Genomic DNA, 57,671 nt, shown 5'->3' with positions numbered 1-57,671 from the left:
CGGCTATCTCCCGATGATCAGTCGGGGATCTTCTCCGCTAAGGCGGAGAAGATCAAGACATAAGGGTTGGGGTGAGGGGATTACTGTGGGAACCACTTATCGTTGATCGCCTTGTAGGTTCCATCCGCCTTGATCGCGTCCAGTGCAGCATTCAGCTTGGCCAGTAGTGCCTGGTTATCCGGGCGCACGGCAATGCCCAGACCGGTACCAAAGTACTGCGCATCGGTTACGTGCTCGCCTACGGCGGCCAGTTCCGGGTTATTCTTCAGCCACTCATTAACCACCGCCGTGTCACCGAACACGCCATCAATACGGCCATTCTTCAGCTCTAGCACGGCATTTTGGTAGCTGTCATAAGACACGGTGTTAATTTCCGGGTGCTTGTCCTGCATGTATTTTTGATGCGTGGTGCCGTTTTCCATCCCCAGCTTTTTGCCTTTCAAATCCGCCAGCGTAGTGAACTTGCCTTTCTGAGCAATGACAATGGCCGAGTTGGCATAATAGGGCTGGGTAAAGGTAACCTGCTTGCTACGCTCTGGCGTAATGTCCATGCCGGAAATCACCGCATCATATTTTTTGAATTTCAGCGCGGCGATCAGGCTGTCAAAGGCCTGGTTGGTAAAGGTGCAGTCGGCCTGCATCTGCTTGCACAAGGCCTTGGCCAAATCGATATCGAAACCGACGATCTGGTTATTGGCATCCAGAGATTCAAACGGCGGGTAGGTCGCTGAAGAGGCGAAACGGATGGTGTCGGCGGCGGCGGCGTTAAAGGTGATCCCGGCGAGAATGGTGGCGGCAAGTAACAGCTTTTTCATCGGTACGGCTCCTGTCGTAAATTTGATTGTTGTCTCGCCACCTTTTTTTTCTAACAATGGCACAAGGGCATTGTGAGTGGCTATGCCGATAACAATGCCATTTAGTGAATTACTATGCAATATAAATGACTAGAAAATTATTTTTGGCCATAAAAAAGCCCTGCACATGGCAGGGCTAGTTCAGCGAGGTTTGGCTCAGTTACGCCGTTCAAACGCCAATGCACGGCGTTCAACCATACGCATCAGTAACGTCAGCAGGCCATTGACGCACAGGTACACAATGCCAGCGGCACCGAAGACCATCACGTCATAAGTCCGGCCATACATCAGTTGGCTGTAGCCCATCACTTCCATCAGGGTAATGGTATAGGCAAGCGAGGTACTCTTGAACACCAGAACCACTTCGTTGGAGTAGGATGACAAGGCACGTTTGAAGGCATATGGCAGCAGAATACGTAGCGTTTGCTTGCGTGACATGCCCAGTGCTTCACAGGATTGCCACTGGCCTGCCGGGATAGCGCGTACCGCCCCATGGAACAGCAGGGTGGTGTAGGCCGCACTGTTCAGTGCCAACGCAATCATCGCGCAGAGCCAGGGTTGCGAAAGCAGGTTCCACAACCAGGGATACTCACGGATCGCCGGGAACTGGCCAGGGCCGTAGTAAATCAGGAAGATCTGCACCAGCAACGGTGTACCAGTGAACAACGTAATGTACGCCTTCACCAACTGCGTTAGCACCGGGGTTTTTAACGTCAGGATCACCGTCAGCACCAGCGACATCAGCAAGGCAACAATCAGTGCGACGATCGTCAACGACAGGCTGGTATGCAAGCCTTTGATGATTTCGGGGATGAACTCAAGCATCAGGCTGGCCCCCGCTCAAAACGTGTGGTGCGCAGCTCGATCCGCTTAAGGATATACTGGCTCAGCAGGGTGATCACCAGATAGATTGCCGCGGCAATCACATACCAGGTAAACGGCTCCTGGGTGCGGGTGGCAATGCTTTTGGTCTGCAACATCAGATCGTTAACGCTAATCAACGACACCAGCGCGGTATCTTTCAGCAGCACCAGCCACTGGTTGCCCAGTCCCGGCAGCGCGTGACGCCACATTTGCGGCATGATCAAACGGAAGAAGATGGCTGTCTTGCTTAGCCCCAGAGCCTGGCCGGACTCCCATTGGCCCTGTGGCACCGCTTTCAGCGCCCCACGCAGCGTTTGCGACGCGTAGGCAGAATAGAGCAGGGCCAGGGCGATAACGCCGCACAGGAACGGGCTGACTTCGAAATTATCGATGGACAGTTGCACCGGTAGTTGGAACAGGCCGAAGTTCAGGACGAAGCCGTCGGACAGCATCATCAGCAACTGTGAAGAGCCGAAGTAGATAAACAGCACCACCAGAATTTCTGGCAAGCCGCGTAGCAGGGTCACCCAGGCGGTGCCGAGCCAACTGACCGCTTTCCAGCGGGATGATTCCCAGACGGCAAACAGCATCGCCAGGATCAGGCCGAGGACCAGGGCACAAACGGCAAGGCCGACGGTCATCCCGGCGGCGCTAGCTAAAGGTTGGATTTCATTCATGGATAATGATTACTGCTGGAACCATTTTTTGTAGATGGTTTCGTAAGTCCCATCCTGCTTGATTTTATCCAGGGCGGCGTTGAATTTGCCCTGCAGTTCGGTATTTTGCAGGCGCATGGCAATGCCCAGACCGCTACCGAAGTAGTCTTTATCCGTCACTTTATCGCCCACAGCGGCCAGCGCTGCGTTTTCTTTCAGCCACTCGTTAACCACGGCGGTATCACCGAACACCGCATCAACACGGCCATTTTTCAGATCCAGAATGGCATTCTGATAGCTGTCGTAACCCACGGTGGTGATTTCCGGGTGTTTATCGGTCAGGAATTTTTGGTGCGTGGTGCCGTTCTGCACGCCAACGCGTTTGCCTTTCAGCGCGGCCACGTCGGCCACTTTACCTTTCTCGGCAATAAACAGGGCCGAGTTATCGTAGTAAGGCTTGCTGAACAGCACCTGCTTTTCGCGCTCAGGGGTGATATCCATACCGGCCATCACGGCGTCGAAACGCTTGAACTTGAGGCTTGGGATCAGGCTGTCGAAGCCCTGGTTGGTAAAGGTACACTCAGCCTGCATCTCTTTACACAGAGCGTTGGCCAGATCGACGTCGAAGCCCTGGATCTTGTTATCCGCCGCGACAAATTCGAACGGAGGGTAGGAAGCTTCGGTAGCGAAACGGATAGTTTCGGCTGCTGAGGCAGAAACGCTGATGCCAGCCAGAACGGCGGCGATTAGTAGTTTTTTCATCGCAAACTCCCTGAGAACAGCAAATATCGCTATTAGTGTGATAAGTAATTGGCAAACTCTACGGTTTGCGGTTGTGCAAAGTGGCTGGCATCGCCCTGTTCGACGATATGGCCATTTTCCATATACACCACGCGGCTGGCGGTTTTACGCGCGACTTCAACCTCATGGGTGACGATCACCTGAGTAATACCGGTGCCCGCCAACTCGCGAATAATGCTGACGATCTGCGCGGTAATTTCCGGATCCAGCGCGGCCGTAGGCTCATCGAACAGCAGAACCTGAGGTTCCATCATCAGCGCACGGGCAATGGCTACGCGCTGTTGTTGGCCACCGGAGAGATGCAGTGGGAAACGATCGGCAAAATCGGTCAGGCGTAACCGGGTCAGCAACTTGTCGGCACGCGCCATCGCTTGTGCCTTGCTCAGGCCAAGTACGCGGCAGGGCGCTTCAATCAGGTTTTGCACCACGGTCAGATGTGGCCAGAGATTGTACTGCTGGAACACCATGCCCACGTTTTGGCGCAGTTCGCGGATGGATTTCTCCCCCGGTGACTGTTTAAAGTCGAACTGATTGCCCGCGATTTGCAGGTGGCCAGAGCGTGGCATTTCCAGCAGGTTAAGCACCCGCAGCAGCGAACTCTTACCTGCACCGCTTGGACCAAGCAGCACCAGAGTCTCACCGGCAGGGCAATCCAGTGTAATGTTAAACAGCGCCTGATGTGCGCCGTAAAAGCAGTTGATATCTTTTAGTTGAATACTCATGCGCTGAAATTGAATAGACATTGATGCCGGGAATGGTAACTTCCACAGAATACTTATGCAATCTTTGTGAGTTAAAATTTATTAGTGCGTCGCAGAATGACTAAATAATAGCAGAAGATACCGTGAGCGCTGGCTGAATGGCGGATTTGTCGCGCACACTGTGAGATAGCTAGCTATTTTTCTCAAAGTGATGGGATTTTGAGCATTTCTGAGAGGGAATTGGCAACCGGGAAGGTGATACACCCGGCTGCCATCTTGGTGTTACTGGTTCTCAAGGACCTGGCGCAGCGTACCGCTGGCGGCATGCGGCGGGATGTTGAGGAAGCGGATGTCGTCAACCACCCAGCAGGTACCTTCACGGACCATCAACACTTCGTCCTGCCAGCTGATTGCACTGGCACCTTCTTTTTGGTGAGTGAGCTGTACACGCAGCGGGATGTTTTTGGCATCGGTGTTAGGAATGGTGGAAGCGCTGGCAACCGTTGCGCTGGTTGGCCCCTGGGCATTGCCAGAGAACAGATCGCCGGTGATGGTGTGTTTGCCAGGATGCTGGCTGGCACTGACCAGATCCTGATACAGCACCTGGCTCAGGTAAGGCTGCAACTGTGCCAGACGGCTGCTGTCCGGCAGTGCGGTGCTTGGGCCTTGCTGAATGCGCAGGTCATAGAATTTCTGGGCCACCGTATCCGGGCCACCTTCCACGCAGGCGCCAGTGCGAACGCCAACATCCTTAAAGGCCGGCTCGACGGTAGTACAGGCGCTTAAGAACAGGGCCAAGGGTAAAACAACAGCAAGCGTTTTTGTTTTCATCTCATAACCTTATGTAAAAGTCTCTCAACCATGAAGACCGAAAACCACGGGACTAGCCTACAGTATAAAGGCGTTTTTGGTCCTTGCATTGGTGCTGTGTGCCATTGTGCCACAGAACATCCGCTTAAATTAGCTGTCGTACCAAAGCAATGATTTGATTTTATAAGGAGTTCTTGATGCAATTGTCCACTGCGGATGAGTAGAGACGGCAATGTTATGCTGGTTGAAAAGTGTGCAAAAAGCATAGATCGGCGTCGCACAATGGATATTTTTTAATGATCATAAATTAACGTACTGTTATTTAAAGAAAGTGGAAGTTTGCTACGGCGTTAAACCAGAATAAAATTCGTTTTTCCTCCTTCCTGCTAGTGTAAAAATACAGTTTAGAGAAAATTATAATATATACAGCTTTTCTCGTACGTTATAGGGAGGGGATGAGTCATTGACCTGTTATTTTCTCCTCGTTATCCTTATGTTTTGGTTAGAGTATTATCTTCTGCCTGTGGGAAATATCAGGCCATTTCGCGTTTGATGCTGTCGCGTTTTCTATAAAGGGAAATCATATGTTGAGTACAAGCAAGGATGCAACAGGTCTGCGGTTTACCCTGAATATCGGTGATCTGCCAGCTGAAACATTCGTCGTATCGGGATTTACTCTACATGAGCAATTCTCCAGCCTTTTTACTCTCGAACTTGACGCCGCTAGTGCCAAACCCAGTGTGGAGTTTCGCTCAGTTCTGGATAATGTCGCTACCCTGACTATTTGGCGTGATACCGAAGTACAGCGCATCGTCAATGGGATTGTCACCTCTATTGAACAAGGGGATGCGGGGCTGCATCAAACACGTTACCGGCTCAGCATCCGCCCCGCACTCTGGCGAGCTGGTTTAGGGCGACATTCACGTATCTTCCAGCAACAAGATTTTCTGCAAATCCTGGAAACCTTGTTAAAGAAAAATAGAATTAACGACTATGCCCATGCTTTGCGCTTCCCTCATGCCGCGCGGGAGTTTTGTGTCCAATATAATGAAAGCGATCTGGAATTTATCAATCGCCTGGCTGCTGAAGAAGGCATTTACTATTTCTTTGAGCATAACGATGGTGCGCACACGCTAGTCTTTTCCGATGATTGTGCCGCGCTGAATGACGGGCCGATATTACCCTATTATCCGAATCAACAACAAAGCTCATTCGATGAGCTCTGTGTTACCACGTTTAAGCGCCGGGAGAGTCTGCGACCTTCTGATGTATTGTTAAAAGACTACACCTTTAAAAATCCCCTTTGGTCGGCAGAATATCGCGATCGTGCTCGAGATGATGAGCATCAGTCAGGCCGATATTTTCATTATGATTATCCTGGCCGCTACAAGGCAGACCCAGGGGAGTCCTTTGCACGTTGGCGATTACATGCGCTGCGTAACGATGCGCATCAGGGGGAGGGGGCGAGTAATTGCACGGCACTTCAGCCCGGAGTGCGTTTTACCTTGGAAAACCATCCGTTAGACACCCTGAATACACGTTGGCAAATCACCCAGGCCACCCATATTGGGCAACAACCTCAAGCATTGGAAACAGCATCTGGGGGACAGGGCACTACCGTTACGAGCCAGTTTGCGTTTATACCTAATAATCAGACCTGGCGTCCGCTTTCACTGCCGAAACCGCGCATTGATGGCGCGCAGATCGCGGTTGTCACTGGCCCCGAGAGTGAGGAGATTTTTTGCGATCCTTATGGTCGGGTCAAGGTTCGTTTTTTCTGGGATCTTTCAGGAAGAACCGATGACACAAGCTCTTGTTGGGTTCGTGTATCACATCCTTGGGCGGGTCCTAGGTGGGGAATGTCAGCCATTCCTCGTATCGGCCATGAGGTGATAGTCGAGTTTCTGAACGGCGATCCGGACCAACCTGTGATTATCGGGCGCACCTATCACGCTAACAATCTGCCTCCGGGTAATTTACCGGCAACCAAGACCCAGATGTCGATCCGTTCACAAACTCATAAGGGTGAGGGTTTTAACGAACTGCGTTTTGAGGATGAGAAAGATAAAGAAGAAGTTTTCATCCATGCACAGAAGAATATGGCTATACGGGTGCTCAATTCTAAAGATGAGCGGGTGGAATACAACCGAAGCAGTAGCATCGGGCATGATGAAGAACTGGCCGTTGCCAACGATCGTAAAGTTACGGTAGAAGGTAATCAGCATCAGAAAATCACCGGCAACAGCCTGGCGATGACGGAAGGCGATCTAGGTGTACAAGTAAAGGGCGATCTGGCGCAGAAAATCAGTGGTGTATTCAGCGTAGACAGCAATGGCGATCTGACGTTGCAGAGCAGTAGCAAATTGACGCTGCGGGTTGGCGGCAGTTTGGTGGTAGTGCATGCTGGGGGAGTTGATATTAAAGGGCCATCCATTAATCTCAACTCCGGTGCTAGCCCCGGGGAGTTGGCGATACCGGCGGACCCGGCAATTTTAAAAGCGGCAGCCGCTCAGGGGACGTTATTTGTTGCGCATTGCCCGCAGGAGGATAAACAAGGATGAACGAGGCAATGAACTGGGCGATTGTTGATGCCGCAGCAGAACCAGAATTATTTACCATGCTGGAGCTCTATGACCCGCCTAATGCCAGTTTGTATGCGGAGCCCATTGCAGAAGATATTGGGCGTTTAGCCCCTTACCTGGTGCAAATAAATGAAGGTAGCCGTCAGTGGTTGATGCATCGGTCCACCCCCTGGGGGATCTGGCTGGAAAGCAAAGCCGAGATGAAAGCGTTGCGTCAACATTTGCGTAAATATCTCCATGTACAAATTCCGGATGAGGAAAAACCGGTATTTTTCCGTTTTTACGATCCGCGCAATATCTGGGCGTTATTGCAGGTACTTTCACCTTGGGAGCAACATACATTTCTGGGGCCGGTAGATGCGATAGCAACTCACTGGAAAGGAGAGCTGCGTGATGAGCGTTTTACCGCCCTGAGGGAACAGTTTCCATCAGGGAGTAGCTCCCGTCGTAAAATGATGCGGATATCCCGTGAACAGCTAGATGAGTTGAGTTTGGTGTTTGAGAAAAGGTATATCGACGGGTTGGTTGAGAAGATCGAAGCCTGGAGTGGGCACGATAGGAAAATAGAAGCCGCAACGATAGCGGAAACCTTCCGCTGGCTGAAACAGCAAGGGATTGTGGACGATCGGAGTATCCGTGGGTTGTTTTCTTTGTTCTACCAGCGGGGGTGTCTGGCGTTGGAAACTATTCCCAGCAACTTCAGACATGTTCTCTGCGCCGCAGGCGAAGAAGGCGGATATAAAGCCGAAACGCTGCTGATCCAGGAATTGGGTGACGTTCCCCTATAATAATAAGGATATTGTATGACCAGTTTGCCAGCAGGCTCACCAAAATGTAATTGTAAAAATCCGGATACGTGTATTCACTCCTTTACGCTCAAAGTTAAGGACAGAACATTTACCTATAAACAAAATGGCTTTGTTAGCGTGGTCAATGCTATCGCAGAAGGACAGAAAACCGTTCCTCTCTCACTTTCATTAGTCGGTAAGCAATGTGTTTCACATAACCCACTCTGCCCTCAGGGAACGATATATAATAATGCTGAGGCTGGGTCGCTGAAGCCATTCAATAAGGGGTTCACTGATTATCAGGCGCATTATAATCCTGATAAAATCAGTTTTTTTGATAAGTATGACTCAATAGACTTTCTGATAGATTATGTTTTGGCGAAAGATACGCTGAGTCTGTTGCCAACCACATCATATACATTACGTGTGGGGCAATGTCGTGGGGAGCCTTTTGTTAATAAATCATTGAATTTCTTGGATGGCCTATCACAGATGTTCAACTTTGCTCCCAAAGATGCATTGTGGACATATATTAATATTTACCCTGAGTATAAATGGGAAGTCAGCTTGGTGATAGGTACGGCAAAAGAAATTGAGGAATTTACAGATAGGGAGTTAAAGAAACAGCAGCGGGTATTGAATGCGGAAAATGGTGTTGCCCAGCGAGGACATCGTGGTTGGACTAGACTGCCTAAAAATGAAATAACCGACTCGCTTGAGATTGAGGGAAAACTATCATGCAAATTAGGAAGTAAAACGCATGATTACTCAGCGAAGTTAAAGCAAGAGTTTAAGAAAAAAGCTACAAACCTTCCCTTTTTGGATAAAGCTAAAAAGACCCTTGATGTGGTTGGAAAAGCCCTTTCAACAGGTAAGGGAGGGGAAGGGAAAATAACCATACTATATACGGAAATTATTTGTCCAAAGCTGGAAATCAAAGGTGGGGGTGAGCTAAAAGAAGATGCGTCCTCCGGACTTGTCTATATTGAGAGACAAGTGTCATTAGGGCTGGCTCCACTTATAGGCTTGAAAATGACACTAGATCTGCTCCAGGCCTTTGCAGCATGGTATAAGATGGATGTGCTGTTAGCAGCCGTTAGGGAAGGATTAATGTCGAAAGAGCAGGCCTATAACGAAGGTGGCAATGCGGCATTTATTGGAATGAAGTTTGAACTGGTTGCTGAAGGTACGATTGATCTTAAACTTGCTTTTAAGTCAGATGCGAAAAACGAGTGGGAATGGGAAAAAACGGATAGTGTAGAAGCCAAGCTTAGCTTGACCATAGAAGCAAATGTGCGTGCTGGTGTTCGTTTCTATATCGCCAATGGCGCATTAACGATTGGAGGGAAAGCGGTTGCAGAAGGGTGTTTAGGTTTAGATAATCCGACTAAAGATAAAATGGAATTGGTTCTTTATCATAATGGGATAACGGCTAAGGTATATGTTAGTTATACGGTGGGACTATCTTCTAATGCTGAAGGGTCTAGCGAAGGTGATTTACCTAGAAGAGATACATCAACTAGTTCAAAAGTAGAACAAGGCAATAATAAAGAAAAGGAATGGATCATTCATGAAAAATTGGAAAAAAAAGACTCAAAATATCGCATCAATTTTAGCTAGCATGACTGTATGCTTTTTGTTAATGGTGACTTTTTCTGTAAAGGCTGAAAAAATGAATGATGAAAAGTATCTTTTTTCTTTTAAAACACATAAAAGTACGTGTATTCTGCGAGTGAATAACTTCCCTGCTGTTGATAGTGTTAGGGCTGAGCAGGGAACTATGTCTGCAGGCTTTAATTTGACGGCATTTTTAGAAGATGGATCTAATAATATCGAGTTATTAATGGGTGGCGTAGATTTTGACGATCCCAAAACGCTATTTAGCGACTCTTCTTGTGAGGTAATTATTAGCAAGGACACTAATGACTCAAGTGTTAAAATTGCAGAGTTTAAATTAAATGTCAATAAAAAAGGTGAGATATCTGCTGGTGAGTCAAAGAGTTATAAGGGGGGGGGGTTAGCTCGAAAATTGTTGAGGGGATTTCTAATAGCAAGGCCGACTTTGGTCTTTATAAAGCGCAAAGTGATATTATCCTAAGCGGCCTTCCTAAGTGGAGTTGGACTAAGGCTACACTTGTAACAGATAATGACTTGCCAGCAATTAGGAAAGCTTATGAGAATATGAACGGCATGATTAAAAATAGAGATATTGAGGGGTTAAAAAAAATCACTAGAATATCTAATGATGAGATGGGACTTGCTGAAGGTGCCTCTCCGGCAGTGATGTTTATTTCCACTGACTTTCCTCAGCATGTTATTGATAAAAGTTTAACTCCAGTTCCAATTCAATGGGATAAGTATAAATTAGTGAAATATAGAGATGGGAAACTATTTCGTTTGGCGGTTGGTTATTATCAAAACTCACCGTTGAAATTCCAGAATAACGAAGGTAAAGTGGTGTTTACTTACAATCCCTATTTTTCAATAATAGATGGGGAAGTGACATTGGTCAGATAAGAGCCAATAGGATTTGTGGTGATTTAGAATTGCACTGCAAATCCTAATGTAAATAAAGGATTTGGCCAAAGCTCACCTTTACGTCTAAGGAATGAACAGAAAAGAATGGTTTATTCATATAATTCCTACTTTTCTATCATTGATGGGAAAGTCGTTATCGTCAGATAGTCACGAATAAGTGATTGTGGCAATTCATTGGATTGCTACAATGTAGCCATAAAACTAGTTTAGAGGGAACCCAAACTATGGGCAATACCGTTAAAATTGGTGATAAAGATACCGGCCACGGTAGTCATCCGCCGACACCCGTCATCACTGGCTCCACAACGGTGAAGGTTGATGGCCTGCCGTTAGCTCGGAAAGGCGACGTTTTGGCTGCTCATGGGCATGACCGAAATATCAGCGGGGGGTCATCCAGCGTTTTTATCGATGGGCAACCCGCAGCGAGAACGGGTGATGCAGTCAGCTGTGGCGGTGTACTGATTGGCGGTGGTTCGGTAAATATTGGTTAGTTTTCATATGATCAAGGGGTTGCCTTCCTTGCTCGGGCCGAAAGTTCAGCATCGTTCGGCCTGTTTGATTACACCAGTTTCAATTGTTTACGGCAAGGGTACCCTACCATCGTAATCTATCCGTTTTTACTTAGAGATAAGTGCCACAGAACATCCGCTTAAATTAGCTGTCATAATGCAGCAATGATTTGATTTTATAAGGAGTTCTTGATGCAATTGTCCACTACCCACACCCTGGAAGGGTTTACCATCACAGAATATTGCGGCGTAGTCACCGGCGAGGCGATTCTGGGTGCCAATATTTTCCGCGATTTCTTTGCTGGCGTGCGTGATATCGTTGGTGGCCGTTCCGGTGCCTATGAGAAAGAGCTGCGCAAGGCGCGTCAGTTGGCCTTTCAGGAGGTGCAGGAGCAGGCCAAAGAACTGGGAGCTAACGCGGTAGTCGGCATCGATATCGATTATCAAACCGTAGGTAAAGATAGCACCATGCTGATGGTCAGCGTCAGTGGTACCGCGGTAAAAGTCAGCCGCTGACATTCACCGACAGGCGCACAACGCTGCTAAGCGGGTGCTGCATGCGGTGTCACCACGGTCAAATCATACCCTGATAACCCGGCAACGGTTTGATACAACTGCCGCCACACCCAATCTTGCAAGGGGCGGCGGTAGTCGGTCATTGATTAATTGATGTTACCTGCCATGCAGCAGCGCCCCTTATCTTAACCCACTTTGTGCTCTCCTTTTCTCACCGGCGGATGTTCCGGTGGCCGTTTAATCGGGTCGGTGTGATGTGCAAGCACTGGGGCCTGAGGTTGGTGGAGTTGCGGCGCTGGCACTCTCGGATGCACTGGTGGAGCTATTGCTGAATGCTCAACAGGTGGTGCATGAAAAACGGTTTGTTTTTCAGGAGCCACAGGCTGCTTGATAGGATTATTGACCAAGGCGTGCGGATGGTAACTCGGTGGCAGTGGCTGGGTGTTGGGCCTGCTAACCGATACCGGCTGATGTACCACTGGAGTCACATGGAAATTAGGCGCGGTCATAGGGACTTTGGCATGGGGCATGGTGGCGGCAGACCCAAAGTGAGGCGCTGACAGGGGAGTGCCGTTTGATGACGGATGCGCCATCGCCGGTGTGGCAAAGTGTGGCAGCTGGCCGTTATTGACCTGCACCGGCGAGTTGTAGCGGTTATGGCTGTCGTAATGATTCACCGTATTGTAACGGTTAACGTTATTGTACTCATTAACGTTAACCACCGTGGTGTTATGAAGAACGTAGGGCTGGTTGTTATATATCACCGGCTGATATCTGCCATTGTCATGCCTGCCCCAGTGCACATCCCAGTCGTTCCAGCCGTGGTGGTGATCGTTGATTAACGCACCGAGCGCAATTCCGGCCCCAAAGCCGATGATGCCGGTAGCCAGCATCTCGCCGCCGCTGTAGCCAGCGGGGGCGGCGTAATGGTAACCAGGATAAACCGGTACTGGTTCGCCATAGGCTTCCCAAGGGTTGTAATAGGGCACATACAGGACATCCGGTTGGCTAGGCTCAATCACTATGGTTTGCGGCGGGGCCATGACCAGACTCTGCGGTGCGACATAGTCAGGGGGAACTGCAGAGACGACAACCCGCTGCTGCTGCGTATTTTTCAACGTCCCCTTGTGTGCAGCACGTTGGCGCATAACTTGAATAGCGTTCATAACGTCGGTGGGATCGTTGAGATAAGCGTTGCCCAGTTGTGTCGTCCAGGGAATATTTTTCGCCATCTGATCAATAATATCTGGGAATAGCACCAGGCTGCGAACGCTGTTGTCCCAAGGTTGAGCATCGGCCGCATTGCTCAACGCGGCAGGTTGCAGCCCCGGATGTTGCGCTAGCCAGTTATTGGCTGCGCTGATCTGATCGGGATACTCCGCACTAGCCAGCACCTGAGCCAGTAATTTATCCGGGAACAGCGCGATGGGGCTGACCAACTGGTAAAGTTGATCTGCACTCAATGGTGTGTAAGCCTGAGGTGCGGTTGCCGCAGGCATTGAAGGGGAAGTCGCTGGTGTTGTCGCAGCGGTGTTTTTTTGATCGCAACCACTCAGTGGTAACAGCGTGATGGCTACCAGACAGGCTAAAACGCTTGGCTTGAACATGATTGACTCCGCTTCTTGCATGCCGGTGATACTTTGAGGCTAACACGTCGGCAGTAACTTGGTGGCCGGGGGTAACACTCCCTTGCAAATCAGGGGAGACTGTCATGGTTTGTTGATTAACTGGGTGATTTGATACAGGTTAATCAAAGTCGGTTACATATGGCCGGGCTGGCCGGTAGAAGATAAATACAGGGAGCAAGAGGTGAAAATCAGAGCAGGGATAGTGGCGCTTATGCTGCTGTCGGGGTGCCAAAGTTCTCAGCACAACACTGTTATCGATCGCGGTAGCTATCGGTTGGAAACCCTGCATCAGGCACCAGGGGCCGATCAGCGTATCCGCTTCCTGGTGATGCATTACACCGCAGAAGATTTTCACTCTTCGCTGAAAACGCTGACGGACGAACATGTCAGTGCCCATTACTTGCTGCCCGCCTATCCGCCGCTGCAGGGCGGCAAACCGGTTGCGTATCAACTGGTGCCCGAAGCGTTGCGAGCCTGGCATGCGGGTGCGAGCAACTGGCGTGGACGTACCAATTTGAACGATACCTCGATCGGCATTGAGATCGTCAACCGGGGCTTTACCCGTAACATGCTGGAGACAGACTGGCAGCCCTATACGCCCGAGCAAGTTGCGTTACTGATCCAACTTAGCCGCGATATTGTGCAGCGTTACGCGCTGCAACCGACAGACGTGGTAGGGCACAGTGACATCGCCCCGCAGCGCAAGCAGGATCCTGGCCCACTCTTCCCATGGCAACAGCTGGCGCAGGCAGGCATTGGTGCCTGGCCGGATGAGCGGGAGGTGGAACGTTATCTGGCCGGTCGTGATAAGCATGCGCCGGTGGCGATGGCGTCACTGTTGGAAAAGCTGGCACGATACGGCTATGGTGTTGATCCCTCATGGGATGCCAAGCAGCAGCGCAATCTGGTCGCGGCGTTTCAGATGCATTTCCGGCCCAGCGATTATCGCGGTGAGCCAGATGCAGAAAGTGAGGCGATTATTGAGGCGTTGCTAAGCAAATACGGAGCTATGCGCTAACGCCAAATAATGCTCTCACCCTAACCCTCCCACAGGGGACCGATCGAAGTGGGTTTGAAAATTCGGTGGTGCACTTTGGATGAGTAGGCGATCAAGTTTGCCGAGATTATCTTTTTACCGCCAAATGTGCAGGGACTATCAGCTCCCTCACCCTGTGGAAGTGGGGACCGAACGAAGTGGGTTTAAAAATTCGGTGGTGCACTTTGGATGAGTAGGCGATCAAGTTTGCCGAGATTATCTCTTTACTGCCAAATGTGCAGGGACTATCAGCTCCCTCTCCCTGTGGGAGAGGGTTGGGGTGAGGGGCCGTTATAGCCCGTGCAAATTACCGTGTTCTTTCAACCAACGAGCCGTACGGCTAATGCCTTCCTCTAGCGAAACCTGTGGTTGATAACCCAGCTCCTGCTGTGCGCGAGTGGTGTTCAGCGTCAGATCGAAATTGAGCTTGGCGACGCTGTAATGGGTCAACACGGGCTCTTTATCGCTTTTACTGCCCAGTTTTTCCATGCCACGCGCCATCATATCCAGCATTGGGTAGGGCACTGAGCGGATGCGGCACTTCATGCCCAACTCATCGATCAACTGTTGCAGTACGGTGCGTAGCGTGCAGGCTTGCTGATTGGAGATATTGTAGGCCCGGCCAGAAGGAGTCTCTTCCTTCACGGTGGCCAGCCACATGGCGTGTACCGCATTATCCAGATAGGTCATATCGACCAGTGCATCCCCGCCACGTGGTAACAGCAGGCTACCGTAGTGTTTGATCATATGCAGCAGGCGCGGCAGCATGATTTTATCGTGTGGGCCAAATAGCCCCTGTGGGCGCAGGATAGTGAAATGGGTTTGCGGATTGGACAGCGCCAACTGTTGCACCACCTGTTCCCCGGCGGCCTTGCTGCGGGCAAACTCGTTGGCATAACGAACCGGGCGGAAGTCTTCATCCACATTGCGGTGATGGTGATAATCAAAGTAAATCGCTGGCGACGAAATATGAATGAATCGTTCCACACCGTAGGCCGCAGCCCATTCCCCCAAGCGGCGGGTAGCGCGGACGTTGGCCAGTTCGAAGGCTTCTTCCGTGCCCCATGGGGAAGTGAAACCGGAGCAGTGCCACAGCACGTCCACATCCGCCAACATGGCTTTGGCCTGCGAAGAGATCAGGTTGGTGAGATCGGCATGGATGAATTCGGCACCCATTTTTTCCAGCAGGCAACCCATAGCCTGATTGCGCCCGGTGGCACGTACTTTTATGCCTTGGCGGCGGAGATATTCAACGGCGTTACGGCCTAACCCACTGGTTGCACCGGTGACCAATACCTTCATAACTCACTCTATTCTCACCAAAAATCAGGATGCTGAGGGCGTTTTAGCGCGCCCCAGCAAATAAGATGCCATTCTTTCGTGATTTTGTGCGCTATGCAATGAGAAAGGACCTAACCGAGGCAGCAAACTGTGCGGTTGATCGACAAATAGACTATTGAGGACGCTGGTTATCGTACTCTTCGGCCAATTGGGCAATCCGTTTGGCCATACCGCGGAAAATAAACAGGTGCGCGGGCATCATGACAAACCAGTATAACAGCCCACTGAAACCGGCAGGATGCCACCAGGCGCGCACATCGAGCTGGCGACGATCGCCCAGGTCTTTGATGCTGAAGGTCAGGCGGCCAAGCCCCGGTGCTTTCATCCCGAACATCAATGCCAACTGCCGTAATGGCTTCTTGGTGATCACTTTCCAGCCATCGACCAGATCGCCGACTTCCAGTGTGTCACGCTGCGGCCTGCCATAGACGACGCCGTTGCCGATCATATCGTCCATGCGGGCGCGGATTTGCCACAGGATGTTGGCGTAGAAGTATCCCTCTTTGCCGCCCAACTGCTGCACGACATGCCATAGCGCTTCACTCGAGGCCTGCGTATCCAGCTCACAGCCCGCATGTTTGGGATAGAAGCCATAACCAGGGCGCCAGCGAGCGCGGGCTTCAGGATCGTAACCCCAGTCAGCAGAGTCGACCACCTCGTCTTCGCGGCGTAGCGTTTCCTTAACCGCCTCATCAAAGGTTTGTAGTGGCTGTGGGATCAAGGCTTGCAGCGGTTTGCCATCGGCAGGTAAGTCATGGTTCAGCCCCTGGATGAGCGCGCTGGCAATCGAGGTTGGCACAGAGGTGATCATGCTGATAAACCATACCGAGATAAAGCGTGTCGGCAGCGGCACCGGGATCAGACAGCGCTTTTTACCGCTGATCTTGATAAAGCGCTCGAACATGGTTTGGTAACTGATGTACTCCGGCCCGGCCACGTCAAAAATCCGGTTTTCCTGCGCCGGGTGTTGCAGTAGTCCGGTCAGGTAAGTGAGCAGGTTATCCAGTGCGACCGGGGATGATTTTGAGCGCACCCAACGCGGCGGCGTCAGGATTGGCAGGTTATAGACCATATCGCGCATGATCTCGAACGCGGCTGACCCTGGGCCAACCACGATGCTGGCGCGTAATTCGGTGACGGGAATGCCGCTTTGGCGCAGGATTTCACCGGTCAGCTTACGGGCGATGAGGTGAGGGGAGCTACTGCCCTCTGGTTGCAGTGCGCCAAGGAAAATAACCTGTTTAACGTTGGATCCTCGCAAGGCATCCCGCAGGTTCTCAGCCGCCTGGCGTTCCTTTTCGATAAAATCATCGCCATCGCCCATGCCGTGGATCAGGTAGTAAACGGCATCGATCTGCCATAGCGCCGCCGTTAGCGTTTCTGGACGGTAGACATCCACGTAGCGGCAGCTTACGTGCGGCCAGTTTTGCTCTTCCAACCATTCTATGCGGCGTGCTGCTGCGGTGATTTCGTGGCCCTGTTCGGTCAACCGGGGGATCAGGTGTTGGCCAATATAACCGCTGGCTCCAAGAACCAGAATACGTTGGGAGGTCATTGCGCTGCCTTAGTTTATTGATGTTAATGTGAGCGTAGCTTTACCCGTCGTCTTTCAAGCTGCGGCTTGAAATCCATAGGGCATAGAATGACAAATTAGCGGGCTAAATGCACTTTTTGTATGGGTATCAGTAGTTGCATCTGCACGGAGGGCGGTTCACACTACGCGGCGATCAAGCAACGAGCCCATGCCCGATGAAAATCAATTCCCTGTGTTATTTGCTGCTGCTAATTGCCCTGGCTGGCAGCCTGTGTTTTCCCGCTCCGCTGTGGACGTGGTTGCTGCTGGTAAACCTGCTGACCCTGCTGATCTACGGTGCCGATAAGCTGGCCGCCTGTAAAGGTTGGCAACGGGTGCCGGAAATTACCCTGCTGCTGTTCGGCGTGCTGGGCGGTTGGATAGGGGCCATTATCGGGCAACGACTGTTCCGCCATAAAACGCAGAAACAACCGTTCAAAACCTATTTTATCCTCAGCGTAGTGCTGAACCTGCTGCTGATACTGGCTGTGGGTTACTGGCTCTATGGCCGGATGGTGGTTTGAGTTACCGTAATGTGCACAATTAAACGGGCGCCGCATGCGCCGCCCGTTGTCCTCAATCTGCGTTAAGGTTTCTTCTCGCCGACTTCCACTGGAGCATATTCAACCGGCACCCACGCATAGCCTTTACCTTCGACGCGCACGTGGCCCAGGCCAGGGAAAGGTAAGTGCGCTCCGCCAACCCACAGTTTGTTTTCAGCCGCATCGGCAAACACTTTCTGCCGGGTAGCAATCGCCTGTTTGGAGTCCGTGTCAAAGTCCACTGCGACTTCAGGTTTGGCAAACTGCAAAGAGTGGCTGTGGACGATATCCCCCCACAGCAGCAGTTTCTGGCCGCCGGAGCTGAACAGGTAAGAGGTATGCCCAGGCGTATGGCCCGGTGTCGCTATCACTTCCAGCCCTGGAAGTAACTGCTCCCCAGGGCTGTACAATTTCAGCTTGCCCTGTTCGGCATAAGGGGCCACGGCGTCTTGGGCCATCTTGAACATCGGCTGCGCGTTTTTGGGGGCTTTGAGCGCCATCTCTTTACTCAGCCAATAATCCCCATCGGCCTTGGAGGCATAGACGGTAGCGTTAGGGAAGGCGGCCTTGCCCTGATCGGTGATGCCGCAGGCGTGATCGGGGTGCAGATGCGTCAGCAATATCATATCAACCTGCTCTGGCTGATAACCCGCCGCACGCAGGTTGTTCTTGATCGCACCCAACGTCGGCCCAAAACACTGCGAGGTACCGGCATCAACCAGAACCAGATGCGTACCAGTATTCACCAGAAACGCGTTAACCGCCGTCTGTATGCCTGACTTGCTGTCGGTAAACATGCGGGCGAACAACTTTTGCATATCCGGCTCGCTGACACCATGGAACAACTTTGTCGCAAGATGGGTATAACCGTCGTATAGCGCCGTCACCTCCAGGTTACCCAACATCATGCGGTAATAGCCGGGAGCCTGCGTTTGCTGTTGGGCTGGCGCCGGGGCGGCGTTGGCTGGCAAGGTAAACATCATTCCACTGCTAACGAGGGTGAGAGCTAATAGCGTCTGGCGAAATTTATGACTCATAGATGATTTCCCTTCAGGTATTGGAACTAGGCTGATATAGGCGGTTTGGCGAGAACCGGGAAGCGGGGCCTCCCGGTGTTACTGCAAAAAAGTTAGGCGTGCTGCTGCAAGAATTCCCGCCACAGATCGACCACTTTTTGCAGATCCTGGCGGCTAACGTTGAGATGCGTCAGGATACGGGTCAACGGCCCGGCACTGATCAACACGCCACGTTCACGCATCCAGGGGCCGAGTTTAGCCGCCAGCTCCGGGGATTGGCGCAGGTACAGCACGTTGGTTTGTGCGCCCGGATCGGCAATATCCACGCCAATGTCACGCAACTGCTGTTCGAGCCATTTGGCGTTGTCATGATCTTCTTTCAACCGCTCGACGTTGTGCTCCAGCGCATAGAGCCCGGCAGCCGCCAGAATACCAGCCTGGCGCATACCGCCACCGGTCATTTTGCGCCAGCGGTTGGCACGTTGAATAAACGCTTCGCTACCGCATAACAGCGAGCCAACCGGTGCACCCAGGCCTTTCGACAGACAAATGGTGAAGGTGTCGCAATACTGGGCAAGGGTTTTCAGCGGCACGTTAAGTGCCACCGCCGCGTTGAAAATGCGCGCGCCGTCAATGTGCAGAGCCAGCTTGTGTTCACGGGTGAACTGCCAAGCCTGTTGCAGATATTCCAGCGGCAGCACGCGGCCGCTGATGGTGTTTTCCAGGCTTAGCAGACGAGTCTTGGCGAAGTGAATATCATCAGGCTTGATGGCGGCGGCGACTTTATCTAACGGCAGCGTGCCATCGGGATTGGCTTCGATCGGCTGGGGCTGGATGCTGCCCAGCACGGCGGCACCACCGGCTTCATATTTGTAGTTATGCGCTTGCTGGCCAACGATATATTCCTCACCACGCTGGCAATGGCTCAGCAAGGCTACCAGGTTGGCCTGGGTACCGGTAGGCAGGAATAATGCCGCCTCTTTGCCAGAGAGTCTGACCGCTTCGGCCTGGAGGGCGTTGACGGTGGGATCATCTCCATATACGTCGTCGCCGACGTCAGCCTGCGCCATGGCGGTGCGCATCTCTGCGCTAGGTTGGGTAACGGTGTCACTGCGTAAATCGATAAGCATACGGATCCTTGGTAGCCGATGAGGAAGAGGCTTTCATCATAACCGGATTAGCGCAGGGCAAAAGCGGAAAATGCAGGGGACAACCAACTTGATTGCCCCCAGAAGCGATTAACGCAGCCAGTTGGTTTTAGCCAGTTCGACGACCTCATCACCCCGGCCGTTGATGATGGCGCGTAGCATATACAGGCTGAACCCTTTAGCCTGTTCGAATTTGATCTGCGGCGGCATCGCCAACTCTTGTTTGGCCGTGACCACGTCGAGCAAGGCCGGGCCAGGATGGGCCAGCATTTCCTGTAATGCCGCGTCCAGCTCGGAGGCCTTTTCTACCCGAATGCCTTTGATCCCTGCCGCATTGGCGATGGCGGCAAAGTCCGGGTTGTGCAGATCGGTGCCATCGGTAAGGTAGCCACCGGCCTTCATCTCCATTGCCACAAAGCCCAGCACGCTGTTATTGAACACCACCACCTTGACCGGCAGCTTCAACTGGGCCAGCGACAGAAAATCCCCCATCAGCATGGTAAAACCACCGTCACCGCACATGGCGATCACCTGTTTATCCGGTTCGGTGGCCTGAGCACCCATCGCCTGCGGCATGGCGTTGGCCATTGAGCCATGGTTGAACGAACCGAGCAGGCGGCGTTTGCCGTTCATTTTCAAATAACGCGCTGCCCACACCGTCGGCGTGCCGACATCGCAGGTGAAGATGGCGTCATCCGTGGCTGAGTTGCTGATTTGCTGTGCCAGATATTGTGGGTGGATCGGCTGGTCATCATTCGCCGTAGCCAACCCGTCGAGATCTTTACGCGCTTCGCGATAATGTTCCAACGCCTTATCCAGGAACTTGCGGTCGTTCTTGGCTTGCAGCTGCGGCAGTAAGGCACTGAGCGTCGTTTTGATATCGCCCATCAGTGCCATATTGACCGGGCAATGGGCACCGATGCTGCCGGGGTTGATATCGATCTGAATGATATTGGCATGGGTAGGATAAAACGCCCGATAAGGGAACTGAGTGCCTAGCAGCACCAGGGTATCCGCGTTCATCATGGCGTGATAGCCGGATGAGAAACCGATCAGCCCGGTCATGCCGACGCTGTAAGGGTTATCCCATTCGATATGCTCTTTACCGCGTAGGGCGTGCACAATCGGGGCTTGTAGCAGTTCGGCCAGTTTGACGACTTCGTCATGCGATCCGGCGCAGCCGCTGCCGCACATCAGGGTGATGTTTTTGGCGTTGTTCAGCGTTTCTGCCAGTTTCTGCAGCTCGCTCATCGGTGGCTGCATCAATGGGTGCGCAGGCGTATGCCACACCATGCTGGCATCTTCTGGGGCCATTTGCAGGGCGACATCCCCTGGCAGCACAATCACCGAGACGCCACGGTTGAGGATCGCTTTGCGCATGGCAATCTCGAGTACTCGCGGCAACTGCTCAGGATTGGACACCAGCTCGCAGTAATGGCTGCATTCGCGGAACAGCTCTTGCGGGTGCGTCTCCTGGAAGTAGCCGCTGCCGATCTCGCTGGAAGGAATATGGGCGGCGATAGCCAGCACCGGGACGTGATTGCGGTGGCAATCGAACAGACCGTTGATCAGGTGCAGGTTGCCGGGGCCGCAGGAGCCTGCGCAGACCGCCAGTTGGCCGGTGAGCTGCGCTTCGGCACCGGCGGCAAAGGCGGCGACCTCTTCGTGGCGGGTGCCCATCCAGGCGATGGTTCCCATCCGATGCAGGCTGTCACTCAGGCCGTTGAGCGAATCGCCGGTAACGCCCCAGATCCGTTTTACACCTGCCTGTTCCAGCGTTTTGGCGATCAGCGTGGCTACTGTTTGCTTCATCGTTCCTCCAGTCATTATCCAAAATGAGGGGTACTCGCCCGGTTAAAGGCAAACAGAAAGTGTAGAAGGGCATCAGGGGATACGCTTACCGATATGTGCCCCATCGAGAAGATGGGGCCAAAGCCTCAGGCGAGGGTGACGTCACTTTGTAGCTGGCAGCTACAGGCTAGTACGTAGCCCTGCTCGATTTCCGCTGGGGTTAACGTCATGGTGCTGCTGGTGGTGTATTGGCCATCGATAATACGGGTTTTGCACGAACCGCAAACCCCAGCCCGGCAGGCGGCATTGACCGGTAACTTATGGGCTTCCAACGCTGCCAGCAAGGTGCTGCCGACCGGCACGCGGAATTCACGCAGTGGCTGACCGATGCGCAATGTTAACTGTTCGCTTCTCCCATCATCCAGCTCCGCCGAGGTGTGGAACTGTTCCTGATGGAAGTTGGCAGCGGGGACGCCTAGCCCCAGGCAAAGCTGCTCAACCTGTTGCATGTAAGGGGCCGGGCCGCAGGTCATGACGGTACGTGAGGTAATATCCGGCGCGGCCTGTTGCAAAACTTGCTCATTGATGCGGCCAGACAGGAAGCCGGGTTGCGCATCCTGCTCTGCCATCAATGTCAGTTGCAATTGTGGATGGGCAGAACATAGCCGTTGCCACTGTTCGGCAAAAATCACATCGGCAGGGGTGCGGACGTTAAAGATCACTCGGATATCGCATTGCGGTTTGTTCACCACCAGCCAGCGGCACATCGACATGATCGGTGTGACGCCACAGCCGGCAGCCAGCATCAGGTAGCTATCGCTGGGGTGTTGCACGCAACTGAATTCTCCCTGAGCGTCTGATAGCCAAAGTGTTTGATCAGGGTTGACCTCTTGCGTCAGCCAACGTGAGCCGAGGCCATCCGCCAGGCAACGTACGCTGATGCTGATAAAAGGACTCAGGCCGGGCGAAGAGGAGAGGGTATAGGCGCGTAGCGTGTCTGCACTGTCGCGAATGCTGACTAACGCAAACTGACCGGGCTGATAAGGATAAAAGTCGTTATTGATCAGGTTCAGCGTCCAGACGTCGGCAGTTTCCTGTTGCAGGGAGTGCACCTGCATCGGGTTGGGGCAAAGTGGGCTGGGTTGGCTCATAGGGCACCTCACAACAAACGGGGCCGCCGCGATGGGCAGCCCCGGAACAACGGCCTTAGCCGAGAAGGGTTTGCATATCCTGCTCTACGGTGGTGACCGAACGCAGGCCGAATTTTTCATTCAGCACCGCCAACAGATTGTCGGTCAGGAACGCCGGGGCGCTTGGGCCGGTGACGATATTTTTCACCCCTAGCGACAGCAGCGTCAGCAGAATGACGATCGCTTTCTGCTCGAACCAAGACAGCACCAGGCTGAGCGGCAGGTCGTTGACCGTGCCACCGACTTTCTCGGCGAGTTTGACCGCCAGCATCACGGCGGAATAGGCGTCGTTACATTGGCCGACGTCTAGCAGGCGCGGTAGCCCTTCCAGCGTGCCGAAGTCCAGCTTGTTGAAGCGGTATTTACCGCACCCCAGCGTCATGATCAGGCAATCTTGCGGCACGCTGCGGGCAAAATCGGTGAAATAGCTGCGTTCGTCGCGGCTGCCGTCACAGCCACCCACCAGAAATACGTGGCGCAGTTTTTTCTGTACTACCATATCAACCACGGTATCGGCGGCGCTGAGCAGTACCTGGCGGCCAAAACCGACGGTGATCAGTTGTTCGATTTCGCTGTAAGGGAAGCCAGCCAACTGTTGAGCTTGAGCGATCACGGTGCTGAAATCATCCCCTTCCAGATGGTTGACACCAGGCCAGCCAACGATGCTACGCGTCCAGATGCGATCGCCATAGTGGCCGACGTTCGGATCGATAATGCAGTTGGAGGTCATGACGATCGAACCCGGGAATTTGGCAAATTCGGTCTGCTGATTTTGCCAGCCGCTACCGTAGTTACCCACCAGGTGTGGGAATTTTTTCAGCTCTGGATAGCCATGGGCCGGTAACATTTCGCCGTGGGTATACACGTTGACGCCGGTGCCTGCGGTCTGTTCCAGCAGCAAGCGCAGATCTTTCAGGTCGTGTCCGGAGATCAGGATCGCCTTGCCCGCCACCGGGCGCACGTTGACCGTGGTCGGCTGTGGGTCGCCAAAGGCACTGGTTTCGCCGCGATCCAGAATAGCCATCACGCTGAAGTTCATTTTGCCGATGGCCATCGAGTTGTTCAGCAGGGTGTCCAAATCGCTCGGTTGGGTGCCCAGCCAGGCCATAAAGGCGTGGTAATCAGCATAGATCTGGTTGTCGAACTGGCCCAGCACATGGGCATGTTCCATATAGGCGGCGGCCCCTTTCAGGCCGTACAGGCACAGCATCCGCAGGCCGTGGATATCGTCGCCTACCTCGGCTTTATCTTTATTGAGGGCAAACTGCGCAGCCTGTTGCAACAGCGCAGGCATATCGTTGCCGGCCAGTTGCAACTGGGCCAGTGGGTGATCGACCTGCACACTGGCATCGAGCAGGCGGCAGCGAACCGCCAGCGAATCACGCAGGGCAATGGTGTCACGTGCATAGCCGATAATGCGTTCGGAATCGAAGTTAACGTTGGTCAGCGTAGAGAAGAAGGCGCGTGGGGAGAAACTGTCGACATCATGATCGATAATGCCCAACGCGCGCGCCTGCAAGGCCCAGGCAGAGAGCCCTTGCAGCGCCGCTATCAACAGATCCTGCAGGTCGGAGGTTTCTGCCGTTTTGCCGCACATCCCTTGAGCGTAGGAGCAGCCGTTACCTGCCGGTGTCCGGATGGTTTGTTCACATTGCACACAGAACATAATCGCTTCCTTTTTTAAAGTTGCATTTATAATGCCTGTTTTGAAGCATAGATCGACGGTGCAACCTTAAAAAGGCTTTTGTGATACAACTTTAACAAAGTTTGATTTAGAACAAGTTGGCGTGCGGATGGGAATTATTACGCTTTGACTAACAGGCGCGGCGAGCCGCGCCCGTAGGCGTCAGGAGAACAGGGCGATTAATACGGGGGCCAACAGGCTCAGCAAGAATCCGTGCACGATGGCGGGAGGCACCATTTCTATCCCGCCGCTGCGTTGCAGAACCGGCAGTGTGAAATCCATCGAAGTGGCACCACATAAACCCAATGCAGAGGAGCGGCTACGACGCACCAGCGTAGGGAGCAGCATTATTGCCACCAGCTCACGGGCCAGATCGTTGAAGAAGGCGGCGCTGCCCATTACCGGGCCATAGGCGTCGGTGATCAGGATGCCGGAAAGGGAGTACCAGCCAAACCCCGAAGCCATCGCCAAACCGGCTTTCAGCGGCAAACCCAACAGCAGTGCGGCCACTGCACCACCCGCCAGCGAACTGACCGCCACCACCAGGGCCACCATCATGCCACGGCGATTGAGGGCAATCTGGCGCAGCGTCATCCCACTGTTGCGTAACTGTGCCCCCACCAGAAGCAGCAGAAACAGCAGGGCGTATTCACTGCCTTGGCCAGCAAATTGCAGCCAGTGCCACTGGGTGAGGCCCAAGGCAAAGCCCCCAACCACCACTCCACAGAGCTTCAGGGATTCCAATGCCATATGCAGGCGTGAGGGCAACGTTTCTTGCTTGTGAGTACTGTGCCAAGGGCGGCGGCGTTCAAACAAAGATAACCACAGGAGATTGGCGCAGAAAATGCACAGAAAAAACACCAGGGTGTACTGAAAGATCAGCATCAGGTTGCTGCTGAGGTTTTCCAGGAATGCCAGGCTGATCCCCATAATGAACAGGATCACATACACCATCCAGCTCAGCAGGCGGTTAATGGCCCGGATCAGGGTGACGCTACGCAAGGGGACAAGATAACCGACAATCAGCGGTATCAAAATAATCAGCAGTCCTGAGTACATGTGAAACAAGCGTCCTTTAATCTGGAGGAAGTGCGGCAAACCTAACACGCTAACCAAAATGGGCTAAGGAGTAAAGTCGCGTATTTACGTGGTTTGCAGCACGCTGTAGCAATGTCTGCTTGACCTGTAATGGCTTTATTGCTCATCCTCAAGGTATCAGGCGAATAAAGGAGTCAGCAGATGTACCTGGAGCGTATTGAGATTGTAGGATTCCGCGGTATCAACCGGCTTTCACTGACGCTGGATGATAATACCGTGCTACTCGGGGAAAATGCCTGGGGCAAGTCCAGCCTGCTGGACGCCATGACCTTTTTACTGGCCCCCGAACAGACGCTGTATCGTTTTGAAGCCAAAGATTTCTACTTCCCACCTGGCGACGAGGCGGCCAAAGATCGTCATTTGCAGATCATCTTCACCTTTTGTGAAAAGGATACCGGTCATGCGCATCTGCCGCGCTATCGCCATCTTTCGCCGCTGTGGTCGAAGGGGGAAGATAACCTGGGCCGCATTCACTATTGCTGCGAAGGAGAACTAGACGATGATGGCACGGTATGCACCTGGCGGCGTTTTCTTGATGCCGATGGCAACGCCTTGCACTTGCACCATATCGATCAACTGGTACACGCCCTGATCCGTATTCATCCGGTGCTGCGGCTGCGTGATGCACGTTTTATCCGCCGTCTGCGGCCCAGCTCACTCAGCGATCGCCTCCCTGCCGATAACGAAGCCCTGGCACAGCAGTTGGATCAACTGACGCGTGAACTGGTGCGTAACCCGCAAAAGTTGACGAACTCCGAACTGCGGCAGGGGCTAGCGGCGATGCAGCAGTTGCTTGAACACTATTTTGCCGAGCAAGGTTCGCAGGTTGCCGGGCCTCGCCGCCATCGTCAGCCGCCGGAACAGCAGGCGTGGCGTTCGTTGGACAGCATCAACCGCATGATTGCAGAACCTAACAGCCGCAGCATGCGATTGATCCTGTTGGGGATGTTTTCTACGTTGCTGCAGGCCAAGGGCAACGTAAAACTCGATCCCCATGCCCGGCCATTATTACTGGTTGAAGACCCGGAAACGCGCCTGCATCCCATCATGCTGTCGGTAGCCTGGGGGTTGCTCAACCAGATGCCGTTGCAGCGTATTACCACCACCAACTCCAGCGAACTGGTGTCGCTAGTGCCGGTGGAGCATATTTGCCGCTTGGTGCGCGAATCGGCCCGGGTTGCTACCTATCGCCTTGGGCCAAAGGGGCTAAGTGCGGAGGACGGGCGGCGCATTGCGTTCCATATTCGCTTTAACCGGCCGTCCTCGCTGTTTGCCCGTTGCTGGCTGCTGGTGGAAGGGGAAACCGAGGTCTGGCTGCTCAACGAACTGGCGCGCCAGTGTGGCTATCGTTTCGAGTCCGAAGGCGTGAGGGTGATCGAGTTTGCCCAATGTGGGCTGAAACCCTTGCTGAAGTTTGCCCGGCGCATGGGCATTCAATGGCACGCCCTGGTAGATGGTGACGAAGCGGGGAAGAAATATGCCAATGCCGTACGCAGCATGCTGGATAATCACGAAGATAACGAGCGCGATCGTTTAACCGTGCTACCTGCGCCGGATATGGAGCATTTCATGTATCGGGAGGGATTCAGCTCGGTCTATCACCGGGTGGCTTCGGTACCGCTAAAGGTACAGATGCCGGTGCGTAAGGTGATCATCAAAGCGGTGCATCACACTTCAAAACCCGATCTGGCGATTGAGGTGGCCATGCAGGCCGGAGCGTGGGGCACCGACTCGGTGCCACCGTTGTTGAAGAAAATGTTCTCCCGCGTGATGTGGCTGGCGCGGGGCCGGGCGGATTAAGAAAAGTGTTTGCTGATCCCCTGTTGGAGCTCATCCAGTAACTGGTAACGGCGGCGATATTCCGCGCGTTTTTTGCTGGCGATGGTTTCCATCGGCTTGCGGCCAATGCGCTCGGGTAACAGGAAATAGCCGTTATCGAGTTGCTTGCCGCCCATGGAAAGCCAGAACTGATCGTAATCAGCATGCAACTGGCTTTTCTTTTTGTGGTGGTAGCGCCAGTTTTGGTAAATATGGGTGGTGTTGCCTACCGCGATCAACTGCCGGATACCCAACTGTTGGGCCAGGTGGCAAATGCCTTCCAACACCAGGCGTTTTGGAAACAGGCCGTGGCAGGCTTTGGTCGTATTCTGGATCTCAGCGTGCGGCACCGTGGAATTGGCGCCTTGCATACCGCCGATAAATAACGTGGGTTGTTGCTGGTAAATCATCAAGGTGAAGGTCATTTCAGCCAGCATGATCCCTTGGCTATTGCGCAACAGCAGTGTCGTTTCACCCTCTTTATTCAAGTGGTCCAGAGAGGCCAGTTGCAGGCAGATGTGCTCACCATTTTTGTCCTGTGCGCGGCTCAAGGTAAAGGGATGGCTCCCCAGTTGGCCGAGGTGCATCTTCAGCGGCATGCGTTGGGCGAGCAGATCGTAGTGATCGCGCAGGGCAAACAGACGGTCGATGCGGCTCATGTTATTCGCCAGATAGGGGCGATGCAGCTTGCAGGGTAGATTGGGCTGCGCGCTTAAAATCTCATCCAGCAGCGGGTTGGCGGCCAGCGTATTGAGCAGGCTACGAGTCGTGGGCCAGCAGAGTAGCGAACGGCCAAGAAACTTAAGGCGGAATGACGTTTTTTTCCAGGCATTGCTGGGCACTTTCTCGCCGTTGATCAGTGCCGTCATCAGTTGGCTGGCCGGTTCGGCCGATATGAGTGGATAGCTGAGCTGAGACATGATGAAATCCTGGTTTGTGTCTAAATGACTATTTCATCAAGGCTTCACTAAACAGGAGTTCAATACGGCATGGCAAAATTGCATTGCTCGAAATACGTTGAGCCTGGGTTTAGTTATCGGAAACGCAACATGCTAATTTACTTGGGTTGCCATGGTTGGCAGCCTGAGAATGACAGGAAATAGGTAGGAACAAACATTGACGTGGTTATTCAAAAGTAAGAAACGCGGGTTGCTGGTGTGCGCCGTTCTGGTGGTGCTTGCCGCTGTGGCTTATTGGCACTTTAGCCATCCGGCCCCGGTGGAGTTTAAAACCGTCAAGGTCGTTAAACGCGATCTTGAACAAAGCGTATTGGCAACCGGCCAACTGGACGCGGTGCGTAAGGTTGATGTGGGGGCTCAGGTCAGCGGACAGTTGGAGAGCCTGAAGGTCGAGATTGGCGATAAAGTGCAAAAAGGCCAACTGCTCGGCATTATCGATCCTCAGCAGGCACAAAACAGCATTCGGGAAGGCGAAGCCACGCTGCAGCAACTGCAAGCCCAGCTGCAACAGGCTTTGGCGGAGCAGCAACTGGCGGAGGTCACTTTGCAGCGTAACCGCGAACTGGCCAAGGTGCAGGCAGTATCGCGCCAGGATCTGGACCAATTCGCCACCAATCTGGCGGTGAAAAAGGCGCAGGTTGCGACCACTCGGGCGGAGATCGCCAAAAATCAGGCCAGCCTGGATACCGCCAAAATCAACCTTGCCTACACCCGTATCGAAGCGCCGATGGACGGCGATGTGGTACAGATCACCACCTTGCAGGGCCAGACGGTGATCGCCGCGCAGCAAGCGCCCAACATTCTGACGTTGGCAGACATGAGTACCATGCTGGTGAAGGCCCAGGTTTCCGAGGCGGACGTGATCCACCTCAAGCCGGGGCTGAAAGCCTGGTTTACCGTGCTGGGGGATCCGAGCAAACGTTTTGACGGCGCGCTGAAAGACATTCAGCCCACGCCGGAGAAGGTCAACAACGCCATTTTCTATTACGCGCGTTTCGAAGTGCCAAACCCACAGGGCTTGCTGCGTCTGCAAATGACCGCGCAGGTGCATATTCAGCTGGCTGGCGTCAGCGATGCGCTGGTGATCCCGCTGGCGGCATTGGGGGATCAGATCGCCGATAACCGTTACCACATTTCGGTGCTGAAACAGGGCAAGGAAGAGAAGCGTGAAGTCACGATCGGCATTCGCAACAATGTGGATGTGCAGATTGTCAGCGGGTTGCAGGCCGGTGAAGAAGTGATTGTCAGCCGCGGCGGCGCGGAGGCCAGCTGATGACGGCACTGTTAGAACTTAGTGATATCCGGCGCAGCTACCTCTCCGGCGATCAGACCATAGACGTGCTGAAAAATGTCAGTCTGCGCATTGATGCCGGTGAGATGGTGGCGATTATGGGGGCTTCCGGCTCCGGTAAATCGACGCTGATGAACATTCTCGGCTGCCTGGACAAGCCCAGCGCCGGGACTTACCGCGTAGCCGGGCAGGATGTGGCAACGCTTGATGGTGATGCGCTGGCCCAACTGCGGCGCGAGCATTTTGGCTTTATCTTCCAGCGCTATCATCTGCTACCCCATCTGAGTGCGGCGCATAACGTGGAGGTGCCTGCGGTTTATGCCGGTCTGGGCAAGGCAGCACGGCGCGAAAGGGCGGCGGCTTTGTTGCAACGTCTGGGGCTGGGGGAACGTATCACCTACCGGCCAAGCCAGCTTTCGGGGGGGCAGCAGCAGCGTGTCAGTATTGCGCGGGCTTTGATGAACGGTGGCCAGGTGATCCTGGCGGATGAACCGACCGGTGCGCTCGACAGCCATTCCGGTGAAGAGGTGATGACGATCCTCAAGCAACTGCGCGAGCAGGGGCACACCGTGATTATCGTCACGCACGATCCAGCGGTAGCACAACAGGCAGAGCGGATTATCGAGATCCGGGACGGTGAAATCATCGCCGATTCTCGGCCACAGGCGCAGGGTAACCCGCAGGCCAAAATGCTGGATATGGCCACGCCAGCGCCTTCCTGGCAGCAGGTAGCGGGTCGTTTCCGTGAGGCGTTGGTGATGGCTTGGCGTGCTATGGCAGCCAACAAGATGCGCACGGCGTTAACCATGTTGGGGATCATCATCGGCATTGCCTCGGTGGTTTCGATCCTGGTGATCGGCGACGCCGCCAAGCAGATGATCCTGGCAGACATCAAATCCATCGGCACCAACACCGTAGACATCTATCCCGGCAAAGACTTTGGAGACGATGATCCCAGCTTCCGCCAGGCGTTGAAATATGGCGATCTAGGCGCGTTGCGTGAACAGCCCTATGTCAGTGCGCTTTCGCCGAATATCAGCAGCAGCATGCGACTACGGTTTGGCAATATTGATGTGGCCGCCAACGTCGCGGGCGTCAGTGAACAATATTTTCGAGTATACGGCATGGCGCTTTCTCAGGGGGTTGGTATCGATGCCCAACAGGTGCAATCTCAGGCACAGGTGGTGGTGATCGACGCCAATACCCAGCGGCGGCTGTTCCCGCATAAAAAAAACGTGGTGGGTGAGGTGATCCTGATCGGCAATATGCCAGCCACGGTAGTGGGTGTGGCGCAGGAAAAACAGTCGATGTTCGGCAGCAGCAAGGCGCTTAGCGTATGGGTGCCCTATAGCACGATGGCCAATCGCCTGATGGGCAACGACTATTTTGACTCGATCACCGTGCGTATCCGTGAAGGCTATAACAGCCAGGAAGCGGAACAGCAGTTGACGCGGTTGCTGACGTTGCGCCACGGCAAGAAAGACTTCTTCACCTACAACATGGACAGCCTGGTGCAAACCGCGGAGAAAACCACCCGTACGCTGCAACTGTTCCTGACCCTGGTGGCGGTGATTTCGCTGGTGGTGGGCGGGATTGGAGTGATGAATATCATGCTGGTCTCGGTAACGGAAAGAACGCGTGAAATCGGCATTCGCATGGCGGTGGGCGCGCGCTCTGGCGATGTCCTGCAACAGTTCCTGATCGAGGCGGTGCTGGTCTGCCTGGTGGGGGGCGCGTTGGGGATAGCGCTGTCGTTCGCGATTGGCCTGTTGGTGCAATTGGCGATGCCGGGCTGGCAGATCAGCTTCCCGCCGGTGGCCTTGCTGAGTGCGTTCTTGTGTTCCACCGGTATAGGCGTGGTGTTCGGCTATCTGCCAGCACGTAGCGCTGCGCGGTTGAATCCGATTGACGCCTTGGCGCGTGAGTAACAGCAAAAATAAAATGCCAGTCGTACGGCGGCTGGCATTTTGAGTTGGCAGTGCAGAAGTGGCTGAAGGGGCGCGTTTAGGCCATTGCCTCGCTTTCCAGCGGCATAATCAGGCTCGCGTGGTTTCCTTTCGGCCCTTGATGTACGTCGAACCTGACCTGCTGGCCCGCTTTCAACGTTCGGTAGCCATCCATTTTAATTGTTGAATAATGCGCGAAGATATCTTCACCGCCGCCTTCCGGGCAGATAAAGCCGAACCCTTTGGCGTTATTGAACCATTTAACAGTACCCGTCTCCATGCTGCTACATCCCTCGCAATGCTATTTTTAAAATGAGATGAATAACTGATCCAGGTGAGTTCCAACTGGTCAAAAGACCAACAACTCACAAAATTACACTCTAGAGCAAATGATCAACACGTCAAGGGATCGGCCAATGCCCGTGTCGGGCAGTTCACTAAAGTTTGAAGTAGTTAACGCTATTGATATGGTTTGGTAACAAATTGTGGCTGCGATAGGGGCGATTAATCGCGTTGTGCTGCGGCACGTTAACCGCGAAGATGGTAAAATAGTCTTGATACTCCCGTTTGAATAACCCGAACATGGCCCCATATACTGAGGCATGGCAGAGAAGATGAGCAGCAATGGGCAATAGCAACGATTGGCTAAATATTGAACACTTGGCCGAAGAAAAACAAATCGATGCGGTAAAACCGCCGTCAATGTATAAAGTTATACTTAACAACGACGATTACACACCGATGGAATTTGTGATTGACGTTCTGCAAAAGTTCTTTTCTTATGATATTGAACGTGCAACGCAACTGATGCTCACGGTCCACTATCAAGGCAAGGCGATCTGCGGTGTTTTCACCGCCGAGGTTGCGGAAACCAAGGTGGTCCATGTGAACCGTTACGCAAGGGAGAATGAGCATCCGTTGCTCTGTACGCTGGAAAAAGCCTGAAAAGGCAATCTATTGGGGAGGTGCCTATGCTCAATCAAGAATTGGAACTCAGTCTCAACATGGCTTTCGCCAGAGCGCGCGAGCACAGACATGAGTTTATGACCGTGGAGCACCTGTTGCTGGCGTTACTCAGCAACCCTGCCGCGCGCGAAGCGCTCGAGGCTTGTACGGTGGATCTGGCCGCGTTACGCCAGGAGCTGGAAGCCTTTATCGAACAAACCACACCAACGCTGCCCACCAGCGAAGAGGAGCGCGACACCCAGCCGACGCTCAGCTTCCAGCGTGTACTGCAGCGTGCGGTATTCCACGTGCAGTCCTCCGGCCGGAGCGAAGTGAGCGGTGCCAACGTGTTGGTGGCGATCTTCAGCGAACAGGAGTCCCAGGCGGCATATCTGCTGCGTAAACACGACGTCAGCCGTCTGGACGTGGTGAACTTCATTTCACATGGTACACGTAAAGATGAGCCGGGCCAGGCACCTAATGCGGAAAACCCGGTAAACGAAGAGCAGCCTGGAGGGGAAGACCGTATGGAAAACTTCACCACCAACCTCAACCAACTGGCCCGCGTCGGCGGTATCGATCCGCTGATTGGCCGTGACCGTGAACTGGAGCGCGCCATTCAGGTGCTGTGCCGCCGCCGTAAAAACAACCCGCTGCTGGTGGGGGAATCCGGCGTAGGTAAAACCGCCATTGCCGAAGGGCTGGCGTGGCGGATCGTGCAGGGCGACGTGCCAGAGGTGATGGCAGACTGCACGCTCTACTCGCTGGACATCGGCTCATTGCTGGCAGGCACCAAATACCGTGGCGACTTCGAGAAGCGCTTCAAGGCGCTGCTCAAACAGCTGGAGCAGGATAAGAACAGCATCCTGTTTATCGACGAAATTCATACCATCATCGGTGCCGGTGCGGCTTCCGGTGGGCAAGTGGATGCCGCCAACCTGATCAAACCGCTGCTGTCGAGCGGCAAGATCCGGGTGATTGGCTCCACCACCTATCAGGAGTTCAGCAATATTTTCGAAAAGGACCGTGCGCTGGCGCGTCGCTTCCAGAAAATAGACATTACCGAGCCGACGCCGGAAGAGACCATTCAGATCATCAACGGTCTGAAAACCAAGTACGAAGCGCACCATGACGTGCGTTACACCGCTAAAGCGGTACGTGCTGCGGTGGAGCTGTCGGTGAAATACATCAACGACCGTCATCTGCCGGACAAGGCGATCGATGTGATCGATGAGGCTGGTGCGCGTAGCCGGTTGCTGCCGGTGAACAAGCGTAAGAAAACGGTCAACGTGGCGGATATCGAATCCGTGGTTGCACGCATTGCGCGTATCCCGGAAAAAACCGTCTCCGCCAGCGATCGCGACGTGCTGAGAAGCCTGAGCGACCGCCTGAAAATGCTGGTGTTTGGCCAGGATCCGGCCATTGAGGCGCTGACCGAAGCGATCAAGATGAGCCGTGCCGGTCTGGGCCAGGATCGCAAGCCGGTGGGTTCCTTCCTGTTCGCCGGGCCGACCGGGGTAGGGAAAACAGAGGTTACCGTGCAGCTGGCGAAGGCGCTGGATATCGAATTGCTGCGGTTTGATATGTCCGAATATATGGAACGTCATACCGTCAGCCGTCTGATTGGTGCGCCTCCGGGCTACGTCGGTTACGATCAGGGCGGCCTGCTGACCGATGCGGTGATCAAACATCCGCACGCGGTGGTCCTGCTGGATGAAATCGAGAAAGCGCACCCGGACGTGTTCAACCTGCTGTTGCAGGTGATGGACAACGGGACGCTGACCGATAACAACGGCCGTAAAGCAGACTTCCGTAACGTGATCCTGGTGATGACCACCAACGCCGGGGTACGTGAAACCGAACGCAAATCGATTGGCCTGATCGAACAGGACAACAGCATCGACGCGATGGACGAGATCAAGAAGGTGTTTACGCCAGAATTCCGTAACCGTCTGGACAACGTCATCTGGTTCAACCATCTGTCTCCTGCGGTGATCCAGCAGGTGGTCGACAAGTTTATCGTCGAACTGCAGGCACAGCTGGATGCGAAGGGCGTGTCGATGGAAGTGAGCGACGAAGCGCGTGACTGGCTGTCGGTGAAAGGCTATGACCGTGCGATGGGCGCTCGTCCAATGGCGCGTGTGATGCAGGAAAGCCTGAAAAAACCGCTGGCCAACGAACTGCTGTTTGGTTCTCTGGTTGACGGCGGCTCGGTGAAAGTCGAGCTGGATGCAGACAAGAAACAGCTGACTTACCACTTCCTCAGCGCCCAGAAGCGTAAAGCGGATGAAGGTGCGGTGCACTAAGCGGTAGGCAGGTAACGAAAAAGCGATGCCTTGGCATCGCTTTTTTTATACGTGAATTTCACGGACTGCTGTGAGGGCGCCGTATGCCGTTAAAAGGGCGTAGCGGTCGAACGGAATATGTCGCCCTTATAAAATGAGTGAGCCCTCTCAGTTTACCTGCGCCAATACAACTCGGTGGAGAACGTTGCTGCGGCGGTAAACGGAAAGGGCTCTTTTGAGGGATCACATCCTCGGTGTCGCCAATGGTTGGCGACGGGTGAGCCGATTAACGGCTACGGAAGACAATGCGGCCTTTGCTCAGGTCGTACGGGGTCAGCTCTACAGTGACTTTGTCACCCGTCAGGATGCGGATATAGTTTTTGCGCATTTTACCGGAGATATGAGCGGTAACCACGTGCCCGTTTTCCAATTCAACACGGAACATGGTGTTCGGCAGCGTATCAAGAACGGTGCCCTGCATTTCAATATTGTCTTCTTTGGCCATCGAATCCTCTAGGTGTAACTACCTTAGTTTTTAACCGGCAAGATAATGCCGAAAAACCCACATTATGTAAAGGAGTGTCGGTGAACAATGCACCGATTCCACAAAATTAGTCAGTTTGGGAGGGCAGTTCAACCAGCTGTGGGGGTATGACTTGCGCTGTCCAGCATTCCGGCGCTAACACCCTGCGCTGAAGGTTGCTCAACTGCTGCAAAAATTGGCGGCGGGGAATTTCTCTCGCTCCAAGCCGGGCAGTGTGAGCGTTAAGCACCTGACAGTCAACCAATTCTCCTCCATAACCGGCAAAATGGCGGCAAAACGCCCATAAAGCACACTTTGATGCGTTGGTGGTGCGGCTAAACATTGATTCACCGCAGAACAGCGCTCCCTGGGCGACACCGTACAGGCCGCCGACCAGCTCTTCTCCCTGCCACACCTCAACGGAATGGGCGTGACCAAGGCGATGCAATTGTAAATAGGCTTGCTGCACCTCCTCGCCGATCCAGGTGCCTTCATCGGGGCGGTATGAGCATGCGGCGATCACGGCGGCAAAATCGTGATTGAGGGTAATGCGGAACGGCGGGTTGCGCAGGAATCGCTTGAAGCTGCGGCTGACATGGTATTCCGTTGGGAACAGCACCGCCCGTGGATCCGGAGACCACCAGAGGATGGCCTCCCCAGGCGAATACCAGGGGAAGATCCCGCGCTCATAGGCTGCCAGCAACCGCACAGGTGTCAAATCGCCACCGATGGCCAGCAGTCCGTTAGGATCGTGCAGGGCGGCCTCTGGTGAGGGAAACGCTACAGACTGCGATGACAGCTTAACAATGCGCATAAAACCTCTTAGCGTCGCCTACAGGCGGTTTTACAGCGATACATTACTGATACGTTGGCGGAATTGGGCGTAACGGCCAGGCTGGCGCATCAGCGCTGCGTGGCTACCTTGTTCCACGATACTGCCGCCATCCATCACACAGATGCGATCGAAATGCTCCAGCCCATAGAGTCTGTGAGTCACCAGAATTAACGTCTTGCCGCGGCAATGCTGACGCAGCAGGGCCAGGATCTGTTGCTCAGTCTCGGCATCCAGCCCTTCGGTTGGCTCATCCATCAGTAATAGCGGGGCTCGATGCAGCAGGGCTCGGGCAATGCCCAGACGGCGTTGCTCACCACCGGAAAGCTGGCGGCCACCTTCACCCAGCCAGGCATTCAGCCCCTCATTTTCCAGCAGCTTATCCAGACCGACTTGTTGCAGTGCGAGGTTTAAGTCCTCATCGCTGGCCGCAGGTGCGGCGATACGCAAGTTTTCACGCAGGGTACTGCTGAAGATATGTACCCGTTGGCTCACTACCGTAGTCATGGCGCGCAGCGTAGCTTCATCATAGCTAGCCAATGGTTGGTCGTTGAGCAGGATTTGGCCGCTGTCAGCATTCCAGGCGCGGGTCAGTAATTGCAATAGGGTCGATTTACCACAGCCGGTACGGCCCAACAGCGCGATGTGCTCACCAGCGGCGATGTTCAGCGTCACGTTGTTCAACACCGGCAGCGGTTGGTCGGGATAGGTGAAGGACACCTCGCTCAGTTGCAGCTCTGCGCCCGGTTGTGAGGCTGGACCGCTGGCAGGGAAGGTGACTTCCGGTTGCTGATCGATGATCTGCTTGACCCGGGTTGCCGAAGCGATCACCTGGCCCAGATGTTGGAACGCGGCGGCGACGGGCATCATGGCTTCAAAAGAGGCCAGGGCGGCAAAGGCAAACAGGGCAATCAGAGCCCCGGGTTGGGTGTCGCCACCGATCCCCGCAGCGGCAAGCCACATCAATAGCGTGACGGTGAGGCCACTTGCCAGGATCATCAGCGCCTGAGCAATCCCCCCTAGCGAAGCCTGTTGCCACTGACGGCTTTGCCAACGCTGTTCGGTTGCACTGAGCTTATTTCGGAAACCGTCCAGCGCGCCAAACACCACCAGTTCGGCCTGCCCCTGGAGCCAGGCGGTCAGGTCGGTGCGGTACTGGCTGCGTAACAGGGTCAACTCTTCCCCAATAGGCTTGCCTGCGCGATAGAAGATCGGCGGAACGGCCAGCAACAGCAATAACAAAATTCCGCCCAGCGTCAGGGCTAGTGGAACATCCAGCCAACTGAGGCCGAAGGTGACCACCACAATCACCACCGCAGCGCTGACCATCGGCGAAATAACGCGTAGGTAGAGGTGATCGAGCGTATCGACGTCGGCAACCAGGCGGTTGAGAAGCTCAGCCTGACGGAAGCGGGCAATACCACCCGGTGACAGCGGCAGGATCTTGCGGAAGGTAAATACCCGCAGATGGGACAACACACGGAAAGTGGCGTCATGGCTGACGACCCGCTCTGCATAACGCCCGGCGGTACGGAAGATAGCCGCGCCCCGTACGCCAGCGGCCGGTAGCATGTAGTTGAAGGTATACAACCCCGCCAGCCCGGCCAGTGAAGAGGCGGCCAGGAACCAGCCGGACAGCGCCAGCAGGCCGATACTGGCCAGCAGGGTGACGATGGCCAGCACGATACCCAGTAAAATCAGAAACGTGTGGCGGCGATACAACGCCAGGAATGGCAGCAAAACGCGCATGATTATAGCTCCCCGCTGCGGTGTGCAATCAGTTTGGCAAACAGACCGGGCTGGGCGCTGAGCGTGGCGTAGTTGCCCTGCTGCACGATTTTGCCGCTGTCCATCACCCAAATCTGGTCATAATCTTCGGTATCTTCCAACTGGTGCGTGACCAACAGCGTGGTCTGCTGATGGGAGGCTGCATTCAGCGCCTGCATCACCAAACGTTCGCTGTGGGCGTCCAGGCTGGCCGCAGGTTCATCCAGTAACAGCAAACGGCGGGGGCTGAGCAGCGCTCGCGCTACGGCCACACGCTGAGCTTGCCCAACGGAAAGGCGGGCAGCACCGTCGCCCAGATCGGTAGCCAACCCTTTTGGCAGGTGGGGCAGGAATTCACTGACGTAAGCCTGCTCGACGGCCTGTTGCAATTGGGCCTCGCTGGCCTGTGGGTAGCCGAGTAGGATATTGTCCCGTAACGTTTGAGCTGGCAGATGGGGGTTTTGCCCCACCCAGCCCAGTTGCTGACGCCAGTTAACCGCAGCCAGCTCGCGCAGTTCGATGCCATTGATCAGCAAGGAGCCCCGATAGGGCAGGAAGCCCAATAACAGATTCAACAACGAACTTTTCCCGGCACCGCTAAGCCCGACCAAGGCAATGCGCTGGTTGGCAGGTAAGGTAAAATCAAGCGGCCCCGCAAGCACTACGCCATTGGGCGAGAGGATTTCCAACTGCTGTGCCTGTACGGCCAGTGGTTCTTCGCTATTTAGCATTAGGGAGCCATTGCCAACCTGCTCTCCCTCGGCGGCCAGGAAGGTTTCTAGCGCTTCGGCGGCGCCCACGGCCTGGGCTTTGGCATGGTAAAAGGCACCCAGATCGCGCAGCGGTTGGAAAAACTCCGGTGCCAGGATCAGCACCAGAAAACCGGCAAACAGCGTTACACCAGTGCCGTAGCTGCCAAAGTCCAGTTCACCGAGGTAGGAGAAGCCAAAATAGACTGCCACCACGGCGATGGAAATCGAGGCGAAGAACTCCAGCACGGCGGAGGAGAGGAAGGCCAGGCGCAGCACTTCCATGGTGCGCTGGCGGAAATCTTCCGAGGATTTGGCAATGTGATCGGTTTCCGCCTGGCCGCGATTAAACAGACGCAGGGTATCCAGGCCGCGCAGGCGATCGAGGAAATTGCCGCTGAGCCGGGCCAGCGCAATAAAGTTACGGCGGTTGGCATCTGCCGCCCCCATACCGACCAGTGCCATAAACAGTGGGATCAACGGGGCAGTAGCCAGCAGGATAAACCCGGCCGCCCAGTTGATCGGGAAGACGGTGATCAGGATCAGCACCGGGATAAACACGGCCAGATACATTTGCGGCAGATAGCGGGAATAGTAATCCTGCATATCCTCAATTTGCTCAACGATAATGCTGGCCCAGCTCCCGGCAGGCTTGCCCTGGATCCAGGCGGGGCCAAGCTGTTGCAGCTTATCCAGCACCTGCGCACGCATACGCTGGCGAATGACCTGCCCGCAGATAAAGCCGACTCGTTCACGCAGCCAGCTCAGGAAGGCGCGCAAAGCAAAGGTAGCGGCCAACCAGATAAACGACGAAACCAGTTCGCCACGGGGCTGATGTTCAATAATCAGCGCATGGAGCAGTGAGGCCAACAGCCAGGCCTGGGCGACGATCAAAATGCCGCTTGCCAGACCTAACAGCATGGATAAACGCAGCCAACGCTGCGCCAACGTACTCTGTGTTTTGAGCCAACGGGTTAACTGGTGCTGTCTGGTTTTTTTCATCAGGTGTCTGCGTCGCCGATGCCTGTTGTAGCAGGCTTGGTTAACGTACTGTTAAAAAAGTGTTTGTCTCTGCGGGAAATAAGACAAGTGAACGCTAATGTTACCTCTTCACTCGGTAGACGTGAACTAAATATCCCTTTCATAACTTGGGCAACAGTCACGTTTTTAGCGCGGATGGGGTTGTTTTGAACTTTCAGGGGTGGGGGATAGAAATAAGGCGGCCAACAGGCCGCCTCGGTATCATTGCTGATGAGGGCTTACTTAACTTCGGCCTGCGCGATACCGTCGAGATAGCGTTCGGCATCCAGTGCGGCCATACAGCCCGTTCCGGCTGACGTGATTGCCTGGCGGTAAATGTGATCCATGACGTCACCTGCGGCAAATACGCCTGGGATGGAAGTCTGGGTCGCGTTACCGTGAATCCCGGACTGCACCTTGATATAGCCGTTTTCCAGCTCAAGCTGCCCGCCAAAGATCGCGGTGTTCGGGCTGTGGCCGATCGCGATAAATACGCCGGCAAGTTCTAACTCTTTGGTTTGCTCAGCGTCTTTGGTGCTGCGTAAGCGCATCCCGGTGACGCCCATCTGATCGCCCAACACTTCGTCCAGCGTGCTGTCCGTATGCAGGGTGATGTTGCCGTTCTTCACTTTTTCCATCAGGCGATTGATCAGGATCTTTTCGCTGCGGAAAGTGTCGCGGCGGTGCACCAGGTGAACTTCAGAGGCGATATTCGACAGATACAGCGCTTCTTCCACGGCGGTATTGCCACCACCGACCACGGCGACCTTCTGGTTGCGATAGAAGAAACCATCGCAGGTGGCACAGGCGGAGACACCTTTGCCCTTGAACGCTTCTTCTGATGGCAGACCTAAATAACGGGCCGATGCACCAGTAGCGATAATCAAGGCATCGCAAGTATATTCACCACTATCACCCAACAGGCGGAAAGGACGGTTCTGCAGATCGACGCTGTTGATATGGTCAAACACGATCTGGGTGTCGAACTTTTCTGCGTGCTCACGCATGCGCTCCATCAGCGCCGGGCCGGTCAAGCCTTCGGCATCGCCTGGCCAGTTCTCCACTTCGGTGGTGGTGGTCAACTGACCGCCTTGTTCCATACCGGTGATCAAGACCGGGTTCAGGTTAGCGCGCGCCGCATAAACCGCTGCGGTGTAGCCAGCTGGGCCAGAGCCCAGGATCAATAATTTGCTATGTTTAGCCGTGCCCATGAATAACCTCGTTTCCCACAATGGCGGACAATGGAACCGATTGTAGGGAAAATGCGGCAGTAAAAAAAGCGCCAGGGGATGTTGTTACCGATTTGTTTGATAACCCGCGCCTATCAGCCGATATTTTATCCTTGCGTAGGCGGGGATAACGGCAGCGATAATTTTGTACAGAATGGGTTAAAAATGCGGTTTTTGTTGGGTTTATGTGGGTAACTACCCGGTTTTGAATGGGGGAAATTCCTAACAAAAAATCAGGCGCTCACTTTTGCTTGCGGTACGTTCTACTGATTTTGCTTCTTTTGCTTTGACAATCCGCTGCGCATTTGCGAAAACATCATAGGAAGAAGAAATTAACCCCGTGCCAGCCGTAAACCGCAGGCATTTTCGCCACCCAGGCAGAATATTGCCGAGGCGCGATAGGTGAGGGAGGGTTTGCCCTGGCGGTGGTTGATGGATTTCTGAACGTAAATCATTTGAATTCGTTGCCCAGAGGTGACAGACAGGCTGGGTAACGGCGGAAGATGGTAGTGACGAATAGTGACGAAGCACAAGGGCGGTTGGTAGGTATTACGTATCTTGTTCCCCTCAGGGGAATGAACCGCTTAACACAGGCATCGGGTCTTCGCTTGGAACAAATCCTTGCACATTGACGTTGGCTAGGGTGTGGCAAGTGCAGGGAAGAACATAAGAGAGACAATAATAATGGTAGATACTAAAAAACGCCCGGGTAAAGATCTCGACCGTATCGATCGCAACATCCTTAATGAGTTGCAAAAGGATGGGCGTATTTCGAACGTCGAACTTTCAAAGCGCGTGGGATTATCCCCAACCCCTTGTTTGGAGCGTGTGCGCCGTCTTGAGCGTCAAGGCTTTATTCATGGGTATACCGCATTGCTTAACCCGCATTATCTGGATGCTTCCCTGCTGGTCTTCGTGGAAATCACGCTGAACCGCGGCGCGCCGGATGTGTTTGAGCAATTCAACTCTGCGGTGCAAAAACTTGAAGAAATTCAGGAGTGTCATCTGGTTTCCGGTGATTTCGACTATCTGTTGAAAACCCGTGTGCCAGATATGTCAGCTTACCGTAAGCTGTTGGGCGAAACTCTGTTGCGTTTACCGGGGGTTAATGACACCCGTACTTACGTCGTGATGGAAGAAGTCAAACAGAGTAACCGTCTGGTTATCAAAACACGGTAAGGTGCAGGTGCAAAACCTGATTAAATTCGTTACACTCCTGTTTATTCATACAGTTTTGGCGCCGGGGAAGCTTCTCGGCGCCGTTACTCTATCCGTCAACAGGAACCTGGAGTGCCTTTCTTGAGCCAGGAATACACAGAAGATAAAGAAGTTACCCTGAAAAAACTCAGCAGTGGGCGGCGTTTGCTCGAGGCTGTGTTGATCGTGGTGGCCATTTTTGCCGTTTACCTCATGGCTGCGTTGGTCAGTTTTAATCCTTCCGATCCTAGTTGGTCGCAAACTGCCTGGCATGAGCCTATCCACAATTTGGGCGGCGGAGTAGGCGCATGGTTGGCCGACACGTTGTTCTTCACCTTTGGGGTCCTTGCCTATGCGATCCCACCGATTATGCTGGTGTTGTGCCTGTCCGGTTACCGTCGGCGCGACAAGGGCGAATACATCGATTTCTTTGGGCTCTCGTTACGTTTAATCGGTACATTGGCGCTGGTGCTTACCTCGTGTGGCCTGGCGGCGTTGAACGTTGACGATCTCTATTACTTTGCATCCGGCGGGGTGATTGGCAGCCTGCTAAGCAATGCCATGTTGCCGTGGTTTAACGGCATTGGCGCCACTTTGGCGCTGCTCGGCATTTGGGCGGTGGGGCTGACCTTGTTCACCGGTTGGTCATGGCTGGTCATTGCGGAAAAGATTGGTGGTGTAGTGCTTGGCGCCGCTACCTTTATGACTAACCGTTCACGCCGTGAAGACCGCTATCACGACGATGACGACGTCGTGCTCGATGAGCGCGAGGAAAGTGGCCAACATGAGGCACCTGCTCCTATGGCAGTAGATGAGGACGATCCGTTGTTCTCTGCCTCTTCCGTGACCGAAACCGCCGAAGAAGAAGCGCAGGATGCTGCCGATCCTTTATTGAGTGGTTTGCGCGCCAGCGATGATGATCTTCCGCTTGCCGAGCCAGCACCGGTCGTTACCGATATCCCGGTAATGCCGAAAGCGGCCGTTCAGGCTCCGGTCACCGTGGCCCCGGCAGCGCCTGCTTCCATCAATCAGCACCCATTAACCCCTGCGCAGCCACAAGACACGCCGCCGCTGTATTCGTTTGAACTGCCCGAAGAGACTCCGGCACCGAGAACGACACGCGTAGCGGAGCCTTATCGTGAGGAGCATGAGCCGCGCCTGGGTGACTGGCAGACGCCCGTTACGCCAAAACCAGAGCCGTCACCGTTTGATTTCTCTGCGGCTCAGCGGGATAGCGACGATGTTATCGGATCAACGGGTTTCAGTGCCAGAGAGGTAGTGAAACCAGCGGCAACTGCCGCAGCTGCAGCGACCGCTGGCGCGGTGAACAACACCTTCATGCCTGCGTTTACCGCCACCAGCGATGCGAGCTCGCAGGTCAAACAGGGCATCGGCCCGGAACTGCCACGGCCAAATCCGGTGCGTATTCCAACCCGGCGTGAGCTGGCCTCCTACGGCATCAAGCTGCCTTCGCAGCGGATCGCGGAGCAAGAGCAGCGTAACCGCGGGGACGAACCACATCCAGAGCCGGTCAGCAATCCGCAGGAAGAAGATGAAGCCTTGCAAGAGGCCGCATTGCGTCAGGCCTTTGCCGAACAGCAAAGCCAGCGCTATGGCGACGAGTATCAGCAAGAAGAAGAGTATCAGCAAGATGACGAAGATGCGCAGCGTGAGGCCGAACTCGGTCAGGCATTTGCCGCGCAGCAACAGGCACGCTATGGCGTAGAAGCACCTCAGCCTGAACCAGAACCGGCTCCTGTGACTCGTCCGGTGGATACCCGCCAGGCCTACAGTTTCTCACCGATGGCAGATCTGGTGGATGACGGCCCAACCGAGCCGCTGTTTACCCTGTCGCCACAGCTTGAGGATAGCATCGAGCTGGAAAGCGAGTTGGAAGACGATGTGCCGTTCGGGCAGTTTGAGCCTGAGGTGCCCGCTTATCAGGCACCGCGTCCGCAAACTAACCCTGCGCCTGGTTACCAGCCGCAACAGACGTATCAGCCACCCGTTCAGCAGCAACCGCCAGCGCCAGCGATGGACAGCCTGATCCATCCATTCCTGATGCGTAATGATATGCCGCTGCAGAAACCGACTACGCCACTGCCAACGCTGGATCTGTTGACCGAGGCCCCGAAAGAGGTCGAACCGGTTGATACCTTTGCGCTGGAACAGAAAGCGCGGCTGGTGGAAGCCAGCCTGGCGGATTACCGCGTCAAGGCCGATGTGGTCGATATTCTGCCTGGCCCGGTCATTACCCGCTTCGAACTGGATTTGGCTCCTGGCGTCAAGGCTGCGCGCATTTCCAACCTGTCGCGCGATCTGGCTCGTTCATTGTCAACTTCCGCCGTGCGTGTGGTGGAAGTGATCCCTGGTAAACCTTACGTTGGTCTGGAATTGCCGAACGTCAAACGACAAACCGTGTATCTGCGAGAAGTGCTGGATTGCCCAGCCTTCCGCGACAATCCATCGCCTTTGGCGATCGTATTGGGTAAAGATATCGCGGGTCAGCCGGTGGTCGCCGATTTGGCTAAAATGCCGCATCTGCTGGTAGCCGGTACCACGGGTTCTGGTAAGTCGGTCGGGGTCAACGCCATGATCCTCAGCATCTTGTATAAGGCCACGCCGAAAGAAGTGCGCTTTATCATGATCGACCCGAAAATGCTGGAACTGTCGGTCTACGAAGGCATTCCACACCTGCTGACCGATGTGGTTACCGATATGAAAGACGCCGCCAATGCCTTGCGTTGGTGCGTAGCCGAGATGGAGCGCCGCTATAAGTTGATGTCTGCCTTGGGGGTTCGTAACCTGGCGGGCTACAACGAGCGGGTCGATCAGGCCGAGGCGATGGGGCGGCCAATCCCGGATCCGTTCTGGAAGCCAAGCGACAGCATGGATATCACGCCGCCGGTGTTGGAAAAAGAGCCGTACATCGTGGTGATGGTGGATGAATTTGCCGATCTGATCATGACGGTGGGCAAAAAGGTGGAAGAACTGATCGCCCGTCTGGCACAAAAAGCGCGTGCTGCGGGGATCCACCTGGTGCTGGCAACCCAGCGTCCTTCGGTGGACGTGATCACCGGTTTGATCAAGGCCAACATCCCGACGCGTATCGCCTTTACCGTATCGAGCAAGATCGACTCCCGCACCATTCTCGATCAGGGCGGAGCGGAATCCTTGTTGGGGATGGGTGACATGCTGTATTTGGCACCGAACTCTTCGATACCGGTGCGTGTGCACGGGGCGTTTGTCCGCGATCAGGAAGTTCATGCCGTGGTTAAAGACTGGAAAGCGCGTGAGCGGCCGCAGTATAAAGAGGGCATTCTCAGCGCCGGTGAAGACGGTGAGGGGGGCGCAGGCGGTGGTCTGGACGGTGACGAAGAGCTGGATCCGCTGTTCGATCAGGCGGTTGAGTTTGTGGTGGATAAACGCCGCGCCTCGATTTCCGGTGTACAGCGTCAGTTCCGCATCGGCTACAACCGCGCCGCGCGTATCATCGAACAGATGGAAGCGCAGGGCATTGTCAGCGAGCAGGGGCATAACGGTAACCGTGAGGTGCTGGCTCCGCCACGGCATGACTGATTGCCATCAGGCGCTGTAACCATAATAAAAGGGCCGCTTTGCGGCCCTTGTGCAAAGAAGCGTAAACCCCTGCTTTATCGGAATAGTGCTCTGGCTGACAGTCAAGCGCTTCGGGTAGAGTGGAGGTGTTCAGGGTTATATTGACCCAGTTTGCGGTAAACGCATTTCATAAGGTATCTGGAATAATGAAAAAACTGTTGATGGCCTGTTGTCTGCTTTCGGGATTCGCGTCTACTTCCGTGTTAGCGGATGCTGCGCAAGATTTGCAAAGTCGTCTGGCGAAAGTAAACAGTTTCCATGCCAGCTTCTCCCAATCGGTCACCAGTAGTGACGGCGCTGCGGTGCAGCAAGGGGAAGGCGAATTATGGGTAAAACGCCCCAATCTGTTTAACTGGCACATGACCTCGCCGGATGAGAGCGTGCTGGTTTCGGACGGTGAGACCCTGTGGTTCTACAACCCGTTCGTCGAGCAGGTGACGGCCACCTGGCTGAAAAACGCCACCGGCAATACGCCCTTTATGCTGATCACCCGTAACGATGCTAACGACTGGAAAAAGTACAACGTGAAGCAGAAAGGCGATGATTTCGAACTGACGCCAAAGGCCAGCAGCGGTAATCTGAAGCAGTTTGCCATCACCGTGACCAATAGCGGCACCATCAAAAGCTTTGCCGCGGTTGAGCAAGATGGTCAACGCAGCGCTTATCAGTTGAAGAGCCAGCAGAGCAGCAGCGTTGATGCTGCCAAATTCAAATTTACCCCACCGAAGGGGGTGACGCTGGACGACCAGCGCCAGTGAGGTCTACGTGAGCAACATGTCACTCGATTTTTCCCACAATGAGTTTCAGCCACTGGCCGCGCGTATGCGGCCAACTACGCTGGCGCAATACATTGGCCAGCAGCATTTGCTGGCCCCGGGCAAGCCGTTGCCACGCGCCATCGAGGCTGGGCAGTTGCACTCGATGATCCTGTGGGGGCCGCCGGGAACCGGGAAAACGACGCTGGCAGAGTTGATTGGCCGTTATGGCCGGGCCGATGTTGAGCGCATCTCAGCGGTGACCTCCGGCATCAAGGAGATCCGTGAAGCCATCGAGCGCGCCCGGCAAAACCGGGACGCAGGCCGCCGTACCATCCTGTTTGTAGATGAAGTTCACCGCTTCAATAAAAGCCAGCAGGATGCCTTCCTGCCACATATCGAAGACGGCACCATTACCTTTATCGGTGCTACTACGGAAAACCCTTCCTTTGAACTGAACTCGGCGTTGCTGTCCCGTGCGCGGGTGTATCTGCTCAAAGCGCTGACGGCGGATGACATCGGCCAGGTGCTGGATCAGGCCATGGAAGACAAGGCGCGCGGTTTTGGCGATCAGAATATCGAGCTGCCGCCGGAAACCAAGCGCATGCTGTCGGAACTGGTGGGTGGCGATGCCCGCCGCGCCTTGAACAGCCTGGAGATGATGGCCGATATGGCGGAAATCGACGGCAAAGGCATGCGGGTATTAACCCCGGAGCTGCTCAAAGAGGTCTCTGGTGAACGCAGCGCGCGCTTCGATAACAAAGGCGATCGCTATTACGATCTGATTTCTGCACTGCATAAATCCGTGCGTGGTTCGGCACCGGATGCCGCCTTGTACTGGTATGCGCGTATTATTACCGCCGGTGGCGATCCGCTGTATGTGGCGCGCCGCCTGCTGGCCATTGCCTCTGAAGACGTTGGCAACGCCGATCCGCGCGGAATGCAGGTGGCCATTGCCGCCTGGGATTGCTTCACCCGCGTTGGTCCTGCGGAGGGGGAACGCGCTATCGCACAGGCGATCGTTTATCTGGCCTGTGCACCCAAAAGCAACGCCGTGTATACCGCTTTTAAAGCCGCCATGCGTGATGCCAAAGAGATGGCGGACTATGACGTGCCGGAGCATCTGCGTAACGCACCGACCAAGCTGATGAAAGAAATGGGGCTGGGCGCAGAATACCGCTATGCCCATGACGAACCCAACGCCTACGCGGCCGGAGAGAGCTATTTCCCGGCGGAAATGGCCACCACGCGCTACTATCATCCAACCTCGCGCGGGCTGGAAGGTAAAATCGGTGAAAAGTTGGCATGGCTGGCTGAGCAGGATCAAAATAGCCAGACAAAACGCTACCGCTAGCGTTGCCGTTGCGGTAAGGTTAGCGGGTATCACACTTCTTTTATGCGGCTATACCGTTGCGGCATAAAACACAATTTCTCTTTCAATAACAACAAGCACAGGATTAGCATGCTCGATCCCAATCTGCTGCGTAATGAGCTAGACGCAGTCGCCGTAAAACTGGCTCGCAGAGGCTTTAAACTCGATCTGGATCTGCTGCGTTCGCAAGAAGAGCGCCGTAAGGTTCTGCAGGTAGAAACTGAAACACTGCAGGCAGAACGTAACTCCCGATCGAAATCCATCGGCGCGGCCAAAGCGCGCGGTGAAGATATCGAGCCACTGCGTCGCGAAGTGAACGAACTGGGTGACAAGCTGGATGCTGCCAAGGCCGCACTGGATAAGCTGCAGAACGAGATCCGTGATTACGCGCTGGTGATGCCGAACGTGCCGGACGACGCGGTGCCGGATGGCAAAGACGATAGCGAAAACCTGGAAATCTGCCGCTGGGGCGAACCGCGTCAGTACGATTTCCCGGTACGCGATCACGTTGAGCTGGGTGAAATGGCCGGTGGGCTGGACTTTGCCGCTGCGGTGAAACTGACCGGTGCGCGTTTTGTGGTGATGAAAGGCCAAATGGCTCGTATGCACCGTGCGTTGGCCCAGTTCATGCTGGACCTGCACACGGAACAGCACGGCTATATGGAAACCTACGTGCCGTATCTGGTGAACCATGCCACGCTGTACGGTACTGGTCAGTTGCCGAAGTTTGGTGAAGATCTGTTCCATACCAAACCGCTGGAAGAAGAATCGGAAAGCAGCAACTATGCGCTGATCCCAACTGCGGAAGTGCCAGTTACCAACCTGGTGCGTGACGAGATCCTCGATGAAGAAGATCTGCCGCTGAAGATGACCGCGCATACGCCATGCTTCCGTTCAGAAGCTGGTTCTTACGGGCGTGACACCCGTGGCCTGATCCGTATGCACCAGTTCGACAAGGTCGAAATGGTCCAGATCGTGCGCCCGGAAGACTCGATGAATGCGCTGGAAGAGTTGACCGGCCATGCGGAGAAAGTGCTGCAACTGCTGAACCTGCCATATCGTAAAGTGCTGCTGTGCACCGGTGATATCGGTTTTGGTTCCTGCAAAACCTACGATCTGGAAGTGTGGCTGCCTGCGCAGAACACCTACCGTGAGATCTCTTCCTGTTCTAACATGGGGGATTTCCAGGCACGTCGTATGCAGGCTCGTTGCCGCAGTAAAACCGAGAAAAAACCACGCCTGGTGCATACGCTGAATGGCTCTGGTTTGGCCGTAGGCCGTACTCTGGTTGCCGTGCTGGAAAACTATCAGCAGGCCGATGGCCGTATTCAGGTGCCAGAAGCATTGCGTCCTTACATGGGCGGCCTGGAATATATCGGTTAATCCACCTCACGGTGGTAGCGAAATAGTGTATCGAAAGCGCCTACGGGCGCTTTTTTCGTTTGAATGGTTTTAATTTACGAATGAAAGCCACATTTATTGATAGCAGACAAAGTTTACTACCCCCTAATGAGTAATATCCTTACTTATGTAGGGGGAATCGTTTTTCCACATCAAACCACCCAGCGCTAATTCAGCTTCCTCCTGTCTCTGCCAACCAAGGCATGACGTTTCCCGTTGTTCGGGCAAGACCAGGAGTGAGCTATGTCGAAGCAAAAATCTGCAGCATCATCATCCAACGGTATCAGCCGCCGTACGCTAATGAAATCCGGCACGGTAGCGGGCTTGACCCTGGCCGCTGGCGGTTTTTCGTTGCCTTTTAGCCGCCATGCAGTGGCAGAAACTGTCGATACTGCGGTGCAACCCCCACCGCAGGATAAAGTGGTGTGGGGAGCCTGCTCGGTTAACTGTGGCAGCCGCTGCGCCTTGCGGTTACACGTACGCGATGACGAAGTTTACTGGGTGGAAACCGACAACACCGGCGACGATGTTTATGGCAACCATCAGGTGCGCGCCTGTTTGCGTGGCCGCTCAATGCGTCGGCGCATGAACCATCCGGAACGTCTGAATTACCCGATGAAACGCGTCGGCAAACGTGGTGAAGGTAAATTCAAACGCATCAGTTGGGAAGAGGCTTACAGCGAAATCGCCGCCAGCCTGCAGCGTATCGTCGCCAAATACGGCAATGAAGCGGTTTACATCAACTATACCTCTGGCATTGTCGGCGGCAATATCACCCGTTCTTCGCCTTATGCCTCGCTGGTTGCTCGCCTGATGAACTGCTACGGCGGTTTTCTCAGCCACTATGGCACCTACAGTACCGCCCAGATCGCCTGCGCCATGCCTTATACCTACGGCAGCAATGAAGGTAACAGCACCTCTGATATTGAAAACAGCAAGCTGGTAGTGCTGTTCGGTAACAATCCGGCGGAAACCCGCATGAGCGGCGGTGGCATCACCTATTTCCTGGAGCAGGCACGGGAACGTTCTAACGCGCGCATGATCGTCATCGATCCGCGTTATACGGATACGGCCGCTGGGCGGGAAGATGAGTGGATCCCGATCCGGCCAGGCACTGATGCCGCATTGGTCGCCGGATTGGCGCATGTGTTGATCAGCGAGGATTTGGTCGATCAACCGTTCCTGGATAACTACTGCGTGGGTTACGATGAGAAAACCTTACCCGCGGGGGCGCCTGCCAACGGTCACTATAAGGCTTATATCCTGGGGCAGGGGCAAGACGGTGTTGCGAAGACCCCACAGTGGGCATCCCAAATCACCGGCATTCCGGCCGACCGTATCATCAAGCTGGCACGTGAGATTGGCAGTGCCAAACCGGCCTATATCTCGCAAGGTTGGGGGCCACAGCGCCAGGCAAATGGTGAGCTCACCTCACGGGCCATTGCCATGCTGCCGATCCTGACCGGCAACGTGGGGATCAACGGCGGCAACAGCGGCGCGCGTGAATCAACCTACACCATCACCATTGAACGGATGCCGGTGCTGGAAAATCCGGTAAAAACGCAGATTTCCTGCTTCAGCTGGACCGATGCCATCGCCCGTGGCCCGGAAATGACCGCCAAACGTGATGGGGTACGCGGCAAAGACAAGTTGGACGTGCCGATCAAGTTCATCTGGAACTATGCCGGGAACACCATCACCAACCAGCACTCCGATATCAACAAAACCCACGACATTCTTCAGGATGACTCCCAGTGTGAAATGATCGTGGTGCTGGAAAACTTTATGACCTCCTCGGCGAAATACGCCGACATTCTGCTGCCGGACCTGATGACGGTCGAGCAGGAGGACATTATCCCGAACGACTACGCTGGCAATATGGGTTACCTGATCTTTATCCAGCCAGCCACCTCTGCCAAGTTTGAGCGTAAACCTATTTATGAAGTGATGAGTGAGGTAGCGCGCCGTCTTGGGCCAGAGGTACACCAAAAATTCACCTAGGGGCGCACTCAGGAGCAATGGCTACAATACCTTTACGCCAAGATGCTGGAGAAGGACCCGCAGTTGCCGTCGTATGAGGCCTTGCGCAGCATGGGGATTTACAAGCGTAAAGACCCGAACGGGCACTTTGTGGCCTATAAAAAATTCCGTGACGATCCCGTAGCCAACCCGTTGAAAACGCCTTCAGGCAAGATCGAGATCTATTCGGCCAAGTTGGCAGAGATCGCCAGCAGTTGGGAGTTGGAGAAGGACGAAACCATCAGTCCACTGCCGGTTTATGCCTCAACCTTTGAAGGTTGGGATGACCCGTTGCGTAACACCTACCCACTGCAAATGTTCGGTTTCCACTATAAGGCCCGGACCCACTCCAGCTACGGCAATATCGATGTGTTGCAGGCGGCTTGCCCGCAGGAAGTCTGGATCAACCCACTTGATGCCAGCCAGCGCGGCATTGCCAGCGGTGAAATGGTGCGGGTATTCAATGGCCGTGGCGAAGTGCGTGTGGCCGCCAAAGTGACACCGCGCATCATGCCGGGCGTAGTAGCGATGGGGCAAGGAGCCTGGCATCAGGCCAACATGAACGGCGATCGTATCGATCACGGTGCCTGCATGAATACGCTCACCACCCACCGGCCATCACCGTTGGCGAAAGGTAACCCACAGCATACTAATTTGATCCAGATAGAAAAACTATGAAATGAAAATCATTATCAATAAAGCCTGGTATATCAACACTTTATTGATTGTGAGCAAAGTGTAACTACCTCTTTTGGAGCATAGTGCCATTTAAGGCAGGCCACAATTAAAACACTTTTACCTGCTTTTTTGAAATCTACCTGTATTGGGAGCGGCGTAACACGTTGATTGCAGGTTTTATTGCCAGTTTTACTGGTTATTTTATGCAACCCAGAGCGAAACCATTATGAATGAATCCGAAAAAAAACCTCTGTCCGGCCTTCAGTGCTCCAGGCGAAAGCTGGTCAAAAATAGTGCCATTGGCGGGCTTGCCCTTGCCGTCGGTGGCGTTTCCCTGCCTTTCAGCCGTCGTGCCAACGCTGAAACCTCTCCGACATCCGCCCTTGCCAAACCCGAAGAAAAAGTGGTGTGGAGTGCTTGTACGGTAAACTGCGGTAGTCGTTGCCCGCTGCGGATGCATGTGGTCGACGGTATGATCAAGTATGTCGAAACGGATAATACTGGCAACGACGAGTACCAAGAGTTGCATCAGGTTCGTGCCTGCCTGCGTGGGCGCTCAATGCGCCGCCGCGTGTATAACCCGGACCGTCTGAAATACCCCATGCTGCGCGTGGGCAAACGGGGTGAAGGAAAATTCAAGCAGATAAGCTGGGATGAAGCCTACACGCTGATCGCCGACAACATGAAGCGCATCATCAAAGATTATGGTAATGAAGCCATCTATTTGAACTACGGTACCGGCACCTTGGGGGGCACAGTCACCCGTTCCTGGCCACCGGGTTCTACGTTGATCGCTCGCCTGATGAACTGCTGTGGCGGCTATCTGAACCACTATGGTGACTACAGCACCGCGCAGATCGCCATGGGGCTGAATTATACCTACGGCGGTTGGGCTGACGGTAACAGCCCGACGGACATCGAAAATAGCAAGCTGGTGGTGCTGTTCGGCAACAACCCAGGCGAAACCCGTATGAGTGGCGGTGGGGTAACCTACTTGCTGGAGCAGGCACGTGAGCGTTCGAATGCGCGCATGATTGTGATCGATCCGCGCTACACCGATACCGCTGCCGGTAGGGAAGACGAGTGGATCCCAATTCGCCCTGGCACCGATGCGGCACTGGTTGCCGGGTTGGCGCATGTATTAATCAGCGAGAATTTGGTCGATCAGCCGTTTCTGGATAAATACTGCGTGGGTTACGACGAAAAAACCTTACCCGCGGGGGCTCCAGCTAATGGGCACTATAAGGCCTATATTCTGGGTCAAGGTGACGACGGCATTGAGAAGACGCCTGCCTGGGCCTCAAAAATTACCGGTATCCCGGCCGACCGCATTGTCAAACTGGCGCGCGAAATTGGCAGTACCAAACCGGCGTTTATTTCGCAAGGTTGGGGGCCGCAACGCCATGCCAACGGTGAGTTGACCTCACGCGCCATCGCCATGTTGCCGATCCTCACCGGTAACGTTGGGATCCATGGCGGTAACACAGGTGCACGCGAAGGCTCCTACGGCCTGCCGTTTGTTCGGATGCCGACGTTGGAGAATCCGGTAAAAACCAGTATCTCCATGTTCATGTGGACCGATGCCATTCTGCGTGGGCCGGAAATGACCGCCAAGCGTGACGGCGTGCAGGGCAAGGACAAGCTGGACGTGCCGATCAAGTTTATCTGGAACTATGCCAGTAACTGCCTGATTAATCAGCACTCAGAAATCAACCGTACCCATGACATTCTGCAAGACGAGAAGAAGTGCGAGATGATCGTGGTGATCGATAACCACATGACCTCGTCGGCGAAATATGCCGATCTGGTGCTGCCAGATTGCACCGCCTCTGAGCAGATGGATTTCTGTCTGGATGCCTCAAGCGGCAATATGGGTTACGTCATCTTCGCCGATCAGGCGATCAAGCCGCAGTTTGAATGTAAGAACATTTATGAAATGACCAGCGAGATCGCCCGACGTATGGGGGTTGAGCAGGCCTTCACCGAGGGGCGGACTCAGGAAGAGTGGCTGCGTCACCTTTATCAGCAATCCCGCGAAGCCATTCCGGCGCTACCGGACTTTGAGCAGTTCCTCAAGCAAGGGATCTTCAAGCAGCGCGATCCCGATGGCCACCATGTGGCTTACAAAGCATTCCGGGCCGATCCGCAGGCTAATCCACTGAAAACGCCTTCAGGCAAAATCGAGATCTATTCTGCCCAACTGGCGGAGCTGGCAGCGACTTGGGAATTATCCAAGGACGACGTTATCGATCCGCTGCCGGTCTATGCGGCCGGTTTCGAAAGCCTCGACGATCCGTTAAGCAGCAAGTATCCATTGCAGATGACCGGTTTCCACTACAAGGCCAGAACCCACTCTACCTACGGTAACGTCGACGTGCTGAAGGCCGCTTGCCGCCAGGAGATGTGGATCAACCCGATTGATGCGCAATCCCGCGGCATAGCCAACGGGGACCTGATCCGTATTTACAACGATCGGGGTGAGGTACGCATTAATGCCAAGGTGACGCCACGCATGTTGCCGGGCGTGGTCGCTATGGGCGAAGGAGCCTGGTATGCGCCAGATGGTAGCCGTATCGATCATGCTGGCAGTATCAACGTGCTGACCACCCAGCGCCCGTCGCCGTTGGCCAAGGGCAATCCTTCTCACACCAATCTGGTCCAGGTCGCCAAACTTTAAGGAGTAGCTGATGACTACGCAATATGGATTCTACATTGATTCGAGTCGTTGCACCGGCTGCAAAACCTGCGAGCTGGCCTGCAAAGACTATAAAAACCTGACCCCGGACGTCAGCTTCCGCCGCATCTATGAGTATGCCGGGGGTGACTGGCAGCAGGACGGCGATAGCTGGCACCAAAACGTGTTTGCCTATTACCTGTCGATCGCCTGTAACCACTGTGAAGACCCGGCCTGTACCAAAGTGTGCCCAAGTGGCGCCATGCACAAGCGAGAAGACGGTTTTGTGGTGGTGAACGAAGAGGTGTGCATCGGTTGCCGCTACTGCCATATGGCATGCCCGTACGGCGCACCGCAGTACAACGAAGCGAAAGGGCACATGACCAAGTGCGATGGCTGCTATGAGCGCGTTGCCGTTGGCCAAAAGCCGATTTGTGTCGAGTCCTGCCCGCTGCGTGCCCTGGACTTTGGCCCGATCGACGAACTGCGTAAACAACATGGCACCCTGGCGCAAGTGGCACCGTTACCGGCCGCGCATTTCACCAAACCGTGCATCGTACTGAAACCTAACGCCAACAGCCGCCCGAGTGGTGACACTACCGGCCATCTGGCTAATCCGAAGGAGGTTTAAAATGGGAACGGGATGGCATGAATGGCCGCTGATGGTGTTCACCGTATTAGGACAATTTGTGGTGGGCGGCGTTATCGTAATGGGGCTGGCGTTGATCGCCGGTAATCTGACCGATCGCCAGAGCAAGGCGGTACACGGTTCTATGTTTTTCCTATGGTTGCTGATGGGGATCGCCTTTATCGCCTCCGTGATGCACCTGGGGACGCCGATCAGGGCCTTTAACTCGCTCAATCGCATCGGTGAGTCGGCGTTGAGTAATGAAATCGCCAGCGGTTCGGTATTCTTTGCGGTTGGCGGCCTCTATTGGCTGCTGGCCATGTTGAAAAAAATGCCGCAGGCGCTGGGTAAAGCCTGGCTGGTAGTCACCATGGTGCTGGGTCTGCTGTTTGTCTACGCCATGACGCGTGTCTACCAGATCGATACCGTACCGACCTGGCATAACGGTTACACCACGCTGAACTTCTTCCTGTCGGTGTTTATCGGCGGGCCGCTGTTGGGCGTGTTGCTGCTGCGGGCGGCTGGTCTGCAAGTGGCTGGCCGTGGTCAACTGATGATGATCAGCGTGCTGGCGCTGTTGCTTAGCCTGTGCTCGGCACTGTTGCAAGGCAGTGAGTTGGCTACTATCAGCAGCTCGGTACAGCAGGCGTCGGCGCTGATCCCGGAATATGGCCAACTGATGGTATGGCGGCTGGTCTTGCTGGTTCTCGGCCTGGGTTGCTGGATTTGCCCGCAGTTGCGCCGTGGTAACGCCAGTGTGATGGGGTTGACCTTGGGCTTTGTGTTAGTCTTTGCCGGTGAGTTGATTGGCCGTGGCGTGTTCTACGGCCTGCATATGACCGTTGGCATGGCCGTGGCTGGCTAACGTTAATCTGGGCGCGGCCTGGCTGCGCCCCTGGAGAAGCCCCAAGTTATGATGCTTGAAAAAATTGCCCTGACTGGCCGTGTGCTAGGTGTTTTATTGTATGCCCCTCCGGAGAGCAAAGAGTGCCAGCCTTTACTGGATTCTCTGGCCGACCCGCAGTGGTTGACCGAATGGCCTTATGAAGGTGCACAAGAGGCCGCAGCCCTGATTGCCGAAGGTTTGGCTGGAAACCAGTCAGAGACGCTGTCAGAGGCTTATCAACGCCTGTTCGTTGGCCCACATACGCTGGTTGCTCCGCCTTGGGGTTCAGTCTATCTGGATAGAGAAAGTGTGCTGTTTGGTGATTCGACGCTGCGTCTGCGCCAATGGCTGCGGGTGAACGGTATCGAAGCCCAGCGCGACCAGAATGAGCCGGAAGACCATATTGGCACTTTGCTGATGATGGCGGCCTGGTTGGCCGAAGAGAAGCAACACAAAATGATTTCCGGGCTGATTGCGCTGCACATTCTGCCTTGGGCACCGCGTTATCTGGAACTGTTGCAGCAACATGCTGGACATCCGTTCTACCAGGGCGTGGCGCAGTTGGCACAAATTACGCTGGCAGCCTGGGCGGAAGAGTGCCCGACACCAGTGCCGAGTCTGGAGCTGTATTTCTGATGAACAACGACCAGCAGTTATCTGCGCAAGGCAATAGCCGCCGCCGGTTGCTGACTGGTTGGCTTGATCGTAATAAAGCCTTGCCGGAGCAGGATGCACCCTCTGTGACATTGTCTGCGGTGGCTCGTCCACCTCAGGCTTTGCCGGAGGCATTGTTCAGCTCGTTATGCAACGGTTGTGGCGGCTGCGTGAGCAGCTGCCCGTACGGATTATTGAGCCTCGAGCAAAGCAAGCCGGTATTGAGCATCGATTTCACCGAGTGTGATGTCTGCCGCAAATGCACCACCGCCTGCCAAACTGGGGCGCTGCGTGACAAAATGCCCTGCGACACGCTGCTGCGCCCGCAAATCAGCCATAGCTGTCTAGGGCGGAAAGACAGCTGCCGGATGTGTACCATCAACTGCCCGCAACAGGCTTTATCCTTCGAGCTTTCTGAAAACGGTACCCGCCAATTGCAGTGTGACGATACGCTGTGTAATGGTTGCGGACTGTGCAAGCTATCCTGCTTTCATGGGCATATTTCCCTGGCCGCCTCGGGTGAAAAATCGTTGCCGGAACAGCTATAAAGCCACTTTTAACCCGTTGTTAAACATATTGTGCGATCGCCCGTTAACCGCCGATTGACTTTTTTATCGCCAGTGGCATGATGCGCGCACTCTACTCTGTCTGTTCGGTTTCAATTTCTCTATGTCCGCATATTCTCGCCCAGTGCTTATGTTGCTCTGCGGCCTATTGCTGCTTACGGTTTCCATCGCCGTTTTGAACACTTTGGTTCCC

The 57,671-nt window shown here is 54.4% G+C and carries 47 protein-coding genes and 1 pseudogene (1 of these 48 only partly in view); 26 read left to right on the top strand and 22 right to left on the bottom strand.

Annotation, left to right across the window (positions count from 1 at the left end):
* Positions 1-80 precede the first annotated feature (80 nt).
* The 6 genes from artJ (N6G83_RS18135) to N6G83_RS18110 all read right to left on the bottom strand — a co-directional run bounded on the left by artJ (N6G83_RS18135) (position 81) and on the right by N6G83_RS18110 (position 4,707).
* A complete protein-coding gene (gene artJ, locus N6G83_RS18135; RefSeq protein WP_024529839.1) occupies positions 81-815 on the bottom strand; it encodes an arginine ABC transporter substrate-binding protein in 735 nt (244 codons plus the stop codon).
* Between the two features lie 195 nt (positions 816-1,010).
* Positions 1,011-1,679: an arginine ABC transporter permease ArtM gene (gene artM / locus N6G83_RS18130; RefSeq protein WP_074028918.1), complete on the bottom strand. Its 669-nt coding sequence runs from the start codon at positions 1,677-1,679 to the stop codon at positions 1,011-1,013.
* Complete coding sequence (artQ, locus tag N6G83_RS18125; RefSeq protein ID WP_024486188.1) at positions 1,679-2,395, bottom strand: arginine ABC transporter permease ArtQ; 717 nt, start codon at positions 2,393-2,395, stop codon at positions 1,679-1,681. The genes artM and artQ overlap by 1 nt, the downstream gene beginning before the upstream one ends.
* Before the next feature lie 9 nt (positions 2,396-2,404).
* Entirely contained in the window at positions 2,405-3,136 is a 732-nt protein-coding gene (artJ, locus tag N6G83_RS18120) for an arginine ABC transporter substrate-binding protein (protein WP_024529841.1), read from the bottom strand.
* A gap of 32 nt (positions 3,137-3,168) precedes the next feature.
* Positions 3,169-3,897 (bottom strand): arginine ABC transporter ATP-binding protein ArtP, encoded by a 729-nt coding sequence (artP, locus tag N6G83_RS18115; protein ID WP_098931676.1) that lies wholly within the window; start codon positions 3,895-3,897, stop codon positions 3,169-3,171.
* A gap of 261 nt (positions 3,898-4,158) precedes the next feature.
* Positions 4,159-4,707 carry a lipoprotein gene (locus N6G83_RS18110; protein ID WP_074028920.1) on the bottom strand — a complete coding sequence of 183 codons (549 nt, stop codon included), beginning with the start codon at positions 4,705-4,707 and terminating at the stop codon, positions 4,159-4,161.
* A 563-nt stretch (positions 4,708-5,270) separates the two neighbouring features.
* Here N6G83_RS18110 and tssI point away from each other — a divergent pair.
* The 7 genes from tssI (at position 5,271) to N6G83_RS18080 (ending at position 11,619) form a co-directional block, all read left to right on the top strand.
* Positions 5,271-7,247, top strand: a complete 1,977-nt coding sequence (tssI, locus tag N6G83_RS18105) for a type VI secretion system tip protein VgrG (RefSeq protein WP_211136834.1) — start codon at positions 5,271-5,273, stop codon at positions 7,245-7,247.
* Complete coding sequence (locus tag N6G83_RS18100; protein ID WP_074028924.1) at positions 7,244-8,056, top strand: DUF4123 domain-containing protein; 813 nt, start codon at positions 7,244-7,246, stop codon at positions 8,054-8,056. Before tssI ends, N6G83_RS18100 begins: the two co-directional genes overlap by 4 nt.
* A gap of 15 nt (positions 8,057-8,071) precedes the next feature.
* On the top strand, positions 8,072-9,676 hold the full coding sequence (locus N6G83_RS18095; protein ID WP_211136133.1) for a hypothetical protein: 1,605 nt from the start codon (positions 8,072-8,074) through the stop codon (positions 9,674-9,676).
* Positions 9,627-10,154 carry a hypothetical protein gene (locus tag N6G83_RS54815; RefSeq protein WP_312847374.1) on the top strand — a complete coding sequence of 176 codons (528 nt, stop codon included), beginning with the start codon at positions 9,627-9,629 and terminating at the stop codon, positions 10,152-10,154. The genes N6G83_RS18095 and N6G83_RS54815 overlap by 50 nt, the downstream gene beginning before the upstream one ends.
* Before the next feature lie 83 nt (positions 10,155-10,237).
* The gene (locus tag N6G83_RS54810; protein ID WP_312847373.1) at positions 10,238-10,573 is read left to right on the top strand and encodes a hypothetical protein; all 336 of its coding nucleotides are present in this window, start codon (positions 10,238-10,240) and stop codon (positions 10,571-10,573) included.
* Between the two features lie 245 nt (positions 10,574-10,818).
* Positions 10,819-11,085 (top strand): type VI secretion system PAAR protein, encoded by a 267-nt coding sequence (locus N6G83_RS18085; protein WP_065685351.1) that lies wholly within the window; start codon positions 10,819-10,821, stop codon positions 11,083-11,085.
* Positions 11,086-11,295: 210 nt separating this feature from the next.
* Positions 11,296-11,619 (top strand): heavy metal-binding domain-containing protein, encoded by a 324-nt coding sequence (locus N6G83_RS18080; protein WP_024486192.1) that lies wholly within the window; start codon positions 11,296-11,298, stop codon positions 11,617-11,619.
* Positions 11,620-11,804: 185 nt separating this feature from the next.
* Here the strand turns inward: N6G83_RS18080 and N6G83_RS18075 are convergent, their stop codons facing one another.
* Entirely contained in the window at positions 11,805-13,226 is a 1,422-nt protein-coding gene (locus N6G83_RS18075; protein ID WP_211136134.1) for a DUF3300 domain-containing protein, read from the bottom strand.
* Positions 13,227-13,428: 202 nt separating this feature from the next.
* Here N6G83_RS18075 and N6G83_RS18070 point away from each other — a divergent pair, with 202 nt between their 5' ends.
* Positions 13,429-14,265: an N-acetylmuramoyl-L-alanine amidase gene (locus N6G83_RS18070; protein ID WP_282440830.1), complete on the top strand. Its 837-nt coding sequence runs from the start codon at positions 13,429-13,431 to the stop codon at positions 14,263-14,265.
* Between the two features lie 309 nt (positions 14,266-14,574).
* Here the strand turns inward: N6G83_RS18070 and N6G83_RS18065 are convergent, their stop codons facing one another.
* A complete protein-coding gene (locus tag N6G83_RS18065) occupies positions 14,575-15,585 on the bottom strand; it encodes an NAD-dependent epimerase/dehydratase family protein (protein ID WP_024529886.1) in 1,011 nt (336 codons plus the stop codon).
* 151 nt (positions 15,586-15,736) lie between these two features.
* Positions 15,737-17,179, bottom strand: coding sequence for a DUF2867 domain-containing protein (locus N6G83_RS18060; protein ID WP_211136136.1), 1,443 nt, complete (start codon positions 17,177-17,179; stop codon positions 15,737-15,739).
* A gap of 194 nt (positions 17,180-17,373) precedes the next feature.
* On the opposite strand from N6G83_RS18060, the gene N6G83_RS18055 reads away from it, so the two are divergent.
* Entirely contained in the window at positions 17,374-17,721 is a 348-nt protein-coding gene (locus N6G83_RS18055) for a DUF1294 domain-containing protein (RefSeq protein ID WP_024529884.1), read from the top strand.
* Between the two features lie 62 nt (positions 17,722-17,783).
* Here N6G83_RS18055 and N6G83_RS18050 read toward each other — a convergent pair whose 3' ends face one another.
* The 6 genes from N6G83_RS18050 to N6G83_RS18025 all read right to left on the bottom strand — a co-directional run bounded on the left by N6G83_RS18050 (position 17,784) and on the right by N6G83_RS18025 (position 25,627).
* Entirely contained in the window at positions 17,784-18,776 is a 993-nt protein-coding gene (locus N6G83_RS18050; protein ID WP_074028940.1) for an MBL fold metallo-hydrolase, read from the bottom strand.
* A gap of 92 nt (positions 18,777-18,868) precedes the next feature.
* The gene (gene ltaE, locus N6G83_RS18045) at positions 18,869-19,885 is read right to left on the bottom strand and encodes a low-specificity L-threonine aldolase (protein ID WP_199061857.1); all 1,017 of its coding nucleotides are present in this window, start codon (positions 19,883-19,885) and stop codon (positions 18,869-18,871) included.
* 108 nt (positions 19,886-19,993) lie between these two features.
* Complete coding sequence (poxB, locus tag N6G83_RS18040) at positions 19,994-21,715, bottom strand: ubiquinone-dependent pyruvate dehydrogenase (protein ID WP_074028942.1); 1,722 nt, start codon at positions 21,713-21,715, stop codon at positions 19,994-19,996.
* Between the two features lie 125 nt (positions 21,716-21,840).
* A complete protein-coding gene (gene hcr, locus N6G83_RS18035; protein ID WP_211136138.1) occupies positions 21,841-22,845 on the bottom strand; it encodes an NADH oxidoreductase in 1,005 nt (334 codons plus the stop codon).
* 55 nt (positions 22,846-22,900) lie between these two features.
* Positions 22,901-24,550 (bottom strand): hydroxylamine reductase, encoded by a 1,650-nt coding sequence (gene hcp / locus N6G83_RS18030; RefSeq protein ID WP_260524013.1) that lies wholly within the window; start codon positions 24,548-24,550, stop codon positions 22,901-22,903.
* 180 nt (positions 24,551-24,730) lie between these two features.
* Positions 24,731-25,627 (bottom strand): lysine exporter LysO family protein, encoded by an 897-nt coding sequence (locus N6G83_RS18025; RefSeq protein ID WP_024529878.1) that lies wholly within the window; start codon positions 25,625-25,627, stop codon positions 24,731-24,733.
* Positions 25,628-25,807: 180 nt separating this feature from the next.
* Here N6G83_RS18025 and N6G83_RS18020 point away from each other — a divergent pair, with 180 nt between their 5' ends.
* Positions 25,808-27,466 carry an ATP-dependent endonuclease gene (locus tag N6G83_RS18020; RefSeq protein ID WP_024529877.1) on the top strand — a complete coding sequence of 553 codons (1,659 nt, stop codon included), beginning with the start codon at positions 25,808-25,810 and terminating at the stop codon, positions 27,464-27,466.
* On the opposite strand, the gene N6G83_RS18015 is transcribed toward N6G83_RS18020, so the two are convergent.
* The gene (locus N6G83_RS18015) at positions 27,463-28,404 is read right to left on the bottom strand and encodes a VirK/YbjX family protein (protein ID WP_211135715.1); all 942 of its coding nucleotides are present in this window, start codon (positions 28,402-28,404) and stop codon (positions 27,463-27,465) included. The genes N6G83_RS18020 and N6G83_RS18015 overlap by 4 nt on opposite strands.
* Positions 28,405-28,600: 196 nt before the next feature.
* Here N6G83_RS18015 and macA point away from each other — a divergent pair, with 196 nt between their 5' ends.
* Both macA and macB read left to right on the top strand, forming a co-directional pair.
* A complete protein-coding gene (macA, locus tag N6G83_RS18010; RefSeq protein WP_098927851.1) occupies positions 28,601-29,716 on the top strand; it encodes a macrolide transporter subunit MacA in 1,116 nt (371 codons plus the stop codon).
* Positions 29,716-31,662 carry a macrolide ABC transporter ATP-binding protein/permease MacB gene (macB, locus tag N6G83_RS18005; RefSeq protein WP_024529874.1) on the top strand — a complete coding sequence of 649 codons (1,947 nt, stop codon included), beginning with the start codon at positions 29,716-29,718 and terminating at the stop codon, positions 31,660-31,662. The genes macA and macB overlap by 1 nt, the downstream gene beginning before the upstream one ends.
* Positions 31,663-31,738: 76 nt before the next feature.
* Here the strand turns inward: macB and cspD are convergent, their stop codons facing one another.
* Positions 31,739-31,960 carry a cold shock-like protein CspD gene (cspD, locus tag N6G83_RS18000; RefSeq protein ID WP_021804952.1) on the bottom strand — a complete coding sequence of 74 codons (222 nt, stop codon included), beginning with the start codon at positions 31,958-31,960 and terminating at the stop codon, positions 31,739-31,741.
* A gap of 344 nt (positions 31,961-32,304) precedes the next feature.
* Here cspD and clpS point away from each other — a divergent pair, with 344 nt between their 5' ends.
* Together clpS and clpA are read left to right on the top strand one after the other, a co-directional pair.
* Complete coding sequence (clpS, locus tag N6G83_RS17995; RefSeq protein ID WP_021804950.1) at positions 32,305-32,625, top strand: ATP-dependent Clp protease adapter ClpS; 321 nt, start codon at positions 32,305-32,307, stop codon at positions 32,623-32,625.
* 26 nt (positions 32,626-32,651) lie between these two features.
* On the top strand, positions 32,652-34,931 hold the full coding sequence (gene clpA / locus N6G83_RS17990; RefSeq protein ID WP_024529873.1) for an ATP-dependent Clp protease ATP-binding subunit ClpA: 2,280 nt from the start codon (positions 32,652-32,654) through the stop codon (positions 34,929-34,931).
* A gap of 265 nt (positions 34,932-35,196) precedes the next feature.
* Here clpA and infA read toward each other — a convergent pair whose 3' ends face one another.
* From infA to trxB, 5 genes are all read right to left on the bottom strand, one after another.
* The gene (infA, locus tag N6G83_RS17985; RefSeq protein WP_002211347.1) at positions 35,197-35,415 is read right to left on the bottom strand and encodes a translation initiation factor IF-1; all 219 of its coding nucleotides are present in this window, start codon (positions 35,413-35,415) and stop codon (positions 35,197-35,199) included.
* A gap of 106 nt (positions 35,416-35,521) precedes the next feature.
* Complete coding sequence (gene aat / locus N6G83_RS17980) at positions 35,522-36,247, bottom strand: leucyl/phenylalanyl-tRNA--protein transferase (RefSeq protein ID WP_199061848.1); 726 nt, start codon at positions 36,245-36,247, stop codon at positions 35,522-35,524.
* 30 nt (positions 36,248-36,277) lie between these two features.
* Entirely contained in the window at positions 36,278-38,014 is a 1,737-nt protein-coding gene (cydC, locus tag N6G83_RS17975; protein WP_211135714.1) for a heme ABC transporter ATP-binding protein/permease CydC, read from the bottom strand.
* Positions 38,015-38,016: 2 nt separating this feature from the next.
* Positions 38,017-39,783: a heme ABC transporter permease/ATP-binding protein CydD gene (gene cydD, locus N6G83_RS17970; protein ID WP_211135713.1), complete on the bottom strand. Its 1,767-nt coding sequence runs from the start codon at positions 39,781-39,783 to the stop codon at positions 38,017-38,019.
* A 257-nt stretch (positions 39,784-40,040) separates the two neighbouring features.
* A complete protein-coding gene (gene trxB / locus N6G83_RS17965; protein WP_211135712.1) occupies positions 40,041-41,012 on the bottom strand; it encodes a thioredoxin-disulfide reductase in 972 nt (323 codons plus the stop codon).
* A gap of 702 nt (positions 41,013-41,714) precedes the next feature.
* On the opposite strand from trxB, the gene lrp reads away from it, so the two are divergent.
* From lrp to N6G83_RS17905, 12 genes and pseudogenes are all read left to right on the top strand, one after another.
* Positions 41,715-42,209 (top strand): leucine-responsive transcriptional regulator Lrp, encoded by a 495-nt coding sequence (gene lrp / locus N6G83_RS17960; RefSeq protein WP_021804943.1) that lies wholly within the window; start codon positions 41,715-41,717, stop codon positions 42,207-42,209.
* Between the two features lie 120 nt (positions 42,210-42,329).
* The gene (locus N6G83_RS17955) at positions 42,330-45,806 is read left to right on the top strand and encodes a DNA translocase FtsK 4TM domain-containing protein (RefSeq protein ID WP_260524012.1); all 3,477 of its coding nucleotides are present in this window, start codon (positions 42,330-42,332) and stop codon (positions 45,804-45,806) included.
* 185 nt (positions 45,807-45,991) lie between these two features.
* A complete protein-coding gene (gene lolA, locus N6G83_RS17950; protein ID WP_024529867.1) occupies positions 45,992-46,603 on the top strand; it encodes an outer membrane lipoprotein chaperone LolA in 612 nt (203 codons plus the stop codon).
* A gap of 7 nt (positions 46,604-46,610) precedes the next feature.
* Positions 46,611-47,954, top strand: coding sequence for a replication-associated recombination protein A (locus N6G83_RS17945; RefSeq protein WP_037375016.1), 1,344 nt, complete (start codon positions 46,611-46,613; stop codon positions 47,952-47,954).
* Positions 47,955-48,062: 108 nt separating this feature from the next.
* On the top strand, positions 48,063-49,355 hold the full coding sequence (serS, locus tag N6G83_RS17940; RefSeq protein WP_024529865.1) for a serine--tRNA ligase: 1,293 nt from the start codon (positions 48,063-48,065) through the stop codon (positions 49,353-49,355).
* Positions 49,356-49,616: 261 nt separating this feature from the next.
* Positions 49,617-52,070, top strand: a pseudogene (gene ynfE / locus N6G83_RS17935) (selenate/tellurate reductase subunit YnfE).
* A gap of 226 nt (positions 52,071-52,296) precedes the next feature.
* Positions 52,297-54,747, top strand: coding sequence for a dimethylsulfoxide reductase subunit A (dmsA, locus tag N6G83_RS17930; protein WP_199061840.1), 2,451 nt, complete (start codon positions 52,297-52,299; stop codon positions 54,745-54,747).
* A gap of 10 nt (positions 54,748-54,757) precedes the next feature.
* Positions 54,758-55,375, top strand: coding sequence for a DMSO/selenate family reductase complex B subunit (locus tag N6G83_RS17925; protein WP_024529862.1), 618 nt, complete (start codon positions 54,758-54,760; stop codon positions 55,373-55,375).
* 1 nt (position 55,376) lies between these two features.
* Entirely contained in the window at positions 55,377-56,237 is an 861-nt protein-coding gene (locus N6G83_RS17920) for a dimethyl sulfoxide reductase anchor subunit family protein (protein WP_024529861.1), read from the top strand.
* 48 nt (positions 56,238-56,285) lie between these two features.
* The gene (gene dmsD, locus N6G83_RS17915) at positions 56,286-56,894 is read left to right on the top strand and encodes a Tat proofreading chaperone DmsD (RefSeq protein WP_024529860.1); all 609 of its coding nucleotides are present in this window, start codon (positions 56,286-56,288) and stop codon (positions 56,892-56,894) included.
* The gene (gene napF, locus N6G83_RS17910) at positions 56,894-57,460 is read left to right on the top strand and encodes a ferredoxin-type protein NapF (protein ID WP_211136143.1); all 567 of its coding nucleotides are present in this window, start codon (positions 56,894-56,896) and stop codon (positions 57,458-57,460) included. Before dmsD ends, napF begins: the two co-directional genes overlap by 1 nt.
* 121 nt (positions 57,461-57,581) lie before the next feature.
* Positions 57,582-57,671, top strand: the 5' end (the start) of a protein-coding gene (locus N6G83_RS17905) for an MFS transporter (protein ID WP_074028963.1). Its footprint extends 1,056 nt past the window's final position; 90 of the gene's 1,146 nt are visible here — the first part of the coding sequence; the start codon lies at positions 57,582-57,584; its stop codon lies off the right edge, out of view.

This window comes from Serratia sp. PL7 (assembly GCF_945957435.1).
Note: the sequence above shows the minus strand (reverse complement) of the source record. Positions and strands in the feature narration are given on the sequence as shown.

Bases quoted from the DNA above. Each gene is read 5' to 3' on its own strand.
- N6G83_RS18060 (WP_211136136.1), bottom strand. From the start codon at position 17,179: ATGACCTCCCAACGTATTCTGGTTCTTGGAGCCAGCGGTTATATTGGC.
- infA (WP_002211347.1), bottom strand. From the start codon at position 35,415: ATGGCCAAAGAAGACAATATTGAAATGCAGGGCACCGTTCTTGATACG.
- dmsD (WP_024529860.1), top strand. From the start codon at position 56,286: ATGATGCTTGAAAAAATTGCCCTGACTGGCCGTGTGCTAGGTGTTTTA.
- cydD (WP_211135713.1), bottom strand. From the start codon at position 39,783: ATGAAAAAAACCAGACAGCACCAGTTAACCCGTTGGCTCAAAACACAG.
- N6G83_RS18075 (WP_211136134.1), bottom strand. From the start codon at position 13,226: ATGTTCAAGCCAAGCGTTTTAGCCTGTCTGGTAGCCATCACGCTGTTA.
- N6G83_RS18095 (WP_211136133.1), top strand. From the start codon at position 8,072: ATGACCAGTTTGCCAGCAGGCTCACCAAAATGTAATTGTAAAAATCCG.
- lolA (WP_024529867.1), top strand. From the start codon at position 45,992: ATGAAAAAACTGTTGATGGCCTGTTGTCTGCTTTCGGGATTCGCGTCT.
- hcr (WP_211136138.1), bottom strand. From the start codon at position 22,845: ATGAGCCAACCCAGCCCACTTTGCCCCAACCCGATGCAGGTGCACTCC.
- cspD (WP_021804952.1), bottom strand. From the start codon at position 31,960: ATGGAGACGGGTACTGTTAAATGGTTCAATAACGCCAAAGGGTTCGGC.
- N6G83_RS17920 (WP_024529861.1), top strand. From the start codon at position 55,377: ATGGGAACGGGATGGCATGAATGGCCGCTGATGGTGTTCACCGTATTA.
- poxB (WP_074028942.1), bottom strand. From the start codon at position 21,715: ATGAAGCAAACAGTAGCCACGCTGATCGCCAAAACGCTGGAACAGGCA.
- artJ (WP_024529839.1), bottom strand. From the start codon at position 815: ATGAAAAAGCTGTTACTTGCCGCCACCATTCTCGCCGGGATCACCTTT.
- N6G83_RS18085 (WP_065685351.1), top strand. From the start codon at position 10,819: ATGGGCAATACCGTTAAAATTGGTGATAAAGATACCGGCCACGGTAGT.
- N6G83_RS18025 (WP_024529878.1), bottom strand. From the start codon at position 25,627: ATGTACTCAGGACTGCTGATTATTTTGATACCGCTGATTGTCGGTTAT.
- lrp (WP_021804943.1), top strand. From the start codon at position 41,715: ATGGTAGATACTAAAAAACGCCCGGGTAAAGATCTCGACCGTATCGAT.
- N6G83_RS18065 (WP_024529886.1), bottom strand. From the start codon at position 15,585: ATGAAGGTATTGGTCACCGGTGCAACCAGTGGGTTAGGCCGTAACGCC.
- trxB (WP_211135712.1), bottom strand. From the start codon at position 41,012: ATGGGCACGGCTAAACATAGCAAATTATTGATCCTGGGCTCTGGCCCA.
- aat (WP_199061848.1), bottom strand. From the start codon at position 36,247: ATGCGCATTGTTAAGCTGTCATCGCAGTCTGTAGCGTTTCCCTCACCA.
- N6G83_RS54810 (WP_312847373.1), top strand. From the start codon at position 10,238: ATGAACGGCATGATTAAAAATAGAGATATTGAGGGGTTAAAAAAAATC.
- N6G83_RS18020 (WP_024529877.1), top strand. From the start codon at position 25,808: ATGTACCTGGAGCGTATTGAGATTGTAGGATTCCGCGGTATCAACCGG.
- macB (WP_024529874.1), top strand. From the start codon at position 29,716: ATGACGGCACTGTTAGAACTTAGTGATATCCGGCGCAGCTACCTCTCC.
- ltaE (WP_199061857.1), bottom strand. From the start codon at position 19,885: ATGCTTATCGATTTACGCAGTGACACCGTTACCCAACCTAGCGCAGAG.
- hcp (WP_260524013.1), bottom strand. From the start codon at position 24,550: ATGTTCTGTGTGCAATGTGAACAAACCATCCGGACACCGGCAGGTAAC.
- N6G83_RS18110 (WP_074028920.1), bottom strand. From the start codon at position 4,707: ATGAAAACAAAAACGCTTGCTGTTGTTTTACCCTTGGCCCTGTTCTTA.
- artQ (WP_024486188.1), bottom strand. From the start codon at position 2,395: ATGAATGAAATCCAACCTTTAGCTAGCGCCGCCGGGATGACCGTCGGC.
- tssI (WP_211136834.1), top strand. From the start codon at position 5,271: ATGTTGAGTACAAGCAAGGATGCAACAGGTCTGCGGTTTACCCTGAAT.
- serS (WP_024529865.1), top strand. From the start codon at position 48,063: ATGCTCGATCCCAATCTGCTGCGTAATGAGCTAGACGCAGTCGCCGTA.
- N6G83_RS18055 (WP_024529884.1), top strand. From the start codon at position 17,374: ATGAAAATCAATTCCCTGTGTTATTTGCTGCTGCTAATTGCCCTGGCT.
- N6G83_RS18015 (WP_211135715.1), bottom strand. From the start codon at position 28,404: ATGTCTCAGCTCAGCTATCCACTCATATCGGCCGAACCGGCCAGCCAA.
- artP (WP_098931676.1), bottom strand. From the start codon at position 3,897: ATGAGTATTCAACTAAAAGATATCAACTGCTTTTACGGCGCACATCAG.
- N6G83_RS18100 (WP_074028924.1), top strand. From the start codon at position 7,244: ATGAACGAGGCAATGAACTGGGCGATTGTTGATGCCGCAGCAGAACCA.
- N6G83_RS18080 (WP_024486192.1), top strand. From the start codon at position 11,296: ATGCAATTGTCCACTACCCACACCCTGGAAGGGTTTACCATCACAGAA.
- cydC (WP_211135714.1), bottom strand. From the start codon at position 38,014: ATGCGCGTTTTGCTGCCATTCCTGGCGTTGTATCGCCGCCACACGTTT.
- N6G83_RS54815 (WP_312847374.1), top strand. From the start codon at position 9,627: ATGAAAAATTGGAAAAAAAAGACTCAAAATATCGCATCAATTTTAGCT.
- N6G83_RS18050 (WP_074028940.1), bottom strand. From the start codon at position 18,776: ATGAGTCATAAATTTCGCCAGACGCTATTAGCTCTCACCCTCGTTAGC.
- dmsA (WP_199061840.1), top strand. From the start codon at position 52,297: ATGAATGAATCCGAAAAAAAACCTCTGTCCGGCCTTCAGTGCTCCAGG.
- clpS (WP_021804950.1), top strand. From the start codon at position 32,305: ATGGGCAATAGCAACGATTGGCTAAATATTGAACACTTGGCCGAAGAA.
- artM (WP_074028918.1), bottom strand. From the start codon at position 1,679: ATGCTTGAGTTCATCCCCGAAATCATCAAAGGCTTGCATACCAGCCTG.
- napF (WP_211136143.1), top strand. From the start codon at position 56,894: ATGAACAACGACCAGCAGTTATCTGCGCAAGGCAATAGCCGCCGCCGG.
- N6G83_RS17925 (WP_024529862.1), top strand. From the start codon at position 54,758: ATGACTACGCAATATGGATTCTACATTGATTCGAGTCGTTGCACCGGC.
- clpA (WP_024529873.1), top strand. From the start codon at position 32,652: ATGCTCAATCAAGAATTGGAACTCAGTCTCAACATGGCTTTCGCCAGA.
- artJ (WP_024529841.1), bottom strand. From the start codon at position 3,136: ATGAAAAAACTACTAATCGCCGCCGTTCTGGCTGGCATCAGCGTTTCT.